Annotated in this window: 51 protein-coding genes and 1 pseudogene (2 of these 52 only partly in view); 32 read left to right on the top strand and 20 right to left on the bottom strand. The window is 62.8% G+C overall.

Features of this window, described 5'->3' with window-relative positions; translation table 11 throughout:
- From pepP to gcvH, 8 genes are all read left to right on the top strand, one after another.
- Positions 1 to 1,124, top strand: the 3' portion of a protein-coding gene (pepP, locus tag AC1RL5_RS11710; protein ID WP_015637430.1) for a Xaa-Pro aminopeptidase. 211 nt of this gene lie to the left of the window's left edge; 1,124 of the gene's 1,335 nt are visible here — the last part of the coding sequence; its start codon lies off the left edge, out of view; the stop codon is at positions 1,122 to 1,124.
- Complete coding sequence (ubiH, locus tag AC1RL5_RS11705; protein ID WP_011064141.1) at positions 1,121 to 2,308, top strand: 2-octaprenyl-6-methoxyphenyl hydroxylase; 1,188 nt, start codon at positions 1,121 to 1,123, stop codon at positions 2,306 to 2,308. The genes pepP and ubiH overlap by 4 nt, the downstream gene beginning before the upstream one ends.
- On the top strand, positions 2,301 to 2,786 hold the full coding sequence (locus AC1RL5_RS11700; protein WP_047289868.1) for a DUF4442 domain-containing protein: 486 nt from the start codon (positions 2,301 to 2,303) through the stop codon (positions 2,784 to 2,786). The genes ubiH and AC1RL5_RS11700 overlap by 8 nt, the downstream gene beginning before the upstream one ends.
- 9 nt (positions 2,787 to 2,795) lie before the next feature.
- Complete coding sequence (locus tag AC1RL5_RS11695; RefSeq protein ID WP_019095409.1) at positions 2,796 to 4,013, top strand: 2-octaprenyl-3-methyl-6-methoxy-1,4-benzoquinol hydroxylase; 1,218 nt, start codon at positions 2,796 to 2,798, stop codon at positions 4,011 to 4,013.
- A 136-nt stretch (positions 4,014 to 4,149) separates the two neighbouring features.
- The gene (locus tag AC1RL5_RS11690) at positions 4,150 to 5,151 is read left to right on the top strand and encodes an extracellular solute-binding protein (RefSeq protein WP_011064138.1); all 1,002 of its coding nucleotides are present in this window, start codon (positions 4,150 to 4,152) and stop codon (positions 5,149 to 5,151) included.
- Between the two features lie 240 nt (positions 5,152 to 5,391).
- Positions 5,392 to 7,008, top strand: coding sequence for an ABC transporter permease (locus AC1RL5_RS11685; protein WP_492589331.1), 1,617 nt, complete (start codon positions 5,392 to 5,394; stop codon positions 7,006 to 7,008).
- Positions 7,009 to 7,162: 154 nt separating this feature from the next.
- The gene (gcvT, locus tag AC1RL5_RS11680; RefSeq protein ID WP_093405459.1) at positions 7,163 to 8,245 is read left to right on the top strand and encodes a glycine cleavage system aminomethyltransferase GcvT; all 1,083 of its coding nucleotides are present in this window, start codon (positions 7,163 to 7,165) and stop codon (positions 8,243 to 8,245) included.
- Positions 8,246 to 8,297: 52 nt separating this feature from the next.
- The gene (gcvH, locus tag AC1RL5_RS11675; protein ID WP_011064135.1) at positions 8,298 to 8,681 is read left to right on the top strand and encodes a glycine cleavage system protein GcvH; all 384 of its coding nucleotides are present in this window, start codon (positions 8,298 to 8,300) and stop codon (positions 8,679 to 8,681) included.
- 59 nt (positions 8,682 to 8,740) lie between these two features.
- On the opposite strand, the gene AC1RL5_RS11670 is transcribed toward gcvH, so the two are convergent.
- Positions 8,741 to 9,880 carry a DegT/DnrJ/EryC1/StrS family aminotransferase gene (locus AC1RL5_RS11670; RefSeq protein WP_123577215.1) on the bottom strand — a complete coding sequence of 380 codons (1,140 nt, stop codon included), beginning with the start codon at positions 9,878 to 9,880 and terminating at the stop codon, positions 8,741 to 8,743.
- A gap of 191 nt (positions 9,881 to 10,071) precedes the next feature.
- Between AC1RL5_RS11670 and gcvP the strand changes: the two genes are divergently transcribed.
- Positions 10,072 to 12,945 (top strand): aminomethyl-transferring glycine dehydrogenase, encoded by a 2,874-nt coding sequence (gene gcvP / locus AC1RL5_RS11665; RefSeq protein ID WP_492589333.1) that lies wholly within the window; start codon positions 10,072 to 10,074, stop codon positions 12,943 to 12,945.
- Between the two features lie 7 nt (positions 12,946 to 12,952).
- Here the strand turns inward: gcvP and AC1RL5_RS11660 are convergent, their stop codons facing one another.
- The 6 genes from AC1RL5_RS11660 to AC1RL5_RS11635 form a co-directional block, all read right to left on the bottom strand.
- On the bottom strand, positions 12,953 to 13,885 hold the full coding sequence (locus AC1RL5_RS11660) for a fumarylacetoacetate hydrolase (protein WP_103407452.1): 933 nt from the start codon (positions 13,883 to 13,885) through the stop codon (positions 12,953 to 12,955).
- Between the two features lie 6 nt (positions 13,886 to 13,891).
- Positions 13,892 to 15,157, bottom strand: a complete 1,266-nt coding sequence (locus AC1RL5_RS11655) for an MFS transporter (RefSeq protein WP_093405443.1) — start codon at positions 15,155 to 15,157, stop codon at positions 13,892 to 13,894.
- A 109-nt stretch (positions 15,158 to 15,266) separates the two neighbouring features.
- Positions 15,267 to 16,316, bottom strand: coding sequence for a type III polyketide synthase (locus tag AC1RL5_RS11650; protein ID WP_011064130.1), 1,050 nt, complete (start codon positions 16,314 to 16,316; stop codon positions 15,267 to 15,269).
- A gap of 208 nt (positions 16,317 to 16,524) precedes the next feature.
- Positions 16,525 to 16,965: a Zn-ribbon domain-containing OB-fold protein gene (locus AC1RL5_RS11645; RefSeq protein ID WP_011064129.1), complete on the bottom strand. Its 441-nt coding sequence runs from the start codon at positions 16,963 to 16,965 to the stop codon at positions 16,525 to 16,527.
- 12 nt (positions 16,966 to 16,977) lie between these two features.
- Positions 16,978 to 18,174, bottom strand: a complete 1,197-nt coding sequence (locus AC1RL5_RS11640; protein WP_047338090.1) for a thiolase family protein — start codon at positions 18,172 to 18,174, stop codon at positions 16,978 to 16,980.
- A gap of 29 nt (positions 18,175 to 18,203) precedes the next feature.
- Positions 18,204 to 19,292: a hydroxymethylglutaryl-CoA synthase gene (locus AC1RL5_RS11635; RefSeq protein ID WP_072451831.1), complete on the bottom strand. Its 1,089-nt coding sequence runs from the start codon at positions 19,290 to 19,292 to the stop codon at positions 18,204 to 18,206.
- Positions 19,293 to 19,753: 461 nt separating this feature from the next.
- On the opposite strand from AC1RL5_RS11635, the gene AC1RL5_RS11630 reads away from it, so the two are divergent.
- Positions 19,754 to 20,356 (top strand): TetR/AcrR family transcriptional regulator, encoded by a 603-nt coding sequence (locus AC1RL5_RS11630; protein WP_011064126.1) that lies wholly within the window; start codon positions 19,754 to 19,756, stop codon positions 20,354 to 20,356.
- Positions 20,357 to 20,407: 51 nt separating this feature from the next.
- Here AC1RL5_RS11630 and phlG read toward each other — a convergent pair whose 3' ends face one another.
- Positions 20,408 to 21,292, bottom strand: coding sequence for a 2,4-diacetylphloroglucinol hydrolase (gene phlG, locus AC1RL5_RS11625; protein ID WP_072451830.1), 885 nt, complete (start codon positions 21,290 to 21,292; stop codon positions 20,408 to 20,410).
- A 141-nt stretch (positions 21,293 to 21,433) separates the two neighbouring features.
- Here phlG and AC1RL5_RS11620 point away from each other — a divergent pair, with 141 nt between their 5' ends.
- Positions 21,434 to 22,105, top strand: a complete 672-nt coding sequence (locus AC1RL5_RS11620) for a TetR/AcrR family transcriptional regulator (protein WP_041120329.1) — start codon at positions 21,434 to 21,436, stop codon at positions 22,103 to 22,105.
- Positions 22,106 to 22,177: 72 nt separating this feature from the next.
- Here the strand turns inward: AC1RL5_RS11620 and AC1RL5_RS11615 are convergent, their stop codons facing one another.
- The 7 genes and pseudogenes from AC1RL5_RS11615 to AC1RL5_RS11585 all read right to left on the bottom strand — a co-directional run bounded on the left by AC1RL5_RS11615 (position 22,178) and on the right by AC1RL5_RS11585 (position 27,960).
- Complete coding sequence (locus tag AC1RL5_RS11615; RefSeq protein WP_011064123.1) at positions 22,178 to 22,495, bottom strand: DUF2388 domain-containing protein; 318 nt, start codon at positions 22,493 to 22,495, stop codon at positions 22,178 to 22,180.
- Between the two features lie 70 nt (positions 22,496 to 22,565).
- Positions 22,566 to 23,015, bottom strand: coding sequence for an NfeD family protein (locus AC1RL5_RS11610; protein WP_019093574.1), 450 nt, complete (start codon positions 23,013 to 23,015; stop codon positions 22,566 to 22,568).
- A gap of 10 nt (positions 23,016 to 23,025) precedes the next feature.
- Positions 23,026 to 23,946 (bottom strand): SPFH domain-containing protein, encoded by a 921-nt coding sequence (locus tag AC1RL5_RS11605; RefSeq protein ID WP_011064121.1) that lies wholly within the window; start codon positions 23,944 to 23,946, stop codon positions 23,026 to 23,028.
- A gap of 126 nt (positions 23,947 to 24,072) precedes the next feature.
- Positions 24,073 to 24,786 (bottom strand): methyl-accepting chemotaxis protein, encoded by a 714-nt coding sequence (locus AC1RL5_RS11600; RefSeq protein WP_370059455.1) that lies wholly within the window; start codon positions 24,784 to 24,786, stop codon positions 24,073 to 24,075.
- Between the two features lie 141 nt (positions 24,787 to 24,927).
- A pseudogene (locus AC1RL5_RS11595) lies at positions 24,928 to 25,254 on the bottom strand (HAMP domain-containing protein); the annotation flags it as partial.
- Positions 25,255 to 25,750: 496 nt separating this feature from the next.
- On the bottom strand, positions 25,751 to 27,529 hold the full coding sequence (gene tfpB / locus AC1RL5_RS11590) for a type IV pilus assembly ATPase TfpB (RefSeq protein WP_019095791.1): 1,779 nt from the start codon (positions 27,527 to 27,529) through the stop codon (positions 25,751 to 25,753).
- A 113-nt stretch (positions 27,530 to 27,642) separates the two neighbouring features.
- On the bottom strand, positions 27,643 to 27,960 hold the full coding sequence (locus AC1RL5_RS11585; RefSeq protein WP_011064118.1) for an ACT-like domain-containing protein: 318 nt from the start codon (positions 27,958 to 27,960) through the stop codon (positions 27,643 to 27,645).
- 124 nt (positions 27,961 to 28,084) lie between these two features.
- On the opposite strand from AC1RL5_RS11585, the gene AC1RL5_RS11580 reads away from it, so the two are divergent.
- Positions 28,085 to 28,555: an Lrp/AsnC family transcriptional regulator gene (locus tag AC1RL5_RS11580; RefSeq protein WP_011064117.1), complete on the top strand. Its 471-nt coding sequence runs from the start codon at positions 28,085 to 28,087 to the stop codon at positions 28,553 to 28,555.
- 9 nt (positions 28,556 to 28,564) lie between these two features.
- On the opposite strand, the gene AC1RL5_RS11575 is transcribed toward AC1RL5_RS11580, so the two are convergent.
- On the bottom strand, positions 28,565 to 29,932 hold the full coding sequence (locus AC1RL5_RS11575) for a CYTH domain-containing protein (RefSeq protein WP_103407450.1): 1,368 nt from the start codon (positions 29,930 to 29,932) through the stop codon (positions 28,565 to 28,567).
- Between the two features lie 158 nt (positions 29,933 to 30,090).
- Here AC1RL5_RS11575 and argE point away from each other — a divergent pair, with 158 nt between their 5' ends.
- The 11 genes from argE (at position 30,091) to coaA (ending at position 41,496) form a co-directional block, all read left to right on the top strand.
- Positions 30,091 to 31,248 carry an acetylornithine deacetylase gene (gene argE, locus AC1RL5_RS11570; protein ID WP_011064115.1) on the top strand — a complete coding sequence of 386 codons (1,158 nt, stop codon included), beginning with the start codon at positions 30,091 to 30,093 and terminating at the stop codon, positions 31,246 to 31,248.
- Between the two features lie 136 nt (positions 31,249 to 31,384).
- Entirely contained in the window at positions 31,385 to 32,683 is a 1,299-nt protein-coding gene (gene argA, locus AC1RL5_RS11565; RefSeq protein ID WP_011064114.1) for an amino-acid N-acetyltransferase, read from the top strand.
- 502 nt (positions 32,684 to 33,185) lie between these two features.
- The gene (locus AC1RL5_RS11560) at positions 33,186 to 34,565 is read left to right on the top strand and encodes an OprD family porin (RefSeq protein WP_093405419.1); all 1,380 of its coding nucleotides are present in this window, start codon (positions 33,186 to 33,188) and stop codon (positions 34,563 to 34,565) included.
- A 273-nt stretch (positions 34,566 to 34,838) separates the two neighbouring features.
- The gene (locus AC1RL5_RS11555) at positions 34,839 to 35,477 is read left to right on the top strand and encodes a peroxiredoxin (protein WP_072443515.1); all 639 of its coding nucleotides are present in this window, start codon (positions 34,839 to 34,841) and stop codon (positions 35,475 to 35,477) included.
- A gap of 311 nt (positions 35,478 to 35,788) precedes the next feature.
- Complete coding sequence (gene ssuE / locus AC1RL5_RS11550) at positions 35,789 to 36,382, top strand: NADPH-dependent FMN reductase (RefSeq protein WP_011064111.1); 594 nt, start codon at positions 35,789 to 35,791, stop codon at positions 36,380 to 36,382.
- 89 nt (positions 36,383 to 36,471) lie between these two features.
- On the top strand, positions 36,472 to 37,437 hold the full coding sequence (locus AC1RL5_RS11545; protein ID WP_011064110.1) for a sulfonate ABC transporter substrate-binding protein: 966 nt from the start codon (positions 36,472 to 36,474) through the stop codon (positions 37,435 to 37,437).
- 24 nt (positions 37,438 to 37,461) lie between these two features.
- Positions 37,462 to 38,610 (top strand): FMNH2-dependent alkanesulfonate monooxygenase, encoded by a 1,149-nt coding sequence (gene ssuD / locus AC1RL5_RS11540; protein WP_015637415.1) that lies wholly within the window; start codon positions 37,462 to 37,464, stop codon positions 38,608 to 38,610.
- Positions 38,611 to 38,619: 9 nt separating this feature from the next.
- Positions 38,620 to 39,408, top strand: a complete 789-nt coding sequence (gene ssuC / locus AC1RL5_RS11535) for an aliphatic sulfonate ABC transporter permease SsuC (RefSeq protein WP_011064108.1) — start codon at positions 38,620 to 38,622, stop codon at positions 39,406 to 39,408.
- Positions 39,405 to 40,211, top strand: a complete 807-nt coding sequence (ssuB, locus tag AC1RL5_RS11530) for an aliphatic sulfonates ABC transporter ATP-binding protein (protein ID WP_492589335.1) — start codon at positions 39,405 to 39,407, stop codon at positions 40,209 to 40,211. The genes ssuC and ssuB overlap by 4 nt, the downstream gene beginning before the upstream one ends.
- Before the next feature lie 34 nt (positions 40,212 to 40,245).
- Positions 40,246 to 40,461 (top strand): TOBE domain-containing protein, encoded by a 216-nt coding sequence (locus AC1RL5_RS11525; protein WP_011064106.1) that lies wholly within the window; start codon positions 40,246 to 40,248, stop codon positions 40,459 to 40,461.
- Positions 40,462 to 40,578: 117 nt separating this feature from the next.
- The gene (coaA, locus tag AC1RL5_RS11520; RefSeq protein ID WP_145713362.1) at positions 40,579 to 41,496 is read left to right on the top strand and encodes a type I pantothenate kinase; all 918 of its coding nucleotides are present in this window, start codon (positions 40,579 to 40,581) and stop codon (positions 41,494 to 41,496) included.
- An 8-nt stretch (positions 41,497 to 41,504) separates the two neighbouring features.
- Here coaA and AC1RL5_RS11515 read toward each other — a convergent pair whose 3' ends face one another.
- The gene (locus tag AC1RL5_RS11515) at positions 41,505 to 42,143 is read right to left on the bottom strand and encodes a TetR/AcrR family transcriptional regulator (protein WP_011064104.1); all 639 of its coding nucleotides are present in this window, start codon (positions 42,141 to 42,143) and stop codon (positions 41,505 to 41,507) included.
- 140 nt (positions 42,144 to 42,283) lie between these two features.
- A complete protein-coding gene (locus tag AC1RL5_RS11510) occupies positions 42,284 to 43,660 on the bottom strand; it encodes a glutamine synthetase family protein (RefSeq protein ID WP_011064103.1) in 1,377 nt (458 codons plus the stop codon).
- Positions 43,661 to 43,938: 278 nt separating this feature from the next.
- On the opposite strand from AC1RL5_RS11510, the gene AC1RL5_RS11505 reads away from it, so the two are divergent.
- The 8 genes from AC1RL5_RS11505 to AC1RL5_RS11470 all read left to right on the top strand — a co-directional run bounded on the left by AC1RL5_RS11505 (position 43,939) and on the right by AC1RL5_RS11470 (position 53,123).
- Positions 43,939 to 44,721: a gamma-glutamyl-gamma-aminobutyrate hydrolase family protein gene (locus AC1RL5_RS11505; RefSeq protein ID WP_053160360.1), complete on the top strand. Its 783-nt coding sequence runs from the start codon at positions 43,939 to 43,941 to the stop codon at positions 44,719 to 44,721.
- A 38-nt stretch (positions 44,722 to 44,759) separates the two neighbouring features.
- A complete protein-coding gene (locus AC1RL5_RS11500) occupies positions 44,760 to 46,118 on the top strand; it encodes a glutamine synthetase family protein (protein ID WP_011064101.1) in 1,359 nt (452 codons plus the stop codon).
- 56 nt (positions 46,119 to 46,174) lie between these two features.
- Positions 46,175 to 47,539, top strand: a complete 1,365-nt coding sequence (locus AC1RL5_RS11495; RefSeq protein ID WP_011064100.1) for an aspartate aminotransferase family protein — start codon at positions 46,175 to 46,177, stop codon at positions 47,537 to 47,539.
- Positions 47,540 to 47,723: 184 nt separating this feature from the next.
- The gene (locus AC1RL5_RS11490) at positions 47,724 to 48,821 is read left to right on the top strand and encodes a polyamine ABC transporter substrate-binding protein (protein WP_026020018.1); all 1,098 of its coding nucleotides are present in this window, start codon (positions 47,724 to 47,726) and stop codon (positions 48,819 to 48,821) included.
- 189 nt (positions 48,822 to 49,010) lie between these two features.
- Positions 49,011 to 50,105, top strand: a complete 1,095-nt coding sequence (locus AC1RL5_RS11485) for a polyamine ABC transporter substrate-binding protein (RefSeq protein ID WP_015637412.1) — start codon at positions 49,011 to 49,013, stop codon at positions 50,103 to 50,105.
- A 71-nt stretch (positions 50,106 to 50,176) separates the two neighbouring features.
- Positions 50,177 to 51,319, top strand: coding sequence for an ABC transporter ATP-binding protein (locus AC1RL5_RS11480; RefSeq protein ID WP_041120308.1), 1,143 nt, complete (start codon positions 50,177 to 50,179; stop codon positions 51,317 to 51,319).
- A 35-nt stretch (positions 51,320 to 51,354) separates the two neighbouring features.
- The gene (locus tag AC1RL5_RS11475; RefSeq protein WP_169892555.1) at positions 51,355 to 52,236 is read left to right on the top strand and encodes an ABC transporter permease subunit; all 882 of its coding nucleotides are present in this window, start codon (positions 51,355 to 51,357) and stop codon (positions 52,234 to 52,236) included.
- Positions 52,233 to 53,123 (top strand): ABC transporter permease subunit, encoded by an 891-nt coding sequence (locus AC1RL5_RS11470; RefSeq protein WP_011064095.1) that lies wholly within the window; start codon positions 52,233 to 52,235, stop codon positions 53,121 to 53,123. Before AC1RL5_RS11475 ends, AC1RL5_RS11470 begins: the two co-directional genes overlap by 4 nt.
- 148 nt (positions 53,124 to 53,271) lie before the next feature.
- On the opposite strand, the gene AC1RL5_RS11465 is transcribed toward AC1RL5_RS11470, so the two are convergent.
- Complete coding sequence (locus AC1RL5_RS11465) at positions 53,272 to 53,913, bottom strand: HD domain-containing protein (RefSeq protein ID WP_011064094.1); 642 nt, start codon at positions 53,911 to 53,913, stop codon at positions 53,272 to 53,274.
- A gap of 205 nt (positions 53,914 to 54,118) precedes the next feature.
- Between AC1RL5_RS11465 and AC1RL5_RS11460 the strand changes: the two genes are divergently transcribed.
- The gene (locus AC1RL5_RS11460; protein WP_072451827.1) at positions 54,119 to 55,087 is read left to right on the top strand and encodes a GlxA family transcriptional regulator; all 969 of its coding nucleotides are present in this window, start codon (positions 54,119 to 54,121) and stop codon (positions 55,085 to 55,087) included.
- 90 nt (positions 55,088 to 55,177) lie between these two features.
- Here AC1RL5_RS11460 and AC1RL5_RS11455 read toward each other — a convergent pair whose 3' ends face one another.
- On the bottom strand, positions 55,178 to 56,335 hold the 3' portion of the coding sequence (locus AC1RL5_RS11455; RefSeq protein ID WP_019093424.1) for a penicillin acylase family protein. Its footprint extends 1,263 nt past the window's final position; 1,158 of the gene's 2,421 nt are visible here — the last part of the coding sequence; the start codon falls outside the window, past its right edge; it ends in the stop codon at positions 55,178 to 55,180.

Below are 56,335 nucleotides of genomic sequence, written 5' to 3'. Positions count from 1 at the left end.
ACGGCGAGTACGTGCTGTTCTGTCGCGAGCGCAACCCGGAGCGCGAACTCTGGGACGGCTTGCGGGCCGGCCAGGAGGGCGCGATTCGCGACTACGGTGCCGATGACGCATTTCCCATCACCGATATCGACGACATCCTGCCGGGCCTGATCGAAGGCCGCGACCGGGTTTACTCGGCCATGGGCAGCAACCCCGAATTCGATCGTCACCTGATGGACTGGATCAACGTGATCCGCTCTAAAGCGCACCTCGGCGCCCAGCCGCCGAACGAATTCGTTGCTCTGGATCATCTGCTGCACGACATGCGCCTGTATAAATCGGCGGCAGAAGTGAAGGTGATGCGCGAGGCCGCACGGATTTCCGCCCAGGCCCATATCCGCGCAATGCAGGCCAGCCGTCCCGGGTTGCATGAGTTCAGCCTGGAAGCCGAGCTGGATTACGAATTCCGCAAGGGCGGGGCGAAGATGCCGGCCTATGGCTCGATCGTCGCGGCGGGCCGCAACAGCTGCATCCTGCATTACCAACAGAATGACGCCGTGCTCAAGGACGGTGACCTGGTGCTGATCGACGCCGGTTGCGAGATCGACTGCTATGCCAGCGATATCACCCGCACCTGGCCGGTCAACGGCAAGTTTTCGCCGGAGCAGAAGGCGATCTACGAACTGGTGCTGGCTTCCCAGGAAGCGGCCTTTGCCCAGATCGCCCCGAACAAGCACTGGAACCAGGCTCATGAGGCGACGGTCCAGGTGATCACCGCCGGCCTGGTGCAACTTGGCCTGCTGGAAGGCGATGTGGACCAGCTGATTGCCAGCGAGGCCTACAAGACGTTCTACATGCACCGTGCCGGACACTGGCTGGGCATGGATGTACACGACGTCGGCGAGTACCGGGTCGGCGGCGAGTGGCGGGTGTTGGAGGTCGGCATGGCGCTGACCGTGGAGCCGGGCATCTACATATCCCCGGACAACCAGCAGGTAGCGAAGAAGTGGCGCGGCATCGGCGTGCGCATCGAGGACGACGTGGTAGTGACCAAGCAGGGCTGTGAAATTCTGACAGGTGGCGTGCCCAAGAGCGTGGCCGAGATCGAGGCCTTGATGGCCGCTGCGCGGACCCAGGCGTCATGAGCCGGGTCAATCTGGCCATCATCGGTGGCGGTCTGGTAGGCGCGAGCCTGGCCCTGGCGCTGCAGGCCGGGGCCAAGGCCCGGGGCTGGAAGATCGTGCTGATCGAGCCCTTCGCGCCGGGCGACAGTTTCCAGCCCAGCTACGACGCCCGCTCCTCGGCCCTGTCCTTTGGCGCCCGGCAGATCTACCAGCGCCTGGGGCTGTGGCAGGCGATCTCCCGGCGGGCCGAGCCGATCAAGCAGATTCACGTGTCCGACCGTGGGCGGTTCTCCACCGCGCGCCTGTCGGCCATGGAAGAAGGGGTGCCGGCCCTGGGCTATGTGGTGGAAAACGCCTGGCTCGGCCAATGCCTGTGGCAAGGGCTGGACAAGGACGTGATCAGCTGGCGCTGCCCGGCCGAAGTCACCCGTCTGGAGCCCCTGGCAGGCGGCTATCGCCTGACCCTGAACGACGAAACCACCCTGGAATGCGATCTCGCCGTGCTGGCCGACGGCGGCCGCTCCGGCCTGCGCGAACAACTGGGCATCGGGGTCAAGAACCGCCCCTATAACCAGAGTGCGCTGATTGCCAACATCACCCCCAGCGAAGCCCACAACGGCATGGCCTTCGAGCGCTTCACCGACGATGGCCCAATGGCCTTGCTGCCGCTGCCGGATAATCGCTGTGCACTGATCTGGACCCGCCAGGGCATGGATGCACAGCGTCTGGCCGACCTGGACGAGCGCAGCTTCCTCAGTGAATTGCAGGGCGTGTTCGGCTACCGCCTGGGAACCCTGAAACAAGTCGGCGCCCGCCACCTCTACCCGCTGTCCCTGGTGGAAGCCGAGGAACAGGTGCGCCCCCACTTGGTGGTGCTGGGCAATGCGGCCCACAGCCTGCATCCGATCGCCGGCCAGGGCTTCAACCTGTCGCTGCGCGATGCCCAGGCCCTGGCGGACGCCTTGTTGGCCAGCGAAGCGCTGCCGGGGGATTTTGCCGTGCTGCAGGCCTACCGCGAACGTCAGCGCCTGGACCAGAACCTGACCGTGGGCTTCTCCGATCAGGTCACCCGGCTGTTCGGCAGCAAACTGCCGCTGCTGTCCGTGGGGCGCAACCTGGGCCTGCTCGGCCTGGACCTGCTGCCACCGGCCAAACGCTGGTTCGCTCGCCAGGCCATGGGCCTGGGCACTCGCCCGGATGCGTGACTGGCTGACCCGGCGGTTCGGCAAGGCCCGCCTGTTGCGCTGGGTGTTGAACCTGTACCCGCCCTACCTCGGGGCTGGCGTGCGGGTTCGGCACATCAGTGCGGATTTCCGTGACGTCCAGGTCTGCATGGGCCTGGGCTGGTACAACCGCAACTATGTCGGCACCCAGTTCGGCGGCAGCCTGTATTCCATGGTGGACCCGTTCTTCATGCTGATGCTGATGGAGAACCTGGGTCCCGGCTACATCGTCTGGGACAAGGCCGCGACCATCGATTTCATCGCCCCGGGCAGAGGGCCGGTGTTTGCCCGGCTCAGCATCGACCAGGCGCTGCTCGACGATGTTCGCCAGCAGACCGCAACGGGCGAGAAGTACCTGCCGCAGTGGCAGGTAGAGATTCATGACGGCTCCGGCACCCTGGTGGCGCGGGTCGATAAAACCCTTTATGTGCGGCTCAAGCCGCCAGTGAGACAGGCCTAAAGCATGGAAATGCGCGCAGATGTGCTGATTGTCGGAGCCGGAATGGTCGGCAGTGCCTTGGCGTTGGCGTTGCAGGGCAGCGGCCTGGAAGTGCTGCTGCTCGATGGCGGTTCCTTGAGTGTCAAACCCTTTGATGACCAGGCGCCGTTCGAGCCTCGGGTCAGTGCCTTGTCGGCGGCCAGCCAGCGCATCCTGGAGCGCCTGGGCGCCTGGGACGGCATTGCCCGGCGCCGTAGCAGCCCCTACTGCGACATGCAGGTCTGGGACGGCAGCGGCACCGGGCAGATCCACTTCTCGGCGTCCAGCGTGCATGCCGAGGTGCTGGGCCATATCGTCGAGAACCGGGTGGTGCAGGACGCCTTGCTCGAACGCCTGCATGAATGCGATATCGGCCTGCTGGCCAATGCCCGTCTGGAGCAGATGCGCCGCTCCGGCGACGACTGGCTGCTGACCCTGGCGGATGGCCGGCAACTGCGTGCGCCGCTGGTGATCGCTGCCGATGGCGCCAACTCGGCCGTGCGCCGGCTCACCGGTTGTACCACTCGCGAGTGGGATTACCTGCATCACGCCATCGTCACCAGCGTGCGCAGCAGCCAGCCTCATCAATTGACCGCCTGGCAGCGTTTCACCGATACCGGCCCGCTGGCCTTCCTGCCCCTGGTGCGGGACGGGCAGCATGATTGGTGTTCGATTGTCTGGTCGACCACCCCGAGTGAGGCCGAGCGCCTGATGGCGCTGGACGACGAGAGTTTCTGCGCTGAACTGGAGCGCGCCTTCGAAGGCCGCCTGGGTTCGGTGATCAGCGCCGACCCGCGGCTCTGCGTGCCATTGCGCCAACGCCATGCCAAGCGCTACGTGGCCGAAGGCCTGGCGCTGATCGGCGACGCCGCCCACACCATCCACCCGTTGGCGGGGCAGGGGGTCAACCTGGGCTTCCTCGATGCCGCCGTGCTGGCCGAAGTGCTGCTGCAAGCGGCCAGCCGCGGTGAGCGCCTGGCCGAGGTCAAGGTGCTGAGCCGCTTCGAGCGCCGGCGCATGCCCCACAATCTGGCGCTGATGGCGGCCATGGAGGGCTTCGAGCGGCTGTTCCAGGCCGACCCGTTGCCCATGCGCTGGCTGCGCAACACCGGCCTCAAGGTGATCGACCAGATGCCCGAGGCCAAGGCCCTGTTCGTGCGCCAGGCCCTGGGCCTGAGCGGCGACTTGCCGGAACTGGCCAGAGCCTAGGCGCCGGCTTGCTGGCCAAGCGTCGCGAGGACGAGCCTACGCAACATCTGGTAACTCCTCAGCGCCGGGTTCGGTTGAGATGGCAAATGGGAGTCCTTATCATTTCGCCTCACTTTGAAATCGAGAGACCGCTCCCATGTTGGCACCGAAGCGTCTACTGACCGCCCTGGCCCTCACACTCATCGGTGGCACCGCCTACGCCGCCGATGAAGTCGTGGTCTACTCCTCGCGTATCGATGAGCTGATCAAGCCGGTGTTCGATGCCTACACCCAGAAGACCGGGGTGAAGATCAAGTTCATCACCGACAAGGAAGCGCCGCTGATGCAGCGGATCAAGGCCGAGGGCGAGAACGCCACCGCCGACCTGCTGCTCACCGTGGATGCCGGCAACCTCTGGCAGGCCGAGCAGATGGGCATCCTGCAGCCGTTCACCTCCAAGGTCATCGACAGCAACATTCCCCTGCAATACCGCTCCTCCAACCACGCCTGGACCGGCCTGAGCCTGCGGGCGCGGACCCTGGCCTACTCCACCGACCGGGTCAAACCTTCAGAACTGACCACCTATGAAGCCCTGGCGGACAAGCAGTGGGAAGGCCGCCTGTGCCTGCGCACGGCGAAGAAGGTCTACAACCAGTCGCTGACTGCCACGCTGATCGAGACCCACGGTGCCGAGAAGACCGAAGAGATCATCAAGGGCTGGGTCAACAACCTGTCTACCGATGTGTTCTCCGACGACATCGCGGTTCTCGAGGCGATCAACGCCGGGCAATGCGACGTCGGCATCGTCAACACCTACTACTACGGCCGCCTGCACAAGCAGAAACCGAACCTGGCGGTGAAGCTGTTCTGGCCGAACCAGGGCGATCGCGGGGTGCACGTCAACCTGTCGGGCATCGGCCTGACCAAACACGCACCGCACCCGGAAGCGGCCAAGGCCCTGGTGGAGTGGATGACCACGCCTGAGGCGCAGAAGATCTTTGCCGACGTCAACCAGGAGTTCCCGGCCAACCCGGCGGTAGCGCCTTCTGCGGAAGTGGCCAGCTGGGGCAAGTTCGTAGCCGACACCCTGCCGGTTGAAATCGCCGGCAAGCGCCAGGCCGAAGCCATTCGCCTGATGGACCGCGCTGGCTGGAACTGAGCCTGCCGTTATACTGCGCCCCGCTTTTGCGGGGCGTTTTCTTTAGCGGCTGGGCTTTTGTGGCGAGGGAGCTGGCTCCCGTTCCACCGCGCAGCGGTGGCCAGCCCTGAATACGTGATTCAACTGGCGTAACCTGGTTGCAGCCGTTGGGGCGGCCATGGCGCCCAGCGGGTGCCGCTCCCTGGCCCCACGCGTTTTGCGCAAGTATTTTTGTCTGTTCCACCTGCCCGAGAGTTTTTTGTGGCCCATCCCGCTCAACGTCGCTGGTATCCCCTGGTCTTTGCCGTAGCGGCCCTGGTCCTTTTGCCGCTGAGCGTGCTGCTGTTGTCCTGGCAGGCCGTCGACCAACAGATCTGGTCCCACCTGTGGGACACGCAAATGCCGCGGCTGTTGGGCAATACCCTGACCCTGGTGCTCGGGGTGGGCGTTGGCGTCACGCTGCTGGGCGTGAGCCTGGCCTGGCTCACCAGTCTCTGCGAGTTTCCCGGACGGCGCTGGCTGGACTGGGCCTTGATGCTGCCCTTTGCGATCCCGGCCTATGTGCTGGCTTTCGTCTTTGTCGGCCTGCTGGATTTTTCCGGGCCGGTGCAAAGCCTGCTGCGGGAATGGTTCGGCAGCGGCCTGCGACTGCCGCGGGTACGTTCCACCGGTGGGGTGATCCTGGTCCTGGTGCTGGTGTTCTATCCCTATGTCTACCTGCTGGCGCGCAACGCCTTCCTGGCCCAGGGCAAGGGGTTGATGGAGGCAGCGCGGGTCCTCGGGCAATCGCCCTGGCAGGCATTCTGGCGGGTGGCGCTGCCCATGGCGCGGCCGGCCATCGGCGCCGGGGTGGCCCTGGCGCTGATGGAAACCCTGGCGGATTTCGGTGCGGTGTCGGTGTTCAACTTCGATACCTTCACCACCGCTATCTACAAGACCTGGTACGGCTTCTTCAGCCTTTCCAGCGCCGCCCAGCTGGCCAGCCTGCTGCTGCTGGCGGTGATGCTGGTGCTGTACGGCGAGCGCCGCGCCCGTGGCGCCAGCCGTACCGGTAACGAACGGCCCCGGGGCAAGGCGCTGTACCACTTGCGCGGGCTCAAGGCGTTGGCGGCCACGGGCTGGTGCCTGCTGGTATTCGCCTGTGCCTTCGTGATTCCGCTGCTGCAGTTGCTGGCGTGGTTCTGGCAGCGCGGGCGCTTCGACCTGGATGAGCGGTATGCCGGCTTGATCATCCACACCTTGTACCTGGGCGGCATGGCGGCGCTGATCACTGTCAGTGTGGCTCTGCTCCTGGCCTTTGCCCGACGCCTGGCGCCGACCCGGGGCATCCGCGCTGGGGTCAGCCTGGCCAACCTGGGCTACGCCTTGCCCGGCTCGGTACTGGCGGTATCGATCATGCTGGCCTTCAGTTACCTGGATCGCGAGCTGGTGATCCCGCTGTCCGGCTGGTTGGGCGGGGCCGGCAAGCCGCTGCTGCTGGGCAGCCTGTCCGCCTTGCTGCTGGCCTATCTGGTGCGTTTTATCACCGTGGCCTACGGGCCGCTGGAAAACAGCCTGGAGCGGATCCGCCCGTCGCTCCCCGAAGCGGCGCGCAGCCTGGGGGTCGCTGGCCCGCGACTGTTTTTCAAAGTGTATCTGCCGTTGTTGCTGCCCGGGACCTTGAGTGCCGCCTTGCTGGTGTTCGTCGATGTGCTCAAGGAAATGCCCGCCACCTTGCTGATGCGCCCGTTTGGCTGGGACACGCTGGCGGTGCGGATCTTCGAGATGACCAGTGAAGGGGAGTGGGCCCGGGCCTCGCTGCCGGCACTGACCCTGGTGCTGGTGGGCCTGCTGCCGGTGATTGGCCTGATCCGCCGCTCGGCCCATCGAATCGGTTAGGTGCCAGCCTTGCACCTTGCAGCTACAATGCGCGGCATTCGGTGCGGCCTGTTGTTTGGCCGGGACGCTGAAATCGGCTGAAAGCCATCTATTTCAAGGCTTTCACACCAACAGCGCCAGTCCGCACCCTCGCCACGCCCGGAAGGAGAAACCCATGGGACAGCGTACGCCTCTGTATGACCTGCATCTCGCCCTCGGCGCGAAAATGGTCGATTTTGGCGGTTGGGATATGCCCTTGCATTACGGCTCGCAGGTCGAGGAGCACCATCAGGTGCGACGTGATTGCGGTGTGTTCGATGTATCCCACATGACCGTGATCGATGTCAGCGGTACCCAGGCCAAGGCCTGGCTCCAGCTGTTGCTGGCCAATGATGTCGAACGCCTGCACAACCCCGGCCAGGCTCTGTACAGCACCATGCTCAATGAACGGGGCGGCATCGTTGACGACATGATCGTCTATCGCCTCGAAGACGCTTATCGCCTGGCGCTCAATGCCGCCACCCGTGATCAGGACCTGGCCTGGATGCAGGCGCAGCTGGGGGATTTCCAGGTGCAGCTGCACGAGCGCCCGGAGCTGGCGATGCTGGCGATCCAGGGCCCTCAGGCGCGGCACAAGATTGCCGAGCTGGTAACCCAGTCCCGCGGCACCCTGATCCAGCAGCTCAAGCCATTCGAAGCCGGCTTTGACGGCGACTGGTTCATTGCCCGGACCGGCTACACCGGCGAGGACGGTCTGGAGATCGTCCTCCCTGCCGACCAGGCCCCGGCCTTCTTCAACGACCTGGTGGGGGCGGGGATCTCGCCCATCGGCCTGGGCGCCCGGGACACCCTGCGCCTGGAGGCCGGCATGAACCTCTATGGCCAGGACATCCATCAGGATGTCTCGCCCCTGGCGGCGAACATGGCCTGGAGCATTGCCTGGGAACCGGCGTCACGTCAGTTCATCGGTCGCAGTGCCCTGGAAGCCGAACGGGCGGCCGGGGTGAAGCAGAAACTGGTGGGCCTGGTGCTCGAAGAACGCGGGGTTTTACGCGCGCATCAGGTGGTTCGCATCGCCGATGTTGGCGAAGGTGAGATCACCAGTGGTAGTTTCTCCCCTACGCTGAGTAAATCGATCGCACTGGCGCGGGTGCCGATGGCCACCGCCGACCGTGCCGAAGTGGAAATCCGCGGCAAGTGGTACCCGGTCCGGGTGGTCAAACCCACCTTCGTGCGCCACGGCAAAACCCTGATCTAACTATTTCCAGCAGGCATTGCGCTGCTGACACTTCTTCTTGAGGACACAGAACATGAGCGATATCCCTGCCCACCTGCGTTTTGCCGACAGTCACGAATGGGCCCGCCTGGAAGCCGACGGCAGCGTGACCGTAGGTATTAGCGACCACGCTCAGGAAGCCCTGGGCGATGTGGTTTTCGTCGAGCTGACTGAAGTCGGCAACGTGTTTGGCGCAGGGGACCAGGCCGGTGTGGTGGAGTCGGTGAAAGCCGCTTCCGACATCTATGCGCCGGTGGCCGGTGAAGTGATTGCGGTCAACGAAGAGCTGAGCGCCAGCCCCGAGCTGCTCAACAGCGACCCGTACGGTGCCTGGATCTTCAAGCTCAAGCCAAGCAACCCGGGCGATCTGGACAAGCTGCTGGACGCCGCCGGCTACAAGGCCGCCATCGGCGAGTAAGCCGTTCTCGCCGGCGTGTCCGCCCCGTTTGCGCAGGGCGGGCTTGCTGGCGAAGGCTCTTAAGCCTGCAACACCTCTTTCACCGCCGCCACCGCGCGTTCCACGTCGGCCTTGCTCATGGCGGTGAACATCGGCAACGAGACGATCAGCCGACCGACCCGTTCCGCTACCGGGAACATCCCCTCCTTGAAGCCGCGCTCGCGGTACAGGCTCAGCAAGTGAATCGGCGGGTAGTGATAGCCGATGCCAATCCCGCGTTCCTGCATCTGCTCCATGAAGGTGGCGCGGGCCGGCTTGCCATCCTTGCGCTCTGGCAATACCAGCTGGAACAGGTGCCAGTTGCTGTTGGTGAAGTCCGCCGGCGGTAGCTGGGCGCCATAGCGGGCCTCGAATTCGCTGCCAAAACATTCGAAGTAGTGCCGGGCCAATTCACGGCGATGGGTGGTGATCGCCTCGATATGGGCGAACTGCCCCAGGCCGATGGCGGCCGCCACGTCGGTCATGTTGAACTTGCCGCCAAGCACATCCACATCCAGGCCGTCGAAGCCGTTGCGGGTCACGCCTTGCAGGCGATACTTCTCGGCCAGGCGCACCTCTTCTGGTGTGTTGAGCACCAGGCAGCCGCCCTCGGACGAAGTGACGTTCTTGTTGGCCTGGAAGCTGAAGGACACGAAGTCGCCACCGGCACCGATGCGCTGGCCGTTCCAGCTGGAGCCCAGGGCCTGGGCGGCATCTTCCACTACCCGCAGGCCGTGCTTGTTGGCCAGGGCGTAGAGGCGGCTCATGTCCACTGGCAGCCCGGCCAGGTACACCGGGATGATGGCCTTGGTGCGCGGGGTGATGGCGGCTTCGACCTGGGCCAGGTCGATATTGCGGGTGACCGGGTCGATATCGGCGAACACCGGCGTGGCCCCGACTTCGAGGATGACGTTGGCGGTGGCCACCCAGGAAATCGGCGTGGTGATGACTTCATCACCGGCACCGATGCCGGCAATGCGCAAGGCGATCTCCATGGTGCAGGTGCCGGAGTTGAAGGTGCGTACCGTGCGCCCGCCGAAAAACTCCGAGAGCTGGGCTTCGAAGGCCTGGACCTTGGGGCCGCTGGTGATCCAGCCTGAACGCAGGACTTCGCCGACAGCGGCGATGGTGGGTTCATCGATGGTGGGTTTGGAGAACGGCAGGAAAGGCAGTTGGCTCATGACGATGGGACACCCGATAAGCGGACGATAGGGGCACAGGTTGCGATGCGCCGGGGCTGGCGCGTTGACGTCGAGCATGATGGTACCGATTGCCCCGGGACGCCAGAGCATCGACGCGGGAAATCGACTGCTATGCTGCTTGGCACCCTGTTGCAGCGACGCTGAGCGCCGTTTATCGGAGAGAGCCGGTCATGTCCCAGTTGCTATCTTTGAGCCAGTTACGCGAGCCCAACGCTTTTCTCAACCGGCACCTGGGGCCCGACGCCGAGGAGCAGCAAGCGATGCTCGCCAGCCTCGGGCTGGGCAGCCGGGCCGAACTGATCGAGCAGACGGTGCCGCCGGGAATCCGCTTCAACCGTGCACTGGACCTGCCGCCGGCCCTGGACGAAGCGGCCGCCCTGGCCAGGCTCAAGGGTTATGCCGGGCAGAACCAGGTCTGGACCAGCCTGATCGGCATGGGTTACCACGCCACCCTGACGCCGACGGTGATCCTGCGCAACGTGCTGGAGAACCCCGGCTGGTACACCGCCTATACCCCCTACCAGCCGGAAATCGCCCAGGGCCGGCTCGAAGCCTTGTTGAATTTCCAGCAGATGACCATCGACCTCACCGGCCTGGACCTGGCCAACGCCTCGTTGCTGGACGAAGCCACCGCTGCCGCCGAAGCCATGGCCCTGGCCAAGCGCGTGAGCAAGTCTTCGAGCAACCTGTTCTTTGTCGATGAACACTGCCACCCGCAAACCATTTCCGTGGTCCGCACCCGGGCCGAAGGCTTCGGTTTCGAGCTGGTGGTCGGCGGGGTCGACGAATTGTCCGGGCACCAGGTGTTCGGCGCGTTGCTGCAGTACCCGGACACCCATGGCGAGATCCGCGACCTGCGGCCGCTGATCGACCAGTTGCACGCCCAGCAGGCCCTGGCCTGTGTCGCGGCCGACCTGCTCAGCCTGTTGTTGCTGACCCCGCCGGGCGAACTGGGGGCCGACGTGGTGCTCGGTTCGTCCCAGCGCTTCGGCGTGCCCATGGGCTACGGCGGCCCCCATGCGGCGTTTTTCGCCTGCCGCGACGAGTACAAGCGCGCGATGCCCGGGCGCATCATCGGCGTGTCCAAGGATGCCCGCGGCCAGGTGGCCCTGCGCATGGCCTTGCAGACTCGCGAGCAGCATATCCGTCGCGAGAAGGCCAACTCGAACATCTGTACCGCTCAGGTGCTGCTGGCCAATATTGCTGGTTTCTACGCCGTCTATCACGGCCCGGCCGGGCTCAAGCGCATTGCCCAGCGGGTACACCGGCTGACCTGCATCCTCGCGGTCGGCCTGGAGCGCCACGGCATTGCCAGGGTCAATCGGCACTTCTTCGACACCCTGACCCTGGAGGTCGGCGGCAGCCAGACGGCGATCATCGAAAGCGCCAGGGCGCAGCAGATCAACCTGCGGATTCTCGGCCGTGGCCGGCTGGGGCTGAGCCTGGATGAAACCTGTGACGAAAGCACCGTGGCCCGTTTGTTCGACGTGTTCCTGGGTGCCGATCACGGGCTGAATGTCAGCAGCCTGGACGCCGAGGCGCTGGAGTCGGGGATTCCCGACCCGCTGCTGCGACGCACGCGCTACCTGACCCACCCGGTGTTCAGTGCCCATCACAGCGAAACCGAAATGTTGCGCTACCTCAAGCAGTTGGAGAACAAGGACCTGGCGCTCAACCAGTCGATGATTCCCCTGGGCTCCTGCACCATGAAGCTCAATGCCAGCAGCGAGATGATCCCCATCACCTGGCCGGAGTTCGCCAACCTGCATCCCTTCGCACCCCGGGAGCAGGCTGCCGGCTATGGCCTGCTGATCGCGGAGCTGGAGCGTTGGCTGTGCGCCATCACTGGTTTCGACGCCATCTGCATGCAGCCCAACTCCGGGGCCCAGGGCGAGTACGCCGGGCTGCTGGCGATTCGTCGCTACCACGAGAGCCGCCGGCAAGGCGGCCGGCATGTCTGCCTGATCCCGGCGTCGGCCCACGGCACCAATCCGGCCTCGGCGCAGATGGCCGGGATGCAGGTGGTGATCGTCGAGTGCGACGAGGCCGGCAACGTCGACCTGGAAGACTTGAAGGCCAAGGCCCAGGCGGCCGGCGAGCGCCTGTCGTGCCTGATGGCTACCTACCCTTCGACCCATGGCGTGTACGAAGAGGGCATCAGCCAGATCTGCGAAGTTATCCACAGCCACGGCGGCCAGGTGTACATGGACGGCGCCAACCTCAACGCCCAGGTAGGCCTGGCCCGGCCGGCGGACATTGGCGCCGATGTCTCGCACATGAACCTGCACAAGACCTTCTGCATTCCCCATGGCGGCGGTGGCCCGGGCATGGGGCCGATTGGCGTGCGCGCGCACCTGGCGCCGTTTGTCGCCAACCACCCGGTGGTGCCCATCGACGGGCCGTTGCCGGAGAACGGCGCCGTCAGCGCCGCGCCCTGGGGCAGTGCGAGCATCCTGCCCATCAGCTGGATGTACATCGCCCTGATGGGGCCGCAGCTGGCGGATGCCAGCGAGGTGGCGATCCTTGCGGCCAACTATCTGGCCGAGCAATTGAGCGGTGCCTTCCCGGTGCTCTACAGCGGCCGCAACGGCCGGGTGGCCCACGAATGCATCCTCGATCTGCGCCCGCTCAAGGCCCAGACCGGGATCAGCGAGGAAGACGTGGCCAAGCGCTTGATGGACTACGGCTTCCATGCCCCGACCATGTCCTTCCCGGTGCCGGGCACCCTGATGGTGGAACCCACGGAAAGCGAATCCAAGGCCGAACTCGACCGTTTTATCGAAGCCATGCTGAGCATCCGCGCCGAGATCGCCCAGGTGCAGGAGGGCAACTGGCCGGCCGAGGACAACCCGCTCAAGGGCGCTCCCCATACCCTGGCGGATATCACCGGAGTCTGGGAGCGCTCCTACAGTATTGAACAGGCGGTGCTGCCCACCGCCCATACCCGGGCCCACAAGTACTGGCCGGCGGTGAACCGGGTGGACAACGTCTATGGCGACCGCAACCTGTTCTGCGCCTGCGTGCCGCTGGCGGACTACCGCTGAAAGGGCCTCAGTAGTGGTGGCGCGTCCGCGCCGGCTGGTTGCCATGGGTGCTGGCACGGGCAGGTTGGGTTTCCAGGGGATAGAGGTGCAGCAATTCTTCCTCGATCACCTGGTTGCTCAGGCCCAGTTCCAGCTCCGGGCAGTCCAGGTCCAGCCAGTCACCGTGCTGCAACTGCAGGTCGCTCTCGCGCCGGCTGGCGCTGTGGAACACATAGTGGACCATGCCCGGTTGCAGGAACTGTTCGTGCTGTTCGAGGAAGGCCTGGGAGTATTTGCGAATAGCCCACCAGTTCTGCTGGTCGAGGCGATAGCTGCGCTGCGGCAACGGCGTGCCCTGGCGTTCGACCCGGACATTGAGTGACAGGCTGTTCTGCAGTTCGCCGAGGATCAGCGCCGGGGCGATGGCGCACTGGCGCAACCGCGATTGCGCGCAGGAACTGGCGTCCTGATGGCTCAGCAACGGGTCGTGAATGTCGTGGCCGAGGCTGAAGCCGACAAAGCGCAACTGGCCGAAGGGGTCCACCAGGTACACGCACACCACCCCGGGCTGGCTGGAAATGCTCTGGGCGTGGTACGGAATCATCAGCGGCTCGCCGTCGGTCTTCAGCAGACTGCCATTGCCCTTGTAGAACCAGCCCTGGCGGGTGTGCGGAGTGTTCAGGGTGACTTCGCTGACCTGCACCAGCAGGTTGTCCCGAGGCTTGAGCGGTGGGCGCAACGGGCCTTGCTGGGTGCCGTCCGCGGGCAGTTGCGGGTGGGGCGCGAGGCTGCGCAGGTGTTCGCTCCAGCCCAGATGGCGACGGCTGCAGAACAGCAGGGTCTCGTACAGCCCGCCGTGTTCGGAATAGGCCCGCACGCTGCGGCCATTGTGAAAGTCGAACAGCCCGATGGCGCGCTGGTCCTTGTGGCAGACATCCAGCAACAGCAGGTAATCGTCCATGATTCTCTAGTCCTTCAGGGGCAAGGGGGCGGGGAGGATGGGCAGCGCTTCGCGCACGCGCGAACGGCGCGGTTCGAGGGCTTGTTCCTTGAGCAGGAATGACAGCAGCAAGCCGGCCAGGCTGCCGCTCAGGGCCACGTACAGGATCGATGGCAGGCCGAAATGGCTGGCGGCGAACCCGGCCACGGCCGGTGACAACCCGCCACCCAGGATCTCGCCGAACCCCACCACGATTCCGGTCGCCGTCGGCAGCAGGGCCGGGGTGACCGATTCGCTGGTCAGCGGGCCGACTGTCATGCAGATCAGGCTGAAGTTGAAGAACGACAGCAGGAACAGCAGCAGGAACAGCAGCCAGGGAAGGGGCGGGCTGACGATCAGCAGGCCCACCAGGGTGCTGCTGGTCATGAAGCACACCGACACCACCGGCTTGCGCCCGAGACGGTCGGACATGCCGGGGATGATCAATTGGCCGATGAAGCCGCCCACGCCGATGGCCGAGATGACGAAGGCCATGGACAGGGTTTCCAGGTGCATATGGTCGGTCAGGTAGCTGGGCAGCATGGCGCAGAGGACGAACTGGCAGGTGAGTATGCAGAACATGATCAGGATGTTCAGGCTCACGTTGCCGCTCTTGAAGGCCGCCAGCCAGGTGCCTGCGGTGCGGTCGGCCTGGGGCGCCGGCAGCGGTCGGTAGATTTTCCACAGGTAGCCGGCCAGCAGCAGGCCCGGCAGGGAAATGATGGCGAACACCGCGCGCCACGAGCCAGTGATCTGCAGGAGGTAAGCGGCGATCAGCGGCCCCAGGCACAGGCCGAGAATCGGGAACAGCGCCTGCTGGATACCCAGGTTCAGCCCGCGCCGGTCGGGGCGCGAGACTTCATTGGTGACAATGATGCTGGTGGGGGTGAAGGCACCCTCGCAGATGCCCATCAGCCCGCGCAGAATCACCAGCCCCAGCACGCCGGTGGCCAGCGCGGAAAAACCGGACAGCAGCGAAAGCACGGCAATCGAGGCCACCAGCACGCGGCGGGTGCCCAGGCGCTCGATCACGCTGCCCATGCCCAGGGCGGATAGCCCCCAGGTGAAGGCCAGCGCGGCGGACAGGTAGCCCAGGTCCTGATAGTCCAGTTGCAGGTCGTGCATGATCACCGGAAACAGCGGCAGGATGATGAAGCGATCCAGCCCCACCAGCCCGAAACTCAGTGACAGCAACAGCACCATGGATCTTTCGTAACGGCTGTTGGCAGCCGTGGTTGGCATTCCAGTGTTCATCGCTCAGCTTCCTTGTGAAACCATGAACCCGGCGCAAGCGCCGTGGGAGGCCACCCGACGTTGCCATGCAGCCCGGCAACGTCAGGTGGGACAGGTACAGGCAGTCACATCAGGCGGTCCACTCGCCCACCGCCATTTCCGCGGTGAACCCCGGGCCGAAGGCCGCCAGCAGGCCGATGTCGCCGCGATTGAGGTTGGAATCGAACTGCCGCTTGAGCACGTCGAACACCACCACGCTGGCAATGTTGCCGGCTTCCGACAGGCTGCTGCGCGATTGCGAGACCCGGTTGGATGCCAGGTCCAGGTGCATCACCAGCTCGTCGAGGATCTTGCGACCACCGGTGTGGAAGATGAAGAAGTCGTTGTGCGCACAGTTCTGCTCGAAGCTCTCGTAGTTGAGCCGCTCCATGACCGGTGCCACGTCCTTGATGGAGTTCATCACCGCCTTGTCGAGGGTGAAGTGAAAGCCGGTGTCCTTCACGTCGTACTTGATGTAGTGCTCGCTCTTGGGCAGGAAGTACGACTCGGTCTTCTTGATCTTGAAGCCGCCGGCCTGGTCATCGGCGCGCAGCACGCAGGCGGATACCGCATCGCCGAACAGCGCCGCGGAGATGAAGGCGTGCAGCTTGGTGTCGTCCGGCTGGTAGCACAGCGAGGAGAATTCCAGGGACACGATCAGTACGTGGTTGCGGGCATCGAGCCGGGCGAAGTCGTTGGCGCGGTTGATGGCCGCGGCACCGGCCACGCAGCCCAGCTGGGCGATCGGCAACTGCACGGTGGAGGTCGGCAGGGCCAGGTCGTTGATCAGGTGCGCGGTCAGCGACGGCATCATGAAGCCGGTGCAGGAAGTGACGATCACCATGCGAATGTCACTGATCTGCAGCCCGGCATTCTCGATGGCCTGGCGCGCCGCGGCCGACGACATCTGCCGGGCTTCACGCTCGTAGACGATACTGCGGTGGGTGAAACCGGTGTGCACTGCCAGTTCGTCGATCGGCAACACCAAATGGCGCTCGTTGACTTCGGTGTTGGCGATCATGCGCTTGGCCAGGGCCATGCGTGGATGGTCGGCGTGCAGGTTTTCCAGGTGATCGACCATCTGTTGCTGGGTGATCTTGTGTTGCGGAAACATGACGTGTGGAAGGCAAAGTGTAGACATGATGGGTCCTTGGCTTTAAGTAAGCCAACAAGTTAAGGGGTGGGGATAGTCCCCGTTTATAGGCACAGGAATCTGTAGGCCCTAAAGGAAATCAGGGCCTTAAGGCAACTTCGGGGCGTGAAGTTGCCGTTGATGTAACTTTTAAGTTGGATTTTATTTTAATGGCTAACTTCAAGGTGCCTTATATAAAGGCACCCTGAATAACAACTTATATATCGAGTACGAACTTATAAGCGTATTGCCAGGCCAGGTTGCTTTCGCGCACATGCTTGCGGATCACCATGCGCACCGGCGCACCGACTTTCAGCTGTTGCTGATCGCACACATCGACGATTTCCGACGCGATCACCAAGCCGTCGTCCAGGCGCACCATGGCCATGATGCGCGGCACGGTTTCGCCATAGCCCATGGCGGCCAGGATCGGATTCTCGGCCGGGGCCATGACCTCGATCTTGCCACTGCGCGCGCAGCGATACGGCTTCACACTCAGGGAGTTGCAGGCGCCGCAGACGGTGCGCCGGGGGAAGAAGATTTCGTTGCATTCTTCGCACTGGCTGCCTTCGAGGCGGTACTTACCGCCATGCTCGCGCCATTCGCGAAGCATGCTGGCGGTGGTCATTCTGTGGATCTGTTCTGGGTACATGGACATGGTCCGGGCTCCTTAGTCGTTCGAGAGGACAATCACTGAGTTGTGCGCCGCGTAACCGCCAAGGTTCTGCGACACGCCGATGCGCGCGCCCTTGACCTGGTTGTCGGATTCACCCCTCAGCTGCCGGAACAGCTCGGTGATGTGCAGGATGCCGTCGCAGCCGGAGGCATGGCCGCGGCCGATGTTGCCGCCGTCGGTATTGAGCGGCAGTTGGCCATCCAGGGCGATGCCGCCTTCGAGCACGAAGTCGCCGGCCTGGCCCTTGCCACAGATGCCCATGGATTCCATCTGGATCAGCCCGGCGCCGAGCAGGTCGTAGACCTGGGCCACGTCGATGTCCTTGGCGGTGATCCCGGCTTTCTTGTAGGCGATTTCCGCACAGGCGATGGAGTTGGCCGAAACCGCCATGCCCACATCCTTGGGCAGGCCCGGATGATGCAGGGTCGGGTTGTGAAAGCGCGTACCGAAATAGTGGGAGACCCCGGTATAGGCGCAACCGCGTACGAACACCGGTTTATCGGTGTACTTGTGGGCCAGGTGTTCGGCCACCAGGATCGCGCAGCCACTGGCTTCGCCCCAGGCCAGCATCGAGCCGCAGGCTTCGCTGTTCTTCAACGCTTCCAGGGATGGAATCGGCTGGCCATAACGGGTGGCGGTGGGGGTGTTCTGTGCGTAGATGCGCATCTGCCGGCCGAAGGTGGCCAGTACGTCGGCCTCGCGACCGGCATAGCCGAACTTCTGGAAGTATTCGGCGGTGGCCAGGGCGAAGGCATCGGTGTGGGAGATGCCGAGGAAATAATCGTATTCACATTCAGTGCTGGAGCCGATGTATTCGGCGTAGTTGAAGTGATCGGTCATCTTCTCGAAGCCGCCGCACAGGACGATGTCGTACTCCCCGGACGCCACCATCTGGTGGCCCATCTGGAACGACACCGAGCTGCTGGTGCAGTTGGCGGTGCTCATGAAGGTCGGCGCCGGGCTGATGCCCAGGGCGTCGGAAATGGTCGGGCCCAGGCCGCCATATTCGGAAATGCCTTCACCGTGATAACCATAGGCCACGGCCTGGATTTCCCGGGGGTGCATCTTGGCGTCCTTGAGTGCCTTGTAGGCGGACTCGACGATCATTTCCTTGAACGTCTGCCGAACTCGTGAACTTCCGGGTTTCGGCGTATAGGCGGCCGAAACGATTGCAACACGACGTGCGCACATGTGCATGCTCCTTGCGTAGACAGGCGTAATCAGAGATAGGCGGTCAGGGCGTAGTCAGCCCGCAGGTACTTGAACTCGTACTTGATGGACGTGCCGTAGTCGACGTAGATCTTGGATTCCAGCAGTTCGCGCAGAGGCTTGTTGTGCTTCTGGTACTGCTCGATGGCATCGGTGACGGTCAGGGCGATGGCGTCGCTGCCGGCGCCGAAACCGTAGGACACCAGAAGAATTTTCTGCCCCGGGCGTGCCTGGTCCAGTACGTTGATCAGGCCGAGCAGCGGGCTGGCCGATCCGGCATCGCCAACGTTGCCGGCATAGATGCCCGGTTCCACCTGCTTGGGGTTGAAGCCCAGGTGCTTGGCCAGGGAGTAGGGGGTGGACACCAGGTTTTGCTGGAACACCACATAGTCATAGTCGGCGGGGCTGGTGTGCAGCTTGGCCATTAGGCCTTCGGCGGCGCGGCGGGTTTGGTCTTCCAGGCCGATGCTGTTCTTGTCCGAGCCCAGGCCCATGCCCGAACGAATGTAGCGATCGCCCTGGGGGCGGATGTTGTCGGCGACATCGGCGGCGCAGGAGAAGCTGGCGTCGAATTCGGCGATGACATTCTGGCTGCCAATCAGCAGCGCAGCGGCTCCGGCCCCGGCATAGGATTCGGTCAGGTCGCCCGGCGCGGTGTTGCGGTTGATGGTGTCGGCGCCGATGGCCAGGGCGCTGCCCGTCATGCCGGAAGCCACCAGCGCCTGGCAGATCTGCAGGGCAGAAGTTCCGGACTTGCCGGCGAACTGCACGTCGGCGCAATAGGCGTCGTAGCCGCTGCCGAGCATTTCCAGGATGATCGAAGCCGAGGCCCGTGAGTCATAGGGGTTGGTGCAGGTGCCCAGGTACAGGGCTTCGAGCTGATGGCCGGGGACTTTATCCAGGGCCCGTTGCGCCGCCAGTACCCCGAGGGTGATGACATCTTCATCCGGTTGCAGCACGGCTCTTTCCGTGACGCCGAGGTTTTCCTCCACCAGCTTGAGGTCGGTGTTTTTCCAGACGTTGATCACTTCCTGGACTTTCAGGCGGCATACCGGAATACCCGCGCCATAGCTGACAATACCTATCTTTTTCACGTTCATTTTCCTCTTGATTCCATTCTTTTCAGAAAACTGGGTCGTGCCTGCTCAGAAGCACCCTTGAAACATACGGAAAACAGTTTTGCTGCCTTTCTCCTGGCCACACCTGATGAAAGCTGCAGGCCAGAGCGGTGTAACAGCAGACTCCAAATAGGGGAAAACCCACTCGAAAGCTGTTTTTATTCACCTCACTATGCTATGATACGGAACGTTTCGTTTAGTAATAATTTCAGACGATCTAATCTCTTAAGGGAAAAGGGCCGAAGCCTCGAATTCGAGGAACTCCAAGTTACAAGGCCTGAGCTGCTCAACCCTTACGCGATATTTTAAAAACTAGATAGATCGGTGTAAGAAATTCATGATTCATTCAAGAATGAAACGAAACGGACCGTTTCATTTCGATTCGAGGGAATCCTATACCCTGCGTTGCGTTTGTCAAGCGCCCTGCCTGGAGATTTTTTATTGTGGCTCGTACCCCATCTCGCAGCTCCATCGGCTCTTTGCGAAGTCCCCATACTCATAAAGCCATTCTCACTTCCACCATCGAAATCCTTAAGGAATGCGGCTATTCCGGGCTCAGTATCGAGTCCGTCGCCCGTCGGGCGGGGGCCAGCAAGCCAACTATCTATCGCTGGTGGACGAACAAGGCGGCGTTGATCGCCGAGGTTTATGAAAACGAGAGCGAACAAGTCAGAAAATTTCCTGATCTCGGCTCGTTCAAGGCAGATCTCGACTTTTTGCTGCGAAATCTATGGAAAGTCTGGAGGGAGACTATTTGCGGCGAAGCCTTTCGCTGTGTGATCGCCGAAGCGCAACTGGATCCCGCAACCTTGACCCAGCTCAAGGATCAGTTCATGGAGCGCAGAAGGGAAATGCCTAAAAAACTGGTGGAAAATGCCATCAGCAACGGCGAGCTACCCAAGGACACCAACCGTGAATTACTGCTGGATATGATTTTCGGCTTTTGCTGGTATCGGCTGTTGACTGAGCAACTGACGGTGGAACAGGACATCGAAGAGTTCACTTCTCTGCTGATCAACGGTGTTTGTCCTGGTACGCAACGTTGATCCTTTCGAGCCATTAAGCCCTGGAGTTTCTCGGGCTTAATGGCTGTTGTTTCAGGCCGCGGGGGTGCCGAACTCTCGATACAGGTCCGGCAGGAAGCTGGCCAGATGATTGAACTCGCACATGTCGTGCACCGCGAACTCGTAGGCCAGGGTCTCCAGTTCGGCCTCGCCAAAGCCATTTTCCTTCAGCAGCGATGCAGCCTTTTCTGCCCCGGGAAAGCGGGCCATCGACGGGTGCGCCCCGACCCAGTAACGGCTGGTCAGGTACATGCCGCCCGGTACTTCCTTGAACAGATGCACCATCAACGACACCGGCACCTCAGGATGATCCGCCAGGCTCATCAGGGCGCTGACACTGCCGTCGATCTTCGCTTCGCGATACAGATCGGTGTTCAGGCCCAGGCTGGCCGGCTGCTGGAAGTCGATATGCAGGTGCATCAGGCGATCGCCGACATATTCCGACGCGCAGAAGGTGTTGCCATACAGCCGTTCCTCAAAACTCAGGGACTCATCGCACAGGCGCTGGTGGTGCACGCATGGGTTGCTGACATGGGCATAGGGGAACCACAGGGTGTAGCGCTCCGATTCCGCGGGGTGCCAGATGAACCACCACTTGAACATCTGCGCGGTGCAGCCGGGGAAGAACTTGCGGCTTTGCACGTAGGCCATCGGGCCCGGTAGCAGGGCGTAACCGGATTCCTCGCTGACAAAGTCCGATTCGAGCAGGCGATTGATGTCCTCGATGCTCGGGGTCAGGGTGTCTTCCAGGGCCATGGGGCCTTGCTGAATCTTGCGGACGGCGGACAGCGGCACGCGCATTTCCGAGCGGAAATACTTGGCGTAGGGCTTGTTCCTGACTGCCGCTTGATTGCGTAGGAACAGCTTCTGCATGGGCAGTGAGAAGTAGGTGAAGGGAGTCATGTTGCGCGCTTCCATGCTGATATCCTTTGGCGTGAATTGACAGATAGCCGCCATTTCGCTGCAACCCTTGACGGAATTGAACGAGAAACTGGCGCTTTGTAGCTAAGCAGTCCATAAACAAAAGTCAAATTTGAATTTAACTTAGTGAGAGCGCCTATGGCCGTTTCCGCTTCCCCGCAGCCAACTGCGGCCCGTGCGCCGCGTCAGGATGGCCAGGCCACCCGCCAACAGATCCTGGAAACGGCCGGCCAGCTTTTTGCGGAGCTGGGGTACGCCAACACCACCAGCAAGCAGATCTGCGAGAACTCCAGGGCCAACAACGCCTCGGTCAACTACCACTTCGAGAACAAGGACGGCTTGTATCGGGCGGTGCTGCGCGAGGCCCACGACCGCCTGGTGCGGATCGAGACCATGATCAGCCTGAGTGAAAGCCAGGGCAGCCCCGAGGACAAGCTGCGGGCGATCATCACCGTGCTCATCGAGGGGCTGGGCAACCAGCGTGAGGGCTGGGCGCTGAAAGTCCTGACCCGCGAACTGTTGTCACCCTCCGCGGTGCTGCCGGCGATCCTGGAGGAGCAGGCGTTTCCCAAGGCGAAGATCGTGCGCACCATCCTCGGCCAGATCATGGATCTATCGCCTGAGGACCCGGTCACCCTGCGCAGCGCCGTCAGCGTTTTTGCGCCCTGCCTGTTCCTGCTGATCGCTCATCAGCCGCTGGCGCGCAATGTGTTGCCCGGCCTGGAGCTGGATCCACCGGCGTTGATCGAGCACATGATGAGTTATGCCCTGGCCGGCCTGGCTGCAGTGTCCCGCACACCTGGGGTCTAGCCGGCTGATCGGGCACACAAAAACGCCGACCCTGGGGTCGGCGTTGGCTGTCGGCCATCCCTGGGGCGACGGTTACTCCTGAGCGACAGCGTTCTTCGCCAGGATGGCGTTGGCCAGTTCCATGTCGGTGGCCTTGAGGCCGGGGTTGTCGGCGCGGACTTTCTGCATGGCGGCTTCCAGGTACGGGCCGCGAATGCTGCCATCGCTGGCAACGAAGCTGCCGGCGTCATCCTGGGCGGCGACGATCAACTTGTGGTCCTTGAAGGTCAGGTAGGTGGAGCCGGTGGTGGCCCCGGAGGAAATGACGTTACGCCAGAAGGTGTCGGCCATTGCCGAACCAACGGGAAGAGACAGCAGGGCAAGGGTGGCGACAGCAATTTTCAGACGCATGATGGGTGACTCCGAAAGGGGGTATCTGCATCGTTTGATTCTAGATAACCCCGCGGAGTTCCGTGACTCATCAGTCAAGGTTTTCGACCAACAGGATTGCGCCTTCCTGGCCCACCACCCGTACCCGGGCGCCCACGGGGGCGTCGGCCCCCTTGGCGATCCACACGCCGTCGGCCACCTTGATCCGCCCGCGGCCGTCGACAATCGCCTGGTGCACCACAAAGGTCTTGCCGATCAGCTCCTGGCCCCGCAGGTTGAGGTTCGGCTGATCGCTGGGGCGTACCACGCTGCGCTGGCGGCGCCACCAATACAGTGCGGTGAGCACCGACAGCAGGCCGAACAGGAGGAACTGCACCTCCCATGACAGGCCGGGAATGAGAAAGGTCAGGACCCCGACTGTGGCGGCTGCGAGGCCGATCCACAGAAGGTAGCCGCCGGCCCCGAATACTTCGAAGATCAGCAGGATGGTGCCAAGGGCCAGCCAATCCCAGAACGATAGAGCTTGCAAAAATGCCAACATGAAGCCTGCCTCAGACCTTCTTGCTGTCGAACGTGGCCTTGACGATCTCGCCGATGCCGCCCACGGCGCCGATGACCTGGCTGGCCTCCAGCGGCATCAGGATCACCTTGCTGTTGTTGGCCGACGCCAGTTTGCCCAGGGCATCGATGTATTTCTGCGCGACGAAGTAGTTGATCGCCTGGACGTTGCCGGTAGCAATCGCCTCGGACACCACTTGGGTCGCCCGGGCCTCGGCTTCGGCCTGGCGCTCCCGGGCTTCGGATTCGAGGAATGCCGCCTGGCGTTCGCCCTCGGCTTCAAGAATCTGTGCCTGCTTCTTGCCTTCTGCGGTAAGGATGGCGGCGGCCCGCAGGCCTTCGGCTTCGAGGATCTGCGCACGCTTGACCCGCTCGGCCTTCATCTGCCCGGACATGGCTGCCATCAGGTCGGCGGGTGGGCTGATGTCCTTGATTTCGATCCGGGTGATCTTGATCCCCCAGGGGGCGGTGGCCTCATCGACGGTTCGCAGGAGTTTCTCGTTGATGCCGTCACGTTGGCTGAGCATGGCGTCCAGTTCCATTGAACCGAGCACCGTACGGATATTGGTTTGCAGCAGGTTGCGGATGGCGTGCTCGAGGTTGTTGACCTCATAGGCGGCCTGGGCGGTGTTGACCACCTGGAAGAAACACACGGCGTCGATCTGCACCGTGGCGTTGTCGGCGGTGATGACTTCCTGGGGTGGGATATCCAGCACGCTTTCCATCACGTTGATCTTGCGCCCGATGCGATCCATCACCGGAATGATGATGTTCAGCCCCGGCTTCAGGGTGTTGGTGTAGCGGCCGAAGCGTTCCACGGTCCATTGGTAGCCCTGGGGCACGACCTTGAAACCCATGAAGACGATGGCCACGGCGAGGCCGACGAAAAGTAACAACACGCTTCCGATCTGCATAACATTCTCCTGCTCAGATGTGATCAAGGGGCACAGGGGGGCGAGTGTACGGCGGCGCCCGGTCGCGCGCAGAGATACCGTGGCCCTTGCATCATCAGGACACACATCACCGGCGTGCCCGTGGCCTCACAGTTGGAAGCGGGTGACCGAGGTCTGCAAGGTGGCCACGGAGTTTTCCATCTGCTCCACGGTCTGGGTCAGCTCACGCATGGCCTGGCTGTTGCGCCGGGCTACCAGGCTGATCATCTCCACCCGTTGCGCCACTTCGCTACTGGCCTTGGACTGCTCGCCGATGGTGAGGGAAATCTCCTCCACCATCACCGCCGAGCGCTGGGCGCCCTGGCGGATCTCATTGATCGAGGTGCCCGCCTGCTGGGCCATCTGGACCCCATCGTTGACCCGGCTGACCCCGGTTTGCATGCTGTTCACGGCTTGTTCGGTGGTTTCCCGGATGCGTTCGATCATGCCGGTGATTTCCCGGGTGGACTGTGCGGTGCGGGCTGCCAGATTGCGCACTTCGTCAGCCACCACGGCGAACCCCCGGCCGGCTTCCCCGGCCCGGGCGGCTTCGATGGCGGCGTTCAGGGCCAGCAGGTTGGTCTGCTCGGCGATGCCATTGATCACCTGGATGATCGAGTGGATTTCTTCCGAGGACTGGCCCAGGGCGGTGATGCTGCGGGAAGACTGGTTCACCGCCTCGGCAATATGGCTCATGCCGTCCACGACCCCGAGGATTACCTGGCCGCCGCTACCGGCCAGGGATTCGGATTGGGCGGCAATGCCCTGGGCATTGCGCGCGTGTTCGGCCACCTGGGCGATATTGCTGATCATCTGCTCCATGGCGGCGGCCATGTTGGTGGCGCCGTCGGCCTGTTCGCTGGCGCCGTCGGCAATGCTCAACGACGTGTCGCTGAGGCTGTGGGAGCGGCCGCGCAACTCTTCGCTTTCATGGCGGATGGTGGTGATCATCTGCCGCAGGTTGTCTTGCATTTCTCCAAGGGCCTGTTGCAGTTGGCCGGCCTCGTCATGCCTGTCGACGCTGATAGGCGTGGTCAGGTTGCCCTGGGCAATGGCCCGGGCGGTGGCCACGGATTTTTCCAGGGGTTTGAGCACCCGGGTGAGCAGCTGCCGGGTCAACAGGGCCAGTGCCAGGGCGGCCAGCAGGCTGCCGCCGATCAGCCACCAGGCGGCCTGGCGGACCGCACTTTCACTGAGTTCGCGGGTTTGGGCGGTGCTGGCTTCGATCTGGCTGCTGAGGGCGGCGTTGCGGCTCTCCACTTCGCTGAAGCGCTGGGAGAACTCCGGCATTTGCAGGCGCGCGGCCTGTGGGTCCTTGAGGGCCTGCCCGGCGATGTTCTCGGCGGCATGAATGTAGTTTTCCAGCACCGGCTGCAGCTCGGTGATGGCGTTGCGGATTTCCGGTGCCAGGGGCAACTTGGCGTTTTCCGCCAGGGCCTTGCGGAACCAGTCGCCGTGTTCGCGCAGGCTATTGCGGACCTCTTCGCCAGCGGCGGCATCGCCGGGCTGGCTGCTCAGGGCCTCCAGCACATCGGCCCGCAGGGCGTCGTGCATCATGTCGGCCTCCAGGTGGTTGCGCAGGGCGCTGGCGTTTAGCTCGTTGTCCACCAGTGCCCGCGCCAGGCGTGACTGGCCCCATAAACCCAGCCCGGCCACCAGGGCAATGGCCAGGAGGCTGACAACCCCGGTGGCGAGCATGTTTTGACGAATGTTCATACCGGGCTCCCTGCTTTTCTCGGCGGTGACTCAAGCGTAGTCCAGCGCCTGGGGTTCGCCTCCTGTGCCGCTATGGGGGCTGGTTGCCGGGCGTGACCCGTAGCACTTCCTCAAGGCTGGTCAGGCCTTGGGCAACCTTGTGCGCGGCAGCCAGGCGCAGGCTGCGCATGCCGTCGGCACAGGCCTGGTGGTGCAGGCGGGCAAGATCCAGGTCGCGATGGATCAGGGCCTTGAGGGGGGAGCCCAAGGGCATGATTTCGTAGACCCCGGTGCGCCCGTGGTAACCGGTACCCCGGCATTCGGCGCAGCCCACCGCGCGCTGGCCGCCGGCAGCGGGTGGCAGGTGCCGGGTTCCGGTCAGGCTTTCCCAGTCATCCGCCGTCAGCTGGGCGGGAACCTTGCAGTACGGGCAGAGGGTGCGCAGCAGGCGCTGGGCCATGACCCCGATCAGGGTGGCCTTGATCAGGTAATGGGGCACGCCCAGTTCCAGCAGTCGGCTGATGGCGCCGGGGGCGTCGTTGGTGTGCAGGGTAGACAGCACCAGGTGCCCGGTAAGTGCGGCCTGGATGGCCATTTCCGCAGTCTCCAGGTCACGGATCTCGCCGATCATGATGATGTCGGGGTCCTGGCGCATCAGTGCGCGCACGCCGCTGGAAAAACTCAGGTCGATATTGTGCTGGACCTGCATCTGGTTGAACGCCGGTTCGATCATCTCGATCGGGTCCTCGATGGTGCACAGGTTGACCTCGGGGGTCGCGAGCTTCTTCAGCGTGGTGTAGAGGGTGCTGGTCTTGCCCGAGCCGGTGGGCCCGGTGACCAGGATGATGCCGTGGGCCTGGGTGGTCATGGCTTGCCAGCGGCTCAGGTCATCGGTGCCAAAGCCCAACTGGTCGAAATCCTTGAGCAGGACCTGGGGATCGAAGATGCGCATCACCAGCTTTTCACCGAACGCCGTGGGCAGGGTCGAGAGTCGCAACTCGATTTCACTGCCGTCGGGGGTGCGCGTCTTGACCCTGCCATCCTGGGGCTTGCGCTTTTCCGCGACGTTCATGCGCCCCAGGCTCTTGAGGCGGCTGACGATGGCCAGGGTGACCTGGGGCGGGAACTGGTAGACGTTGTGCAATACGCCATCGATGCGAAAGCGCAGGGTGCCGTGCTCGCGGCGGGGTTCGATATGGATGTCGCTGGCCCTTTGCTGAAAGGCGTACTGGAACAGCCAGTCGACGATATTGACGATGTGCGCATCGTCGGCATCCGGCTCCTGGTCGCTGGCCCCCAGTTTCAGCAGTTGCTCGAAGTTGCCCAGGCCACTGGCTTTCTGTTCGCTGCTGGCGCCGCTGACCGACTTGGCCAGGCGATAGAACTCCAGGGTCAGGCGCTGGATGTCCAGCGGGCTGGCCACCACCCGTCGCACCGTGCGCTTGAGAACATGGGCCAGGTCTGCTTCCCAGGCACTGACGTAAGGTTGGGCGCTGGCCACGGTAACGCTCTGCCCATCCACGGCCACGGCAAGGATCTTGTGCCGCTGGGCGAAGGCGAAGGACATCAGCGGCGTGATGCTGGCCACGTCGATGCGCAGGGGGTCGATACGCAGGTAAGGCTGGCCGGCTTGCCGGGCCAGCCAGGCCGTGAGGCTGTCCAGGTCCAGATGTGCGCCGGGGTGCTGCAGGTCGGGCAATTGCTGGCCGGCGATCACTTCCAGGGGATGCAGCAGGTTACCGGCTGCCTGATGCCGGACGCTCATGACCTGTTCGGCGGCATCCTGGCTGATGCGGCCCTGGGCCAGCAGTTCACGCAGCAGTTCGCTGAGGTCCAGCCAGCGGTCCTGGGGAAGGTGCGCGGCGCTCATGGGCGATTCCTTGGGGCTGTTGTCCAGATGTGGGTCTCTGACCACGAACAGCCAAGAATAGTCCCCGGGGCCTCAAGGGAATGCTTGCCAAGGGTTGCAGGGTTTTGCCGGGATCAACCCGCGGCCTGCAGGCGCGAAGGTTCCGCCAACTCCAGCTCCACGTCACAGACACTGATCAGGTTGCGCAGCTTTGCGCCGATCACCTGGGCCCGATGCCAGCTCAGGTCGTCGAGTTCCACCTCCATATACAGCGTGGCGTCCTGCTGCTGCATCGACACCCGCTGCGGCACCAGGAACTGCAGGGCGAAGTGGTTGAGGATGCGGCACAGCACATCGGCCTCGGCGTCGGCCACTATCCGGTAGTGCACGCGACAGTGAGCATTGTTGAGGTTCCAGGCATCGGCGCGGGGGGCTGGCTCGAAAGGGGGCATGGCGGTCTCCAGGTCAGTGGAGAAATTTTTACATTCGGTTTCGGGTATTTCTTATCTAAGATTGGGTTTATTTGCTTGAATATGAATTGTTCAATTCAATTTTTAATGTTTATGGGTATTTATTATGCATAGCGACCTGGACGCCTATGACCGCCGCATCCTCGCGCTGCTGCAAGAGGACGCCTCGCTTTCCAGTGCGCAGATCGCCGAGCAGGTGGGGTTGTCCCAGTCGCCATGCTGGCGACGGATCCAGCGGATGAAGGAGGAGGGGGTGATCCGCGGCCAGGTGACCCTGCTGGACCGCAAGAAGATCGGCCTCAACACGCAGATCTTCGCCGAGATCAAGCTCAACGCTCACGGGCGCTCCAACTTCACCGAATTCACCGAGGCGATCCGCGGTTTTCCGGAAGTGCTGGAGTGCTATGTGCTGATGGGCGCGGTGGACTTTCTGCTGCGGATCGTGACCGCGGATATCGAAGCCTATGAACGCTTCTTCTTCGAGAAGCTGTCCATGGTGCCGGGTATCCAGGAGGTGAACTCGATCGTTGCCCTGTCGGAGATCAAGTCCACCACCAGCCTGCCGGTCATGCGCTGAGGGGCGGGGTTACAGGCGCAGGAGGGTTTTCCAGGCGCGGTTCTGGAACACCGCGATGGCCTGCTGCTTGCGGGCGTCGAGGGCTTCGTCGGTGATCGGCTCGTTGGCCAGCTGGGCCAGTTTGTTCAACTCGCCATAGAGACGGTCCAGCTCCGGGATCTCCAGCGCGGAGCGGGCGTGGTGCAACCAGGCCTGGATGCGTTCAATGCGCGGCAACTGCTCGGCCAGGTCTTCCGGTTGCTGCTGATAGCGCGGCAGTTGCAGGGAGGTGGCTTCCTCGGCCAGCAGGCGTGGCAACCAGCTGCCCAGCTGTGCGGCGCCCTGGCGGTTGCCCCGGGTGTTGCGGTCAGTGGTCCAGGCCCGGGCCAGCAGCCAGCGCGAGGTATTCAGCGAGAACAGGCCCCAGCGCACGTCCTGCAACTCTTCGATGAACTGCTCCGGCGCGGCCTTGCGCACGTCTTCGTCATCAAGGCCGGCCTGTACCAGCGGACGCCAGTCTTCCAGCAGGGCGTCCAGGGCACCGCGCAATTCAGCGGTGGACTGGCGCGGTGCGGCCTGGCCCAGGCTGCTGGCCAGGGCTCGCAGCTCGGCAAGGTTGTCCACCCAGTCCTGCAGCAGGCGCCAGTGGCCATTGAAGCGGTACTGCTCGGCCAGGCGCTGGCTGCTGCCCAGCAGGTGCCAGGCCAGAGCGGCGAAAGCTTCGTCCAGGGGCGTCTCGGCACTCAATTGCGGCGCGGGCAGGCTCAGGGAGTAGCTGCCGGCGTCGAACAGGCGATAGCCGCGCTCGGCCTTGCTGATGTCGCAGGGCATCAGCGGCAGGGTCAGGGCCAGCTCCGCTGCCAACTCCAGCAGGGCAGCCGGTTCGCCTTCACGCAGCTCCAGTTCCAGCTCGCAGATTTCTTCCTTTTGCTTGCCGGCGATGACTTGGCCCAAGTCCAGCGCGGCTTCGATCACCACCTTGGCCTTGCCGCGGCCCCAGGCGATTTCCGCGCGCTCGCGGACGAAATCCGTGGTGAACAATGGCTTGAGGGTCTTCTTGTCCAGTTCGGCCAGGGCTTCGGGCCAGCATTGGCCTTCGAGCTTTTTCACGTCCAGCTTGGCCTTGGCCAGTTGCCAGTCGTACTCGTTGCGTTCGGACAGGCCGGCGACGCTCTGGCCGCTGGTCTTCAGGGTCTGGATCACCGCGTCACCGTCGCGACGCAGGCGCAGGGCGACTTTGGCCCGGGCCAGGTCGCGTTCTGGGGTGTCGAAGTACTGATTCATCAGTTCACGGCGTTCCCAGCCACTTTTGTTGCGTTTTTTCAGTAGCGGGTGCTCGCGCAGGGCGGCGAGGGTTTCGCGGCTGACGCGGAGTTTGATTTCGGTTTCTTTCTGCATGGCCGGAAAATCCAGGATCGGGAGCGCAGCCGGGGAATAGTTGGCTGCCAAGGCCGTGCAGTGTACAGGACAAGGCGCCCGCAGGTGCCGCGGCGGTTCCTTCCGCTTGCGGGATGCCTCTATGATGGGCCTCACATTGGGATTCCCGGAGACAGCTCATGCCCCTGCCGTCCATGAAGGATCAGTTTGCCGCGCTGATCGCCGCGCCATCGGTGAGCTGCACTCAAGCAGCACTGGATCAATCCAACCGTGCGGTGATCGACCTGCTGGCCGGTTGGCTCGGCGACCTGGGTTTTGCCTGTGACATCCAGCAGGTCAGCCCCGGCAAGTTCAACCTGCTGGCCAGTTTCGGCAGTGGCCCTGGCGGCCTGGTACTGGCCGGGCACAGCGATACCGTGCCCTATGACAGCGCGCTGTGGCAGACCGACCCCTTGAAGCTGACCGAAGTCGACGGCCGCTGGGTCGGCCTGGGCAGTTGCGACATGAAGGGTTTCTTCGCCCTGATCATCGAGGCAGTGCGGCCCCTGCTGGATCAGCCTTTCAAGCAGCCGCTGCTGGTCCTCGCCACTTGCGACGAAGAAAGCTCCATGGCCGGGGCGCGGGCCTTGGCGCAAGCCGGCCGACCCCTGGGGCGCGCGGCGGTGATCGGCGAGCCTACGGGGCTCAAGCCGATTCGCCTGCACAAGGGGGTGATGATGGAGCGCATCGAGATCCTCGGCCGCAGCGGCCATTCGTCGGACCCAAGCCTGGGTCGCAGTGCCCTGGAAGCCATGCACGATGCCATTGGCGAGCTGCGGGGCCTGCGGTTGCTGTGGCAGCGCGAGTACCGCAATGCGCAGTTCAGCGTCCCGCAACCGACCCTGAACTTCGGCTGCATCCATGGCGGCGACAACCCCAACCGCATCTGTGGCCAGTGTTCCCTGGAGTTCGACCTGCGGCCCCTACCGGGCATGGATCCGGACGTGCTGCGCGAGGCCATCCGGCAGAAGCTCAAGCCGATTGCCGAACGCCATGAAGTGAAGATCGACTATGCGCCGCTGTTCCCCGCGGTCCCGCCTTTCGAGCAGCCCGAGGATGCCGAGTTGGTGCGAGTGGCAGAGCGGTTGACCGGGCATCGTGCCGAAGCAGTAGCGTTTGGCACCGAAGCACCTTATCTTCAGCGCCTTGGCTGCGAGACCCTGGTGCTCGGCCCGGGTGATATCGCCTGTGCCCACCAGCCGGGGGAGTACCTCGAAATGTCACGCTTGCAGCCTACCGTGCATCTATTGCGTGAATTGATTGAACATTACTGCCTGACGCCGGCCCAATTTCAGTAAATTGCCGGTGGCCTTGTCCGTACCCATGAGGAGAGTAAGCGTGTTGCCAAGCCTGTTCCGACGATAACCATCAGCCCGCTGTGAGTTTTCCGTTTCGTCCTTTCATAGGCTGCTTTTTATTTACAGGCTCAGGTTCATGCCCGAATACGTCAATTGGCTTCGCCACGCGTCTCCCTATATCAATGCCCACCGCGACTGCACCTTCGTGGTCATGCTGCCCGGCGACGGCGTTGAACACCCCAACTTCGGCAATATCGTCCACGACCTGGTGCTGCTCCACAGCCTGGGGGTGCGCCTGGTGCTGGTGCACGGCTCGCGCCCACAGATCGAAGCTCGCCTGGCGGCCCGTGGCCTGACGCCCCATTACCATCACGGCCTTAGGATCACCGACGCGGCAACCCTGGAGTGCGTGATCGATGCCGTGGGCCAGTTGCGCATCGCTATCGAGGCGCGCCTGTCCATGGACATGGCCTCTTCACCGATGCAGGGCTCGCGGTTGCGGGTGGCCAGCGGCAACCTGGTGACTGCCCGTCCGATCGGCGTGCTGGAAGGCGTCGACTATCACCACACCGGCGAAGTGCGCAGGGTCGATCGCAAAGGCATCAATCGCCTGCTGGACGAGCGTTCCATCGTCCTGCTCTCGCCCCTGGGTTATTCCCCCACCGGGGAAACCTTCAACCTGGCCTGCGAAGACGTGGCCACTCGCGCCGCCATCGACCTTGGGGCCGACAAACTACTGCTGTTCGGCGCCGACCCGGGCCTGCTGGATGAAAACGGCAAGCTGGTGCGCGAATTGCGCCCGCAACAGGTGCCGGCGCATTTGCAGCGCCTGGGGGGCAACTATCAGGCCGAGCTGCTGGATGCCGCCGCCGAGGCGTGCCGCGGCGGGGTCGGACGCAGCCATATCGTCAGCTACGCCGAGGACGGCGCCTTGCTGACCGAGCTCTTCACCCGCGACGGCGGCGGCACCCTGGTGGCCCAGGAACAGTTCGAGCGGGTGCGCGAGGCGGCGATCGAGGACGTGGGCGGCTTGCTGGAGCTGATCAGCCCGCTGGAAGAGCAGGGCATCCTGGTGCGGCGTTCCCGCGAGGTGCTGGAGCGCGAGATCGAGCAGTTCAGTGTGGTGGAGCGCGAGGGCATGATCATCGCCTGCGCGGCCCTGTACCAGATTGCCGATTCCGATGCCGGTGAGCTGGCGTGCCTGGCGGTGAACCCCGAGTACCGCCATGGCAAGCGTGGCGACGAGCTGCTGGAAAGGATCGAGACCCGCGCTCGGGCCCAGGGCTTGAAGACGCTGTTCGTCCTCACCACTCGTACCGCTCACTGGTTCCGCGAGCGGGGTTTCGTGCCCAGCAGTGTCGAGCGCCTGCCATCGGCCCGGGCCTCGCTGTACAACTACCAGCGCAATTCGAAGATCTTCGAAAAAGCCCTCTGAACCCGCCTCTTTGCGCAACTGGCCGCCACGGCCCGATCAATTGATCGAACCGTGGCGGCCAGTTGCACATGTCAGAAAAATTTCATTTCGATACAAAAACTGTAACAAATTGACGGGAGGATAGGCTCTTAGCCATGATTGCGTCGCTTTTTTGATCCTGAATGACGTTTTGCGTTTGTACACGCAGGGGATCTTGGGGGGCTGAGTCAGGGGAATATTTTTCAGAAATAAGCTTGCGAGCGTCTACGCTGCGATTCGTCGTCTGATAATGGCGAGCTTTATTCCTGAAAGGTATGAAAAAGAATTAAACAATTCTTTTTGGGTTTATGAGTAATTCATTACCCTGCATGGACCAAATCACTGCGATTAGACCATGGTCGTAGACACAGGTCGTTACGATTGACTTATCAGTCACGGTCTGGCGCTAATCGCGCATCTGTGGCACCCGGGCGTTCGATCCGGGGCCAGGAACCACAAGAATTAGAAACGAGAGGAGCGAAACATGAACAAGTCCACCTTGGCCCTGGCTGTGGCCGTAGGGGTTTTGGCGCAGCAGGCAGGCGCCGCCGGTTTCATCGAAGACAGCAAGGCTACCTTGGGGCTGCGTAACTTCTACATCAATACCGACAACCGCGATAGTCAGGCTAATAGCGCTGCTAACAAGGCGGCCGGGGTTCAGAGCAAGAACGAAGAGTGGGGCCAAGGCTTCCAGCTCAACTTCACCTCTGGCTACACCCAAGGCACCGTAGGTTTTGGCCTCGACGCTATCGGTCTGCTGGGGATCAAGCTGGACTCGGGCGGCGGCACTAACGGCGCTACTACTTCCTCTTATGGCGGCACCGTTTTCCCAAGCAAGTCCAATGGCGAAGCCGTTGATAACTACTCCAGCCTGGGCCTGACCGCCAAGGCCAAGATCTCGCAGACAGAGCTGAAGCTGGGCACCCTGCAGCCAAAACTGCCGGTGATCATTACCAACGACGGTCGCATGCTGCCGCAAACCTTTCAGGGCGGACAGATCACCACCAACGACATCAAGGATCTGACCTTGATCGGTGGCCAGATTGAGCACGCCAAAGGTCGTAACTCCAGCAACAATGAAGAGCTGTCCATTGCCGGCGCCAACAGCCGCGGTGTGAACTTTCGCGATAGCAACAAATTCATCTATGCCGGTGGTGACTATAAGATCACCAAAGACCTGACCGCTCAGTACTACTACGGCAACCTGGAAGACTTTTACAAGCAGCATTTCCTGGGTCTGACCCACAACTGGGCAATCGGTCCGGGCGTATTGAAGTCCGATCTGCGTTACTTCAACAGCTCCGATGACGGTGCCAATGGCCATGATTCGGCCTACTTCAGCTCGGGTAACTACCAGGGCTTCCGTGCCGGTCGTGGCAAGGTAGACAATAACCTGTACAGCGGCTTGTTCCTGTACTCGGTTGCCGGTCACACCTTCGGCGGCGGCTATCAGGTCAGTAATGGCAGCAGTGACTTCCCCTGGCTGAATCAGGGTGATGGCTCGTCGGCTTACATCATCACCGACATGCAAATCCAGAAGTTCGCCCGTGCCGGCGAGCGTACCTGGCAAGCTCGCTACTCCTACGACTTCGCCAAATTGGGTGCACCTGGCCTGACCGCTGGTGTGGTTTACCTGCGTGGCGACAATATCGATACCATCGCCAACACTGCGGCGCACCCAGTGGCTGGCAGCGGCCGCAGCGAGTGGGAACGTGACCTGACCGTCGCTTACGTTATTCCGGAAGGTCCACTGAAAAACCTGGGGCTGACCTGGAAAAACGCCATGTGGCGCAACGACATCCCGGGCCAGCGCGATCAGGACGAAAACCGCCTGATCGTCAGCTATTCGATCCCGCTGCTGTAATAGCGTGATAAAGCCTCGCCCGGCGCAATGCCGGGCGAGGTGTTGTTTCAAGTCAGGCCCACCCCCGTGAGCCCTTCCTGAATCCCCCTCTTTTTACAGCTACTCAAGGCCTTCTCGAACCTTGTTGAGAAGGGTGGTCTTCGCTTGTCCGCGAGTCCAGTGAAGAGATTTTTAATATTCAATTCAGTTATTAATAAATCGATATATATTCTTTTTAAATAGTCTCCCGTGCAGGCAGAGTAGCTTCATCACGCACTCACAGGAGCAGCACCCATGAGCCTCAGACTGGGCGACATCGCCCCCGACTTCGAACAGGATTCCAGTGCCGGCAAGATTCGTTTCCACGAGTGGCTGGGCGATAGCTGGGGCGTGCTGTTTTCCCATCCGGCGGACTTCACGCCGGTGTGCACCACCGAGTTGGGCTTTACCGCCAAGCTCAAGGACGAATTCGCTCAACGCGGGGTGAAGGCCATTGCCCTCTCGGTGGACCCGGTGGACTCCCATCACAAGTGGATCGAAGACATCAACGAGACCCAGGACACCCGGGTCAACTTCCCGATCCTGGCGGATGCCGATCGCAAGGTCTCGGACCTCTATGACCTGATCCACCCCAATGCCAACGACACCCTGACCGTACGCTCGCTGTTCGTCATCGACCCGAACAAGAAGATTCGCCTGACCATCACCTACCCGGCCAGCACCGGGCGCAACTTCCACGAAATCCTGCGGGTAATCGATTCGCTTCAACTCACCGACAACTACAAGGTGGCCACCCCGGCCAACTGGCAGGACGGTGACGAAGTGGTGATCGTGCCTTCGCTCAAGGACGAGGAAGAGATCAAGCGTCGCTTTCCAAAGGGCTATCGCGCAGTGAAGCCCTATCTGCGCCTGACGCCGCAACCTAACCGCTGATACACCAACCGCCGTAGGAGCTCGCTTGCCGACAAAGGCGGTCGTGAGGCTGGCGCAAGTTTCGCGGACCCTTTCGCGGGCAAGCCCGCTCCTACGAAGCACGCAGGAGCAACAGATCCATAAAGCAGGGGTTTTAAGGCCGTTCCGACGGCCTATTTTTTTGCCTGCGGAAAATATTTTCTTATATGTTTTTAAGGAATAAACAAATGAATAAATAAGATTTATGGATATAAAAATAGGCTGTTAAGGTCTCTCCAGTCCGGCGAGATCGCATCCCGCGAATCGCTTTCTTCGTTCAAGGAATTCTCTGCATGCTGGTGGTCTCTCTCGGTGGCAGTCCCAGCCAACGCTCCCGTTCCGGGGTGCTGCTGGAGTTGGCCAAGCGCTGGTTACAGCAGCAAGGCGTGGAAGTGGTCAGCTACCAGGTACGGGACTTCCCGGCCGAGGATCTGCTCCACGCGCGCTTCGACAGCCCCAAGGTCATCGACCTGCTGCAACAGATCGAACAGGCCGACGGCCTGCTGATTGCGACTCCGGTGTACAAAGCGTCGTTTTCCGGGGCCCTGAAAACCCTGCTCGACCTGCTGCCCGAGCGGGCCCTGAGCCACAAGGTGGTGCTGCCCATGGCTACCGGCGGCAGCATTGCCCACATGCTGGCGGTGGATTATGCATTGAAGCCGGTGCTTTCGGCCCTCAAGGCCCAGGAGATGCTCCAGGGCATCTTTGCCGAGGACAGCCAGATCGCCTACGGCGAGGGCAGCGCCCAGCCGCAATTGGCCGAGGCCCTGGAGCAACGCTTGAAAGAAGCGCTCGAGCAGTTCCACAGCGCCATGGCCCGTCGCCCCAAGCCGCTGGATCCGCATCTGCTCAATGAACGCCTGTTGAGTGCTCGCTGGAGCATTTGAGCCTCACCCCCGATTGAAATACTCGCCTTACTCGCCCGCCAACGGGCAAGCAGGTGCAGCCATAACCCCACAGCAAAAAGGAGAGCGCCATGCGCCCTGTCATTTTGCGTCGCGGTCTGGTCGCTCTGTTTGCTGCGGCTGTGTCCTTCGGCGCCATTGTTCAAGCTCAGGCCGAGACCTTGCGGATCGGTTATCAGAAGTACGGCACCCTGGTGCTGCTCAAGGCCAAGGGCTCCCTGGAGAAGCGCCTGGCGCAGCAGGGCGTCGAGGTGCAATGGACTGAATTTCCCGGAGGCCCACAGTTGCTGGAGGGCCTCAATGTCGGGTCCATCGACTTCGGCGTGACCGGCGAGACCCCGCCAGTCTTTGCCCAGGCCGCCGGTGCCGACCTGCTGTATGTGGCCTACGAGCCGCCGGCCCCCCATAGCGAAGCGATCCTGGTGCCCAAGGGTTCGCCGATCCAGTCGGTGCAGGACCTCAAGGGCAAGAAGGTGGTGCTGAACAAGGGCTCCAACGTCCATTACCTGCTGGTCCGCGCTCTGGAAGACGCCGGCCTGAAATACAGTGATATCCAGACCGTGTTCCTGCCGCCGGCTGATGCCCGCGCCGCATTCGAGCGGGGCAGCGTCGATGCCTGGGCCATCTGGGACCCCTACCAGGCAGCCGCCGAGCAGCAGCTACAGGCTCGCACCCTGCGTGACGGCTCGGGCATCGTCGACAACCACCAGTTCTACCTGGCCACCAAACCCTACGCGCAACAGCATCCCGAGGTGATTACCGCCCTGGTGGAAGAAGTGCGGGCGGTGGGCGAGTGGTCCAAGGGCAATCCGCAGGAGGTCACCCAACAGGTGGCACCGCTTTTGGGCCTGCCGGCCGACATCACCCTCACTTCGGTTAAGCGCCAGGGCTATGGCGCGGGCTTCCTGACCCCGGAAGTGATCGCCGCGCAGCAGAAAATCGCCGACAGCTTCTACCAGCTCAAGCTGATTCCCAAGCCGTTGAGCATCAAAGACGTGATCTGGACGCCCACCGCCGCCGTGGCCAAAGCGCCGTAATTCGACCCCTTAGGAGACAACTCCATGAGCCTCAATATCTTCTGGTTCCTGCCTACCCACGGCGACGGCCATTACCTTGGCACCGCCGAAGGCGCTCGCGCCGTCGATCATGCTTACCTGCAGCAGATCGCCCAGGCCGCTGATCGCCTGGGGTTCGGCGGCGTGCTGATCCCCACCGGGCGCTCCTGCGAGGACTCCTGGCTGGTGGCGGCGTCGCTGATCCCAGTGACCCAGCGTCTGAAGTTCCTCGTGGCCCTGCGCCCGGGGATCATCTCCCCGACGGTAGCGGCGCGCCAGGCAGCGACCCTGGACCGGTTGTCCGGCGGCCGGGCGCTGTTCAACCTGGTGACCGGGGGGGATCCGGACGAACTGGCCGGCGACGGCCTGTTCCTCGACCATGAGGAGCGCTACCAGGCTTCGGTGGAGTTCACCCGTATCTGGCGCCGGGTGCTGGAAGGTGAAACCGTGGACTACGACGGCCAGCACATCAGCGTGAAGGGCGCCAAGCTGCTCTATCCGCCGCTGCAGCAACCCCGTCCGCCGCTGTACTTTGGTGGCTCCTCGGAAGCGGCCCAGGACCTGGCCGCCGAGCAGGTGGAGATGGTCCTGACCTGGGGCGAGCCGCCGGCCGCGGTGGCCGAGAAGATCCAGCAGGTGCGGGACAAGGCCGCCAAACTCGGGCGTACCGTACGCTTCGGCATCCGCCTGCACGTGATTGTGCGGGAAACCAACGCCGAGGCCTGGCAGGCTGCCGAGCGGCTGATTTCCCATCTGGACGACGACACCATCGCCCGGGCCCAGGCGTCCCTGGCGCGCTTCGATTCCGTAGGCCAGCAGCGCATGGCCGCCTTGCATGGCGGCCGCCGCGACCAGTTGGAAGTCAGCCCCAACCTCTGGGCCGGGGTCGGCCTGGTGCGCGGCGGTGCCGGTACGGCCCTGGTGGGCGACGGCCCTACCGTGGCGGCACGCATGCAGGAGTATGCGGACCTGGGCATCGACACCTTCATCTTCTCCGGCTATCCGCACCTGGAGGAGGCTTACCGGGTGGCCGAACTGCTGTTCCCGCACCTGGACATCGAACGTCCCAAGCTGCCTGAGGCGGCGGGTTACGTCAGCCCGTTCGGGGAGATGGTCGCCAACGACATCATTCCCAAAGCCGTGTCCCAGAGCTGAGGTGCGGCCATGAACGGACAACGCATAGTGCAGCGTCTGGCGCCTTGGGGCCTGCCGCTGCTGTTGTTGGCGGTGTGGCAACTGTCGGTGTCGGCGGGCTGGCTGTCGACCCGTATCCTGCCGGCCCCCAGCGCGGTGATCGAGGCCGGAGTCAGCCTGGTACGCAGTGGCGATATCTGGACCCACCTGGCCATCAGCGGCTGGCGCGCCGGCCTGGGTTTTGTCATTGGTGGCGGCATCGGCCTGGCGCTGGGCTTTATCACCGGCCTGTCGAAATGGGGTGAGCGGCTGCTGGACAGCTCGGTACAGATGATCCGCAATGTGCCGCACCTGGCGCTGATTCCCCTGGTGATCCTGTGGTTCGGCATCGATGAGTCGGCGAAGATTTTCCTGGTGGCCCTGGGCACGCTGTTCCCGATCTACCTCAACACCTACCACGGCATCCGCAACGTCGACCCGGCACTGGTGGAGATGGCGCGCAGCTACGGCCTGTCCGGCTTCGCCCTGTTCCGCCAGGTGATCCTGCCCGGCGCCCTGCCTTCGATCCTGGTGGGGGTGCGCTTTGCCCTGGGCTTCATGTGGCTGACCCTGATCGTCGCCGAAACCATTTCCGCCAGCTCCGGCATCGGCTACCTGGCAATGAACGCCCGGGAGTTCCTGCAGACCGACGTGGTGGTGCTGGCGATCGTTCTGTACGCGGTGCTCGGCAAGCTGGCGGACCTGGCCGCGCGTGGCCTGGAGCGGGTCTGGCTGCGCTGGCATCCGGCCTACCAGGTCGCCAAAGGCGGTGCCCAATGACGGCTCAACAACCTCCGCGGCTGCTGCAGGGCATTCCCCTGGCGGTGCGCAAACTGCAAAAGACCTTCGGCTCGCGGCAGGTGCTGCGGGAAATCGACCTGCACATTCCCGCCGGCCAGTTCGTGGCGGTGGTGGGGCGCAGCGGCTGCGGCAAAAGTACCTTGCTGCGCCTGCTGGCCGGTCTCGACCAGCCCAGTGCTGGCGAACTGTTGGCCGGTTCCGCGCCCTTGAGTGCTGCCATTGAAGACACCCGGTTGATGTTCCAGGAGGCGCGCCTGCTGCCCTGGAAAAAAGTCATCGATAACGTCGGGCTCGGGCTCAAGGGCAACTGGCGCCCCCAAGCCCTGCAAGCTCTGGAAGCCGTGGGCCTGGCGGACCGCGCCCAGGATTGGCCGGCGGCCCTGTCCGGTGGGCAGAAGCAGCGCGTGGCCCTGGCCCGCGCCCTGATCCACCAGCCGCGGCTGTTGCTGCTGGACGAGCCGCTGGGGGCGCTGGATGCCCTGACGCGGATCGAGATGCAGCAGTTGATCGAACGCCTGTGGCAGCAGCATGGCTTCACCGTGCTGCTGGTCACCCACGATGTCAGCGAAGCGGTGGCGATCGCCGATCGGGTGATCCTGATCGAAGATGGCGAGGTCGGTCTCGACCTGCACGTCGAGCTGCCACGCCCGCGGGTACGGGGTTCCCATCGCCTGGCGGCGCTGGAGACCGAAGTCCTCAACCGCGTGCTGTCATTGCCCGGCTCGCCGCCGGAACCGGAACCCGTTTCACCCTTGCCCACGCAACTGCGCTGGGCTCTTTAAAACAGCCGCTCATTTCGACCCCAGGAGAAACACCATGACCATCAAGGCCATCAACGTACGCAACCAGTTCAAGGGCACCATCAAGGAAATCGTCGAAGGCGACGTGCTGTCGGAAATCGACGTGCAGACCGCTTCCGGCATTGTCACTTCGGTGATCACCACCCGCTCGGTGAAAGAGCTGGAGCTGTCGATTGGCAGCGAAGTGATCGCCTTTGTGAAGTCCACCGAGGTATCGATCGCCAAGTTGTGAACGGCGCCCGATCACGGCCCCGAACGGTGCGAGCCCTTCGGGGCTTTTTCATGGGCGCTGTAAATACCGGTCAGATTTGATACTTTCCCTGCTTTCGGCAAGACCTGAACAGTAAACATGACAACAGAGCAGGGTCCAAATGTGGGGTATCTGGAGTTCGATCGCGACCATTGGGCCGCTCTGCGGGCCGGTGAGCCGATGAGTCTTGCGCCATCCGAGATGGAGACGCTGACCAGTCCGACCCAGCCCATGGCGTCCGAAGAAGTGCGGCAGATCCTCCTGCCGCTGTCGCGCCTGCTGCATTTGCATGCGGCGCAGGTGCAATCGCTGAAGGTGCCGCAGACCGGTTTCAAGGCCCCCTACGTGATCGGTGTTTCCGGCAGCGTGGCGGTGGGCAAGAGCAGTTTTGCCCGGGTCCTGGCGGCGCTGCTGGCCTATTGGCCGGGCAAGCCCAATGTGCACCTGGTGACCACGGATTCGTTCCTGTTCCCGCTGGCCACTCTGCAGGAAAAAAACATCCTGCACCGCAAGGGCTTTCCAGAGTCCTATGACGAACCGCTGTTCTTGGATTTTCTCCAGGCGGTGTGCCGCCGGGGCGAAGCGGTGCGGATTCCCATCTATTCCCATGTGCGCTACGACATCCTGGCCGATGAGGCGCAGTCGGTGGAGGCGCCGGACATCATCATCCTGGAAGGCTTGAATGTGTTGCAGGGGGAGCAGGGCGAGGGCCTGAACGCCCTGGATTTCATCGACTTCTCGATCTATGTCGACGCTCCCGAAGCGACCATCAAGACCTGGTACCTGGAGCGGTTCGTCTACCTGAAGAACACTGCCTTCCAGTCGGGGGATTCCTACTTCAACAAGTACAAGGGCCTGTCCGATTCCGAGGCGCTGTCAGTGGCCTCCGATACCTGGGACCGGGTCAACCTGAAGAACCTGGTTGAAAACATCCTGCCGACTCGGGAGCGAGCCAACCTGATCATCCACAAGTCGGCGGACCACAGCATCGACCGGTTGCTGCTGCGTCAGGCCTGAACCGGCGTTCAGGGCGGGGTGGGGCGCTTGGCCAGGTAGGGCGGCAGGTACAGGCCCAGGTAGGCATCGAAGACGCGCATGCCTTCCTCGGCCATGCGCGGGGTGATCTGCCCGTGCTGCTGCACGGAGCGGGCATACACCCGATCTCCCAGCTCCATGGCCAGGGCGAACACGTCGACATCGACGGGTAGCGTCGGCAACTCGAAATGATGATCGAACAGCTTGTGCATCAGGTCCCCCAGCTCGATGTCGTGCTGGCGGTCGGCCTGGGTGACTTCGGTCAGGCCGTGCTGGGCGAGGATCAGTTGGCGGGCCGCCGCGTCCTCGCCGTAGATGTCGAGCATGCGTTGCTCCACCAGGCGTGACAGGTCGCGCCAGCTGCTGAGCCGCTCATGGTCGATAGGTTCCAGCAGGCAGGCGCGGAACGCCGCGTGGACATCGGCGGTAAGGGCTTCCAGCAGGGCCGGGACGCTGGCGAAGAAGTGATAGACCGAGGATGGCGGGATCTGCGCCTTGTCGGCCACGCTGTAGATCGACAGGCTGGCCACGCCCTCGGCCGCCAGCAGGGTCCGTGCGGCGTCGAGTATGGAGTCGATCCGGGCCTGGCTGCGTGCACGGGGTTTGCGAAGCGGGGCGGTGCGCGTCATCAGTCTCTCCTACAGGGCAGCGGGCATTGTACGCGAGTGGGCCGTTGTCCCTGTAGCCGCAGCCTGGGCGCATCCGAATCACGGGCATAAAAAAACGCCGCCGGGATGAACCCTGCGGCGTTCTTCAATGCAGCTGGCGCTTACACGGTGTGCAGGTACCAGTTGTACTCGAGGTCGGAGATGGAGTGTTCGAACTCCTCCAACTCACTTTCCTTGCAGGCGACGAAGATATCGATGTATTTCGGATCGATGTACTTGGCCATGACTTCGCTGTCGTCCAACTCGCGCAGGGCATCACGCAGGTTGTTCGGCAGGCTCTGCTCGTTCTGCTCGTAGGAGTTGCCTTCGGTAGGCGCCCCCGGCTCGATCTTGTTGGTCAGGCCGTGGTGCACGCCCGCCAGGACCGAAGCCATCAGCAGATAGGGGTTGGCGTCGGCGCCGGCGACCCGGTGTTCGATGCGCACTGCATCGGCCGAGCCGGTCGGGACGCGAATGGCCACGGTACGGTTGTCCAGGCCCCAGCTCGGCGAGTTCGGCACATAGAACTGCGCGCCGAAACGGCGATAGGAGTTGACGTTCGGGCAGAGGAAGGCCATCTGCGCCGGTAGGGTCTCGAGCACACCGCCGATCGCGTGACGCAGTGCGGCGTTCTGCTCGGGATCCTCGCTGGCGAAGATGTTCTTGCCATCTTTGTCCAGAACCGAAATGTGAACGTGCAGACCGTTGCCCGCCTGGCCCGGGTAAGGCTTGGCCATGAAGGTAGTGTCCATCTCATGGTCGTAGGCGATGTTCTTGATCAGGCGCTTGAGCAGGACCGCGTAGTCGCAGGCCTTGATCGGGTCGGCCACGTGGTGCAGGTTGACTTCGAATTGTGCCGGGGCACTTTCCTTGACGATGGCGTCGGCCGGGATGCCTTGTTCCTTGGCACCTTCCAGGATGTCCTGGAGGCAGTCGACGTATTCGTCGAGGTCGTCGATCAGGTAGACCTGTGTGGAGTGCGGGCGCTTGCCGGAAATCGGCGAGCGTGGTGGCTGTGGCCGGCCGTTCACGTTCTCCTGGTCGATCAGGTAGAACTCCAGCTCGAAAGCGGCGCAGATGGTCAGGCCCAGTTCGTCGAACTTGGTTACCACCTGGCGCAGGACTTCCCGTGGATCGGCAAAGAAGGGGTCGCCTTCGAGTTCGTGCATGGTCATCAGCAATTGCGCGGTAGGGCGCTTCTGCCAGGGCTCGTTGCACAGGGTATCGGGGATTGGATAGCAGATCCGGTCGGCGTCGCCGATGTCCAGACCCAGGCCGGTGCTTTCCACCGTAGAGCCATTGATATCCAGGGCAAACAGGGAGGCCGGCAGGTTGATGCCTTTCTCGTAAACCTTGTGGAGGCTGGTGCGTTCGATGCGCTTGCCGCGCACCACACCATTCATATCCGCAATCAGAAGGTCAACGTACAGAACCTCAGGATGTTCCTTAAGGAACGCGTTCGCTTCGTTGAGCTGAACGGCACGCGGGGGTACCGACATGATGCAACACCTTTGTTGTTAAAAATATCAATCATTGATCTTTTCTGGTTTCAGTCAACCCGAACGGCATGCCGAAGTCAAGTAAGGCCTTTTATGCCCTAATAAAGGGCTGGCAAGGCTCTTTTGGGGCAAAACAGGGCGTTTTTTGGGGCTCGGCCGCCTTGGGCACCGCAGGCTTGAGCGGGCCGTGTTGTATTTTTTACGGGGGTGTTGTGTAAAAAAATGAACAAGGCTAAGCTCGAATCAAACCCATAACAGCAATAATACCGGGGTGTTTCATGTCTCGCCTGCCGTTAATCGGCGTCACCGCCTGCTCCAGGCAGATCGGTCTGCATGCTTATCACATCAGTGGCGACGAGTATGTCCACGCAGTAGCCAGCGCAGCCCAGGGCGTGCCGGTGATTATCCCGTCCATGGCGGAACTGCTTTCCCCGTCCGATATTCTGGACGGTCTGGACGGCATTCTCTTTACCGGCTCTCCCTCCAATATCGAACCTTTCCATTACCAGGGGCCTGCCAGCGCGCCGGGCACTGCTCATGATTCTGCACGGGATGCTGCCACCCTGCCGCTGCTGAGCGCCGCCGTCGCGAGTGGCGTTCCGGTGCTGGGCATCTGCCGCGGCTTCCAGGAAATGAACGTGGCCCTGGGCGGCAGCCTGCATCAGAACGTGCAGCAGGTGCAGCCTTTCATGGACCACCGGCACGCCGAACAGCCCGGCCAACCCCTGGACGCCTGGTACGCGCCGGCCCACGACCTGCATATCAAGGCAGGTGGTGTTCTGGCGGAGCTGGGCCTGCCGGAGCGGATTCAAGTCAACTCGATCCATGCCCAGGGCGTCGAGCGTCTGGCCCCGGGGCTGCGGGTCGAGGCGCTGGCTCCCGACGGGTTGGTAGAGGCGGTCTCGGTAGAAGCCAGCAAGGCTTTTGCACTAGGGGTGCAATGGCACCCCGAATGGCAGGTAAGCTGCAACCCTCACTACCTGGCCATCTTCCAGGCTTTTGGTGATGCCTGCCGCAAGCGGGCAAGACAACGCGACGCCGAAGCGTCACACAAGGCCTGACTTAATAGAGAGTCAGGAAACTCAGCCTAGAGGCATTTATGAGTAACAACCTCGACCAGCTCACCGATTGGTTGAAAGACCACAAGATCACAGAAGTCGAATGCATGATCGGCGATTTGACCGGGATCACCCGGGGCAAGATCTCGCCGACCAACAAGTTCATTGCCGAAAAAGGCATGCGCCTGCCCGAGAGCGTGCTGCTGCAGACCGTGACCGGCGACTATGTCGAAGACGACATTTATTACGAACTGCTGGACCCGGCCGACATCGACATGGTCTGCCGCCCGGACCAGAACGCGGTGTACCTTGTGCCCTGGGCCATCGAGCCCACTGCCCAGGTGATCCATGACACCTACGACAAGCAGGGCAACCCCATCGAGCTGTCGCCGCGCAACGTCCTGAAGAAAGTCCTGAAACTCTACGCCGACCACGGCTGGCAGCCCATCGTGGCGCCGGAGATGGAGTTCTACCTGACCAAGCGCAGCGACGACCCGGACTACCCGCTGCAGCCGCCGATCGGCCGCTCCGGCCGCCCGGAAACCGGGCGCCAGTCGTTCTCCATTGAGGCTGCGAACGAATTCGACCCGCTGTTCGAAGACGTCTACGACTGGTGCGAACTGCAGGAGCTGGACCTGGACACGCTGATCCACGAGGACGGCACGGCGCAGATGGAGATCAACTTCCGTCACGGCGATGCCCTGTCCCTGGCCGACCAGATCCTGGTGTTCAAGCGCACCATGCGCGAAGCCGCGCTCAAGCACGACGTGGCCGCCACCTTCATGGCCAAGCCCATGACCGGCGAGCCCGGCAGCGCCATGCACCTGCACCAGAGCATCATCGACATCAACACCGGCAAGAACGTCTTCTCCAATGAAGACGGGACCATGAGCCAGCTGTTCCTCAACCACATCGGTGGTTTGCAGAAGTTCATTCCCGAGCTGCTGCCGCTGTTCGCCCCCAACGTCAACTCGTTCCGTCGTTTCCTGCCCGATACCTCGGCGCCGGTGAACGTCGAGTGGGGCGAAGAGAACCGCACCGTGGGCCTGCGGGTGCCGGATGCCGGGCCACAGAACCGTCGCGTGGAAAACCGCCTGCCGGGCGCCGACGCCAACCCGTACCTGGCCATCGCCGCCAGCCTGCTGTGTGGCTACATCGGCATGGTCGAAGGCCACAACCCGAGCGCGCCCGTGGTGGGCCGTGGCTACGAGCGCCGCAACCTGCGCCTGCCACTGACCATCGAAGACGCGCTGGAGCGCATGGAAAACAGCAAGACCATCGAGAAGTACCTGGGCCAGAAGTTCATCACCGGCTATGTCGCGGTGAAGCGGGCCGAGCACGAAAACTTCAAGCGCGTGATCAGCTCGTGGGAGCGGGAGTTCCTGTTGTTCGCCGTCTGATCCGCCGGGCGCCACTGCCCGCCAGTGGCGCCTTCACTGACACTAAGGAGAGATTGATGACTCATAAAAACCCGCAAACCCGCGAGTGGCAAACCCTCAGCAGTGATCACCACCTGGCACCGTTCAGTGACTTCAAGCAACTGAAGGAAAAGGGCCCGCGGATCATCACCCATGCCAAGGGTGTGTACCTCTGGGACAGTGAAGGCAATCAGATTCTCGACGGCATGGCCGGCCTGTGGTGCGTAGCCATCGGCTATGGCCGTGACGAACTGGCGGAAGCCGCCAGCAAGCAAATGCGCGAACTGCCCTATTACAACCTGTTCTTCCAGACTGCCCACCCACCGGTGCTGGAGCTGTCCAAGGCGATCGCCGATATCGCGCCAGAAGGCATGAACCACGTGTTCTTCACCGGTTCCGGCTCCGAAGGCAACGACACCATGCTGCGCATGGTCCGCCACTACTGGGCGATCAAGGGCCAGCCGAACAAGAAAACCATCATCAGCCGGGTCAATGGCTACCACGGTTCCACTGTGGCCGGTGCCAGCCTCGGCGGCATGACCTACATGCACGAGCAGGGCGACTTGCCGATCCCGGGTATCGTCCACATCCCGCAGCCTTACTGGTTCGCCGAAGGCGGCGACATGAGCCCCGAAGAGTTCGGTATCTGGGCCGCCAACCAGCTCGAAGAGAAGATCCTCGAACTGGGCGTGGACAATGTCGGGGCCTTTATCGCCGAACCGATCCAGGGCGCCGGTGGCGTGATCGTACCGCCGGACAGCTACTGGCCGCGGATCAAGGAAATCCTTGCCAAGTACGACATCCTGTTCGTCGCCGATGAAGTGATCTGTGGCTTCGGGCGCACCGGTGAGTGGTTCGGTAGCGATTTCTACGACCTCAAGCCGGACATGATGACCATCGCCAAGGGCCTGACCTCCGGCTACATCCCCATGGGTGGGCTGATCGTGCGCGACGAAGTGGTGGCGGTGCTCAACGAGGGCGGCGACTTCAACCACGGTTTCACCTATTCCGGGCACCCGGTGGCCGCTGCCGTGGCCCTGGAAAACATCCGCATCATGCGCGAAGAGAAAATTATCCAGCGCGCCCATGAAAAAGCGGCACCGTATTTGCAGAAACGTCTGCGCGAGTTGAGCGACCACCCGCTGGTGGGCGAGGTTCGCGGGGTAGGGCTGCTGGGGGCCATCGAACTGGTCAAGGACAAGGCCACCCGGGCGCGTTACGAAGGCCGAGGCGTGGGCATGATCTGCCGGCAGTTCTGCTTCGACAACGGCCTGATCATGCGCGCGGTGGGTGACACCATGATCATTGCGCCGCCCCTGGTGATCAGCGAGGCGGAGATCGACGAGCTGGTGGCCAAGGCGCGCAAGTGTCTGGACCTGACCTTGAGTGTGCTCGAGGGCTGAGTGCTAGGCTTTGAGCGCGGTGCTTGCGGGCACTGCGTTCAAAGCAGATGTAAAAGCCTGGTCTTTTCTTGAAAGCCGGCCTTGGATCTTGCCAGACTACCCGCCGTTTTGGTTGCCCGGATATTGGCCGCTGAGCGAGTGGTTAAAAAGAATAATTGGAGCATTACGCATGAAGGCATTAGGTATGAAGTTAGCTGGCAAGACCCTCCTCGCCATGTCCCTGATGGGCGTGATGGCGGCGGCGGCACAAGCGGACGATAAAGTGCTGCACGTTTACAACTGGTCCGATTACATCGCGCCGGACACTATCAAGAAGTTTGAAGCCGAGTCGGGCATCAAGGTTGTCTACGACGTGTTCGACAGCAATGAAACCCTGGAAGCCAAGTTGCTCGCCGGCAAGTCCGGTTATGACGTTGTGGTGCCTTCCAACAACTTCCTGGCCAAGCAGATTAAGGCCGGTGTCTACCAGGAACTGGACCGCTCCAAGTTGCCGAACTGGAAGAACCTCAACGAATCGCTGCTCAAGGCGGTTTCGGTGAGCGACCCGGGCAACAAGCATGCCTTCCCTTACATGTGGGGCTCGATCGGTATCGGCTTCAACGCCGAGAAGGTCAAGGCCGCGCTGGGTGCCGATGCACCGACCAACTCCTGGGACCTGCTGTTCAAGCCTGAGAACGCTGAGAAGCTGAAGGCCTGCGGCGTCAGCTTCCTCGATTCGCCAACCGAGATGATTCCGGTGGCGCTGCACTACCTGGGCTACCCGACCGACAGCCAGGACAAGAAGCAACTGGCTGAAGCCGAAGCGCTGTTCCTCAAGATCCGTCCTTCGATCGCCTACTTCCACTCCTCCAAGTACATCTCCGACCTGGCCAACGGCAACATCTGCGTCGCCGTGGGTTACTCGGGCGACATCTACCAGGCCAAGGCCCGTGCCGCCGAAGCCGGTGACAAGGTCAAGGTCAGCTACAACATCCCCAAAGAGGGTGCTGGCAGCTTCTATGACATGGTGGCCATCCCCAAAGACGCGGAAAACGTCGAAGGCGCCTACAAGTTCATGACCTTCCTGCAAAAGCCTGAAGTCATGGCCGAAATCACCAACGCCGTGCGTTTCCCCAACGGTAACGCGGCTGCAACCCCATTGGTCGATAAAGACATCACCAGCGACCCGGGCGTCTACCCGCCAGCTGAGGTGCAGGCCAAGCTGTACGCGATCGCCGACCTGCCGGCCGCGACCCAGCGCATCCTGACCCGCAGCTGGACCAAGATCAAATCCGGCAAATAAGCCGATTTGCAGCACTCCCTGTTGCCGTCGTCGTGGCGAGGGCGGCAACAGGAAACAATTAAATGACAGAAAGTTTTGCTGGATTGGTTTATCGAGGGTAAGTTGCGCGCCGGTTTTGTTGCTGGGCAGCTTGGAGGCTGTCAGGTAGCGCGGGGCAACTTGGGCCCAACTATTTAAGAGGACCTCCACTTGCCTATTTCTTTATTTCGCAAAGCCATGCTGGCCGCCGCCGGCCTGACGCTGATGGCTGGCGTCCAGGCTGCACCGACCGTGCATATTTATAACTGGTCCGATTACATCGGTCAGAACACCCTGGCCGAGTTTGAAAAGGCCACCGGTATCAAGCCGGTGTATGACGTATTCGATTCCAATGAAACCCTGGAAGGCAAGTTGCTGGCCGGCCGTACCGGTTATGACGTGGTCGTGCCGTCCAACCACTTCCTGGGCAAGCAGATCAAGGCCGGGGCTTTCCAGAAGCTCGACAAGAGCCTGCTGACCCACTATTCGAACCTTGACCCGGTACTGCTCAAGCGTCTGGAAATGAACGACCCGGGCAACCAGTACGCGGTGCCGTACCTGTGGGGTACCAACGGCATCGGCTACAACGTCGACAAGGTCAAGGCCGCCCTGGGCGTGGACAAGATCGATTCCTGGAGCGTGCTGTTCGAGCCGGAGAACATCAAGAAGCTCAACAGCTGCGGCGTGGCCTTCCTCGACTCCGCCGACGAGATGATGCCCACGGTCCTCAACTACCTGGGCCTGAACGCCAACAGCACCAACCCCCAGGACTACAAGAAGGCCGAGGCCACGTTACTGGCAGTGCGTCCTTACGTGACCTACTTCCATTCGTCCAAGTACATCTCGGACCTGGCCAACGGCAATATCTGCGTGGCCATCGGGTTTTCCGGCGATGTGTTCCAGGCCAAGGCCCGGGCCGCCGATGCCGGCAAGGGTGTGAACATCGCCTATGCGATTCCGAAGGAGGGCGGTGCCCTGTGGTTCGACATGCTGGCGATCCCCAAGGATTCGACCAACGTCAAGCAGGCCCACGCCTTCATCAACTATTTGCTGCAACCTGAAGTGATCGCTCAGGTCAGTGACTATGTCGGTTATGCCAACCCCAACCCCGGGTCGGACAAGCTGATGGAGCAGTCCATCCGCACCGACGAAGCGGTCTACCCACCGCAGGAAGTGCTCGACAAGACCTACGTGTCCACCGAGTTGCCACCCAATATCCAACGCTTGATGACCCGCAGCTGGACCAAGGTCAAGACGGGTAAATAGTTCCACAGGCTCAAACTATCCAAGGTCCGCCCGCATGGGGCGGGCTGCAAATTTTGTTGGGAGTTTCGCAAATGGCAGTTGCCTCCGGCGCCTATAAGAAAGCCCTCGAGGGCGACCAGACACCTAAGCAGGTGCTGGTCAAAATCGACCGGGTCACGAAGAAGTTCGACGAGACGGTTGCCGTGGACGATGTGTCCCTGGAAATCAAGAAGGGCGAGATCTTCGCCCTGCTCGGCGGTTCGGGTTCAGGCAAGTCCACCTTGCTGCGGATGCTGGCCGGTTTCGAACGGCCAACGGAGGGGCGAATCTTCCTCGATGGTGTAGACATCACTGACATGCCGCCCTACGAGCGGCCGATCAACATGATGTTCCAGTCCTACGCCCTGTTCCCCCACATGACCGTGGCCCAGAACATCGCCTTCGGCCTCAAGCAGGACAAGATCCCTGCCGCCGAGATCGACGCCCGGGTGGCAGAGATGCTCAAGCTGGTGCAGATGAGCCAGTACGCCAAGCGCAAGCCGCACCAGCTCTCCGGCGGCCAGCGCCAGCGCGTGGCCCTGGCCCGTTCCCTGGCCAAGCGTCCCAAGCTGCTCTTGCTGGACGAGCCCATGGGCGCCCTGGACAAGAAGCTGCGCTCGCAGATGCAACTGGAACTGGTGGAGATCATCGAGCGCGTGGGCGTGACCTGCGTAATGGTGACCCACGACCAGGAAGAGGCCATGACCATGGCCGAACGCATCGCCATCATGCACCTGGGCTGGATCGCCCAGATCGGCAGCCCGATCGACATCTACGAGACCCCGGTCAGCCGCCTGGTCTGCGAATTCATCGGCAACGTCAACATCTTCGAGGGTGAAGTGGTGGACGATGCCGAGGGTCACGCGCTGATCACCTGCAAGGACCTGGACCGCAGCATCTATGTCGGCCACGGCATCAGCACTTCGGTGCAGGACAAATCGGTGACCTACGCGATCCGCCCGGAAAAGCTCCTGGTGACTGCCGAGATGCCGACCTGCGAGTACAACTGGTCCAGCGGCAAGGTCCACGACATTGCCTACCTGGGCGGCCACTCGGTGTTCTACGTCGAGCTGCCGAGCGGCAAGCTGGTGCAATCCTTCGTCGCCAACGCCGAGCGCCGTGGTGCGCGGCCGACCTGGGGTGACCAGGTCTACGTCTGGTGGGAAGACGACAGCGGCGTGGTACTGCGCTCATGAACATGCGAAAGCTCAAGCGCCGACTCAATCGAATAATTCCCGGTGGCCGTCAGCTGGTCATCGGGGTTCCGTTCATCTGGCTGTTCCTGTTCTTCATGCTGCCGTTCTTCATCGTCCTGAAGATCAGCTTCGCCGAAGCGGACGTGGCCATTCCGCCGTACACCGAGATCTACAGCTACGTCGACCAGAAGCTGCAGTTGCTGCTGAACCTGGGCAACTACGCGATGCTCGGCGACGACGAACTCTATATCGCCGCCTACCTTGGCTCGCTGAAGATGGCGTTCTTCAGCACCATCCTCTGCCTGCTGATCGGCTACCCGATGGCCTACGCCATCGCCAGTGCCCGCAAGGAATTGCAGACGGTGCTGGTGCTGCTGATCATGATGCCGACCTGGACCGCGATCCTGATCCGCGTCTATGCCTGGATGGGCATCCTCAGCAACAACGGCCTGCTCAATGGCTTCCTGATGTCCATGGGCTGGATCAACGAGCCGCTGCAGATCCTCAACACCAACATCGCGGTGTATATCGGTGTGGTCTATTCCTACCTGCCGTTCATGATCCTGCCGCTGTACGCGAACCTGGTGAAACACGACACCAGCCTGCTGGAGGCCGCGGCCGACCTGGGTTCGAGTACCTTCAACAGCTTCTGGAAAATCACCGTGCCGCTGTCCAAGAACGGCATCATCGCCGGCTGCATGCTGGTGTTCATCCCGGTGGTGGGTGAGTTCGTGATTCCGGAACTGCTGGGCGGTCCGGAAACCCTGATGATCGGCAAGGTGCTGTGGCAAGAGTTCTTCAACAACCGTGACTGGCCGGTGGCATCCGCCCTGGCGGTGGTGATGCTGGCGATCCTGATTGTGCCGATCATCCTGTTCAACCGCAGTCAGGCCAAGGAAATGGAGGGCAAGGAATGAAGCGCTTCAGTTTCTCCAGCCTGATGCTGGTGCTCGGCCTGTTGTTCATCTACCTGCCGATGCTGATCCTGGTGATCTACTCGTTCAACGCCTCCAAGCTGGTGACGGTGTGGGGCGGCTGGTCAATCAAGTGGTACATCGGCCTGCTGGATAACCAGCAACTGATGGGCTCGGTGATGCGCTCCCTGGAAATCGCCTGCTACACCGCTGTAGCGGCGGTGGCACTGGGCACCCTGGCGGCGTTCGTGCTGACCCGGATCACCCGCTTCAAGGGCCGTACCCTGTTCGGTGGCCTGGTCACCGCGCCGCTGGTGATGCCGGAAGTGATCACCGGTCTTTCCTTGCTGCTGCTGTTCGTGGCCATGGCCCAGGCGGTCGGCTGGCCTCAGGAGCGCGGCATCGTCACCATCTGGATCGCCCACACCACGTTCTGCGCCGCCTATGTGGCAGTGGTGGTGTCGGCCCGCCTGCGTGAGCTGGACCTATCCATCGAAGAGGCGGCCATGGACCTGGGCGCGCGGCCGTGGAAGGTGTTCTTCCTGATCACCATCCCGATGATCGCGCCTTCGCTGGCGGCGGGCGGCATGATGTCCTTCGCCCTGTCCCTGGATGACCTGGTACTGGCCAGCTTCGTTTCCGGCCCGGGTTCCACCACCTTGCCGATGGAAGTGTTCTCGGCGGTGCGCCTGGGGGTGAAGCCTGAGATCAACGCCGTGGCCAGCCTGATCCTGCTGGCGGTGTCCCTGGTGACCTTCCTGGTCTGGTTCTTCAGCCGGCGCGCCGAAGAAGCCCGCAAGCGGGCGATCCAGCAGGCCATCGAGGAAAGCGCTGCCGATTCCTGGAAACAGCCGGACGTGCGTCGGGCCCAGGCGCCGGAAACCGCCTGAGTTGCAGTTGTGTCATCAAAAAACCTCGCCCCGGTTTCCGGGAGCGAGGTTTTTTATTGGCCCTTGCCGGGGCAAGCGTCCTTCAGAAGGGGATTGGGCTTGCAGGGCTCTTCGCTGGCCAGCCAGCGCCTGAAACGCTGGTGGTGGGTCAGGATTGCCAGGGTGAACGGCGAATCACCTCGACGAAATTCAACGCCTTGAACCCTGGCTGCTGGTCGGCCAGGACGTCGGTCTTGACGTTGCCGAAGGTGGTTTGCGGGCGATGGCGCAGGCCGTCGGCGAAGGCGCAGATGATGCATTCCTTGAAGCCTTCACCGCGCGGGTGGGCGTGGACCACGGCTTCACGCTGGGCCGCGGGGAACGCGGCGTAGTCGATGCCCAGCACATCCATCTCGACCCCGGCGGTGACCAGGGCCACGGTAGGGCGCAGGTGCTGGGGGATGCCTGGGGTGGTGTGCAAGGCGATGGACAGCCAGACCTGCTCGATATCGTCGGCGCTGAGGCCGTAGGGCTGGAGAAAGTCGCGTGCGGCGTTGGCGCCGTCGACTTCGAAGCGCTGGTCGGCGCTGCGCAGGCCCTCCACCAACCCCAGGTCGTGGAACATGGCGCCGACGTAGAGCAACTGCGGGTCGTAAGCCAGCTGCCGGCGTTCGCCGCTCAGGGCGCCGAACAGGAACACCCGGCGCGAGTGGTGATAAAGCAGGTCGGATTCGACATCGCGGATGTACTCGGTGGTGGCTCGGGCCAGGGCGCTGTCGGGTATCCGGATCCCGGCGATGGTGGAGCTCATGGGGCGTTCCTCGTGGCGGGCGCCGTGCTGGCGCTGGAGCCTTCAGTCTGTTACCGGCCCTTTCGGCCCACAATCGCACCGGGGCTGCGATCCCGGCCAACCTGCGTGCATTTCCTGCCAGTGCTATGTTCCCCCGAGCTTTGCTTGCGACAATTGCCCGCCGCTCGGGGTTGCCGGGCGCGGGTCATAGAGGGCTGTTTGCACCATGGGTAGAAGCGTTGCCGTGCTGGTTTTTCCGGGTGTCCAGGCTCTCGATGTCACCGGGCCCATGGATGTGTTTTGCGAAGCCAACCGGTTTCTGCCGGCCGAGGATCACTACCGCTTGCGGGTGATTGGCGTCGAGACTGGGGCGCAGGCCTGTTCCAATGGCCTGCTGTTACACGCCCATTGTTCTTTCACCCAGGCCCTGGAGCCCTTTGACCTGTTGCTGGTGGCAGGCGGCCCGCAGGTGCCTGGCAGCCAGTTCAGCCCTGCCTTCTACGCCTGGCTGCGGGAGGCCTGCGCCCGGGCCAAGGGCTTCGGCTCGATCTGCAACGGCGCGTTCATCCTGGCCCGGGCCGGGTTGCTGGAAGGGCGCACGGTGACCACCCACTGGAGCGATGCGCCGGCGCTGGCTGCGCTGTGCCCGGGCACTCGGGTCGAGGCTGATCGACTGTACGTCCAGGACGGCAGGCTGTTCACTTCGGCGGGGGTCACCGCCGGCATCGACCTGTCGCTGTACCTGCTGGCCCAGGATCATGGTGCGGGGGTGGCCCTGAGCGTGGCCAAGCGTCTGGTGGTGTTCACCCAGCGCACGGGGGGGCAGTCGCAGTTCAGCCCGTTTCTGCTGCCCCAGGCCGAGGCCACCTCCACCGTGGCTCGGGTCCAGCAGCATGTGCAGGACCGGTTGCAGGCGGACCTGAGCATTGCCGAGCTGGCCCGGGCGGTGAACATGAGCCCGCGCAATTTTGCCCGAGTGTTCGTTCGAGAAGCGGGGGTGACTCCGGCGGAATTTGTCGAAGGCGCGCGGATGGATGCGGCGCGGGGGATGCTCGAACGCAGCGCGGCGCCGCTCAAGACCGTGGCCTACGCCTGCGGTTTTCGCGATGCCCAGCACATGCGCAGCGTGTTCAACCGGCGCCTGGGGCTGACCCCGCAACAGTTCCGCCTGAACTTCAGCACCGTACCCTTGTAGGAGCCGGCTTGCCGGCGAAGGCGTCCTTCAGCGGAGTGCAGGGCTTGCTGGCCTCTTCGCTGGCCAGCTCGCTTCTACACCCGCCGCTGGTCAAGGCGCGGGGACCCGAGGGCGTGCCGGCAGCAGCTTCAGGGTGCTGCGGGTGTTGGCGGTGACTTCCTCGTCGCTGAAGTGCGCCTGCTGGTAGACCCCTTCGATATAGGCTTCGGCCTGATCGTCGTAATGCTTGTCGAACAGCACGCCACTCTGGCCCACCGGGTTGATGGTCAGGCTGTGGGCCGGGTCGGCGAAGTCGATGATGCGCCGGGTCGAGGGCCCGTAGACCACTGACCAGGGCGCCGGGCCGATCTTGGCGGTGAGGTTGTTCGGCACTTCGTGGCTGCCGGGGGCGTCCAGGGGGCCGACGTTGAACAGTCGGTCCAGGGGCTTCTGCATGCCCAGAGGGTGGCCGTGGGTCAGCGTGTGGGCCTGGCCCCAGCGCCATTGCGCCGGGTTGGCGCCCAGGGTCAGGCGCAGGTGGTCGATACTGGCGCGCCAGGCCAGCTTGACCGTGTCGGCGCGGCTTTCGCGCTGGGGCGTGGTGCGGTTGTCCCACCAGGGCGAGTCGGGGTCCGCCGCCAGTCGGGGCAGGGCGGCGTCCACCACCCGGGCCTGGATCAGGGCGTCGAAATAGGCGTCGCCGAGTTTTTCATGGAAAGTGGCATCGGCCAGGTTGAACAGGAACTGGTTGAACAGCGTCGCGCTGGTGGATTCCAGTGGATAGTCGCCCTGCCATTTCGCCAGTTGCTCCACCAGCTTCAGTTCCTCGGGGTCGCTGACTACTTCACGCAACACCGGCAACAGCGGCGCCAGCAGGCGCGGCCCGTAGGCGGTGGTGGTGCCCAACTGCAGTTTCTGGGTGTTCTCCAGGTCCCATTTCTGGCTCTTGTCGCTGAGCTGCCGATCCAGTTGCTGACCACGGTCGGCCAGGTTGTAGTAGCCGGGGATCTCCATGCCGGTGGGGGATACCGGCTGGAAGTTGGCCGAGACGATATAGCCCCGGGCCGGGTTCTCTTCCTGGGGGTTGGCGCTGAAGGGGTAGAAGCCTTCCTTGTCCGCCAGGCTGGTGCTGCCATCGAGGATGAAGGCCGGCTTGGCCCCCGCCGGGCGCTTGGGCAGGAGCGCCGCCGCCCACCAGCCGATGTCGCCCTTGGCGTTGGCCCAGACGATGTTCAGGCCCGGTGCATGGACCTTGGCGGCCGCAGCGCG

The organism is Pseudomonas sp. GW822-FHT06D10 (assembly GCF_058799535.1).
This window is presented reverse-complemented; position numbering and strand designations above follow the sequence as displayed.

Excerpts from the sequence above, each read along its gene's own strand:
- AC1RL5_RS11700 (WP_047289868.1), top strand. The coding sequence starts at position 2,301 with ATGCGTGACTGGCTGACCCGGCGGTTCGGCAAGGCCCGCCTGTTGCGC.
- AC1RL5_RS11610 (WP_019093574.1), bottom strand. The coding sequence starts at position 23,015 with ATGTTGGCATTTTTGCAAGCTCTATCGTTCTGGGATTGGCTGGCCCTT.
- AC1RL5_RS11650 (WP_011064130.1), bottom strand. The coding sequence starts at position 16,316 with ATGTCTACACTTTGCCTTCCACACGTCATGTTTCCGCAACACAAGATC.
- ssuD (WP_015637415.1), top strand. The coding sequence starts at position 37,462 with ATGAGCCTCAATATCTTCTGGTTCCTGCCTACCCACGGCGACGGCCAT.
- ubiH (WP_011064141.1), top strand. The coding sequence starts at position 1,121 with ATGAGCCGGGTCAATCTGGCCATCATCGGTGGCGGTCTGGTAGGCGCG.
- argE (WP_011064115.1), top strand. The coding sequence starts at position 30,091 with ATGCCCCTGCCGTCCATGAAGGATCAGTTTGCCGCGCTGATCGCCGCG.
- AC1RL5_RS11465 (WP_011064094.1), bottom strand. The coding sequence starts at position 53,913 with ATGAGCTCCACCATCGCCGGGATCCGGATACCCGACAGCGCCCTGGCC.
- AC1RL5_RS11645 (WP_011064129.1), bottom strand. The coding sequence starts at position 16,965 with ATGTCCATGTACCCAGAACAGATCCACAGAATGACCACCGCCAGCATG.
- AC1RL5_RS11500 (WP_011064101.1), top strand. The coding sequence starts at position 44,760 with ATGAGTAACAACCTCGACCAGCTCACCGATTGGTTGAAAGACCACAAG.
- gcvH (WP_011064135.1), top strand. The coding sequence starts at position 8,298 with ATGAGCGATATCCCTGCCCACCTGCGTTTTGCCGACAGTCACGAATGG.
- AC1RL5_RS11505 (WP_053160360.1), top strand. The coding sequence starts at position 43,939 with ATGTCTCGCCTGCCGTTAATCGGCGTCACCGCCTGCTCCAGGCAGATC.
- AC1RL5_RS11695 (WP_019095409.1), top strand. The coding sequence starts at position 2,796 with ATGCGCGCAGATGTGCTGATTGTCGGAGCCGGAATGGTCGGCAGTGCC.
- AC1RL5_RS11515 (WP_011064104.1), bottom strand. The coding sequence starts at position 42,143 with ATGACGCGCACCGCCCCGCTTCGCAAACCCCGTGCACGCAGCCAGGCC.
- AC1RL5_RS11575 (WP_103407450.1), bottom strand. The coding sequence starts at position 29,932 with ATGCAGAAAGAAACCGAAATCAAACTCCGCGTCAGCCGCGAAACCCTC.
- AC1RL5_RS11510 (WP_011064103.1), bottom strand. The coding sequence starts at position 43,660 with ATGTCGGTACCCCCGCGTGCCGTTCAGCTCAACGAAGCGAACGCGTTC.
- AC1RL5_RS11670 (WP_123577215.1), bottom strand. The coding sequence starts at position 9,880 with ATGAGCCAACTGCCTTTCCTGCCGTTCTCCAAACCCACCATCGATGAA.
- AC1RL5_RS11480 (WP_041120308.1), top strand. The coding sequence starts at position 50,177 with ATGGCAGTTGCCTCCGGCGCCTATAAGAAAGCCCTCGAGGGCGACCAG.
- AC1RL5_RS11690 (WP_011064138.1), top strand. The coding sequence starts at position 4,150 with ATGTTGGCACCGAAGCGTCTACTGACCGCCCTGGCCCTCACACTCATC.
- coaA (WP_145713362.1), top strand. The coding sequence starts at position 40,579 with ATGACAACAGAGCAGGGTCCAAATGTGGGGTATCTGGAGTTCGATCGC.
- ssuC (WP_011064108.1), top strand. The coding sequence starts at position 38,620 with ATGAACGGACAACGCATAGTGCAGCGTCTGGCGCCTTGGGGCCTGCCG.
- argA (WP_011064114.1), top strand. The coding sequence starts at position 31,385 with ATGCCCGAATACGTCAATTGGCTTCGCCACGCGTCTCCCTATATCAAT.
- AC1RL5_RS11560 (WP_093405419.1), top strand. The coding sequence starts at position 33,186 with ATGAACAAGTCCACCTTGGCCCTGGCTGTGGCCGTAGGGGTTTTGGCG.
- AC1RL5_RS11620 (WP_041120329.1), top strand. The coding sequence starts at position 21,434 with ATGGCCGTTTCCGCTTCCCCGCAGCCAACTGCGGCCCGTGCGCCGCGT.
- AC1RL5_RS11555 (WP_072443515.1), top strand. The coding sequence starts at position 34,839 with ATGAGCCTCAGACTGGGCGACATCGCCCCCGACTTCGAACAGGATTCC.
- AC1RL5_RS11580 (WP_011064117.1), top strand. The coding sequence starts at position 28,085 with ATGCATAGCGACCTGGACGCCTATGACCGCCGCATCCTCGCGCTGCTG.
- AC1RL5_RS11660 (WP_103407452.1), bottom strand. The coding sequence starts at position 13,885 with ATGGACGATTACCTGCTGTTGCTGGATGTCTGCCACAAGGACCAGCGC.
- AC1RL5_RS11525 (WP_011064106.1), top strand. The coding sequence starts at position 40,246 with ATGACCATCAAGGCCATCAACGTACGCAACCAGTTCAAGGGCACCATC.
- phlG (WP_072451830.1), bottom strand. The coding sequence starts at position 21,292 with ATGGAAGCGCGCAACATGACTCCCTTCACCTACTTCTCACTGCCCATG.
- AC1RL5_RS11615 (WP_011064123.1), bottom strand. The coding sequence starts at position 22,495 with ATGCGTCTGAAAATTGCTGTCGCCACCCTTGCCCTGCTGTCTCTTCCC.
- gcvP (WP_492589333.1), top strand. The coding sequence starts at position 10,072 with ATGTCCCAGTTGCTATCTTTGAGCCAGTTACGCGAGCCCAACGCTTTT.
- AC1RL5_RS11490 (WP_026020018.1), top strand. The coding sequence starts at position 47,724 with ATGAAGTTAGCTGGCAAGACCCTCCTCGCCATGTCCCTGATGGGCGTG.
- AC1RL5_RS11640 (WP_047338090.1), bottom strand. The coding sequence starts at position 18,174 with ATGTGCGCACGTCGTGTTGCAATCGTTTCGGCCGCCTATACGCCGAAA.
- AC1RL5_RS11585 (WP_011064118.1), bottom strand. The coding sequence starts at position 27,960 with ATGCCCCCTTTCGAGCCAGCCCCCCGCGCCGATGCCTGGAACCTCAAC.
- AC1RL5_RS11605 (WP_011064121.1), bottom strand. The coding sequence starts at position 23,946 with ATGCAGATCGGAAGCGTGTTGTTACTTTTCGTCGGCCTCGCCGTGGCC.
- AC1RL5_RS11545 (WP_011064110.1), top strand. The coding sequence starts at position 36,472 with ATGCGCCCTGTCATTTTGCGTCGCGGTCTGGTCGCTCTGTTTGCTGCG.
- AC1RL5_RS11460 (WP_072451827.1), top strand. The coding sequence starts at position 54,119 with ATGGGTAGAAGCGTTGCCGTGCTGGTTTTTCCGGGTGTCCAGGCTCTC.
- AC1RL5_RS11495 (WP_011064100.1), top strand. The coding sequence starts at position 46,175 with ATGACTCATAAAAACCCGCAAACCCGCGAGTGGCAAACCCTCAGCAGT.
- AC1RL5_RS11600 (WP_370059455.1), bottom strand. The coding sequence starts at position 24,786 with ATGGAGCAGATGATCAGCAATATCGCCCAGGTGGCCGAACACGCGCGC.
- gcvT (WP_093405459.1), top strand. The coding sequence starts at position 7,163 with ATGGGACAGCGTACGCCTCTGTATGACCTGCATCTCGCCCTCGGCGCG.
- tfpB (WP_019095791.1), bottom strand. The coding sequence starts at position 27,529 with ATGAGCGCCGCGCACCTTCCCCAGGACCGCTGGCTGGACCTCAGCGAA.
- AC1RL5_RS11635 (WP_072451831.1), bottom strand. The coding sequence starts at position 19,292 with ATGAACGTGAAAAAGATAGGTATTGTCAGCTATGGCGCGGGTATTCCG.
- ssuE (WP_011064111.1), top strand. The coding sequence starts at position 35,789 with ATGCTGGTGGTCTCTCTCGGTGGCAGTCCCAGCCAACGCTCCCGTTCC.
- AC1RL5_RS11470 (WP_011064095.1), top strand. The coding sequence starts at position 52,233 with ATGAAGCGCTTCAGTTTCTCCAGCCTGATGCTGGTGCTCGGCCTGTTG.
- AC1RL5_RS11655 (WP_093405443.1), bottom strand. The coding sequence starts at position 15,157 with ATGAACACTGGAATGCCAACCACGGCTGCCAACAGCCGTTACGAAAGA.
- ssuB (WP_492589335.1), top strand. The coding sequence starts at position 39,405 with ATGACGGCTCAACAACCTCCGCGGCTGCTGCAGGGCATTCCCCTGGCG.